This is a genomic window from Nocardia sp. NPDC003693 (assembly GCF_053981095.1).
Genome location: NZ_JBSFNO010000059.1, coordinates 1 through 41,567, shown reverse-complemented (window position 1 = coordinate 41,567; position 41,567 = coordinate 1). Strand labels below are relative to the sequence as shown.

Annotated in this window: 36 protein-coding genes and 1 pseudogene; 27 read left to right on the top strand and 10 right to left on the bottom strand. The window is 69.3% G+C overall.

The window, feature by feature from the left end; translation table 11 throughout:
- Positions 1–89 precede the first annotated feature (89 nt).
- The 8 genes and pseudogenes from carB to ACWDOP_RS36825 form a co-directional block, all read left to right on the top strand.
- Positions 90–3,278 (top strand): annotated as a pseudogene (gene carB, locus ACWDOP_RS36860) (carbamoyl-phosphate synthase large subunit); the annotation flags it as partial.
- A 4-nt stretch (positions 3,279–3,282) separates the two neighbouring features.
- Complete coding sequence (gene pyrF / locus ACWDOP_RS36855) at positions 3,283–4,107, top strand: orotidine-5'-phosphate decarboxylase (RefSeq protein WP_456348770.1); 825 nt, start codon at positions 3,283–3,285, stop codon at positions 4,105–4,107.
- Between the two features lie 648 nt (positions 4,108–4,755).
- A complete protein-coding gene (mihF, locus tag ACWDOP_RS36850; protein ID WP_067521651.1) occupies positions 4,756–5,079 on the top strand; it encodes an integration host factor, actinobacterial type in 324 nt (107 codons plus the stop codon).
- 7 nt (positions 5,080–5,086) lie between these two features.
- Positions 5,087–5,668 (top strand): guanylate kinase, encoded by a 582-nt coding sequence (gene gmk, locus ACWDOP_RS36845; RefSeq protein WP_454202955.1) that lies wholly within the window; start codon positions 5,087–5,089, stop codon positions 5,666–5,668.
- An 89-nt stretch (positions 5,669–5,757) separates the two neighbouring features.
- Positions 5,758–6,036, top strand: a complete 279-nt coding sequence (gene rpoZ / locus ACWDOP_RS36840; RefSeq protein WP_354986371.1) for a DNA-directed RNA polymerase subunit omega — start codon at positions 5,758–5,760, stop codon at positions 6,034–6,036.
- Between the two features lie 80 nt (positions 6,037–6,116).
- Entirely contained in the window at positions 6,117–7,337 is a 1,221-nt protein-coding gene (coaBC, locus tag ACWDOP_RS36835; RefSeq protein WP_454202956.1) for a bifunctional phosphopantothenoylcysteine decarboxylase/phosphopantothenate--cysteine ligase CoaBC, read from the top strand.
- A 202-nt stretch (positions 7,338–7,539) separates the two neighbouring features.
- Positions 7,540–8,754 carry a methionine adenosyltransferase gene (gene metK, locus ACWDOP_RS36830; protein ID WP_454202957.1) on the top strand — a complete coding sequence of 405 codons (1,215 nt, stop codon included), beginning with the start codon at positions 7,540–7,542 and terminating at the stop codon, positions 8,752–8,754.
- On the top strand, positions 8,755–11,901 hold the full coding sequence (locus ACWDOP_RS36825; RefSeq protein WP_456348769.1) for a primosomal protein N' family DNA-binding protein: 3,147 nt from the start codon (positions 8,755–8,757) through the stop codon (positions 11,899–11,901). It abuts the gene before it with no gap.
- Positions 11,902–12,041: 140 nt separating this feature from the next.
- On the opposite strand, the gene ACWDOP_RS36820 is transcribed toward ACWDOP_RS36825, so the two are convergent.
- Entirely contained in the window at positions 12,042–12,887 is an 846-nt protein-coding gene (locus tag ACWDOP_RS36820) for an SDR family oxidoreductase (protein ID WP_456348768.1), read from the bottom strand.
- 78 nt (positions 12,888–12,965) lie between these two features.
- Here ACWDOP_RS36820 and ACWDOP_RS36815 point away from each other — a divergent pair, with 78 nt between their 5' ends.
- A complete protein-coding gene (locus ACWDOP_RS36815; protein WP_456348767.1) occupies positions 12,966–13,559 on the top strand; it encodes a TetR/AcrR family transcriptional regulator in 594 nt (197 codons plus the stop codon).
- A gap of 19 nt (positions 13,560–13,578) precedes the next feature.
- Here the strand turns inward: ACWDOP_RS36815 and ACWDOP_RS36810 are convergent, their stop codons facing one another.
- Entirely contained in the window at positions 13,579–14,379 is an 801-nt protein-coding gene (locus ACWDOP_RS36810; RefSeq protein ID WP_456348766.1) for an ABC transporter ATP-binding protein, read from the bottom strand.
- A gap of 89 nt (positions 14,380–14,468) precedes the next feature.
- On the opposite strand from ACWDOP_RS36810, the gene ACWDOP_RS36805 reads away from it, so the two are divergent.
- The 6 genes from ACWDOP_RS36805 to ACWDOP_RS36780 all read left to right on the top strand — a co-directional run bounded on the left by ACWDOP_RS36805 (position 14,469) and on the right by ACWDOP_RS36780 (position 20,872).
- On the top strand, positions 14,469–15,164 hold the full coding sequence (locus ACWDOP_RS36805) for an HAD family hydrolase (RefSeq protein WP_456348765.1): 696 nt from the start codon (positions 14,469–14,471) through the stop codon (positions 15,162–15,164).
- A gap of 117 nt (positions 15,165–15,281) precedes the next feature.
- Complete coding sequence (locus ACWDOP_RS36800) at positions 15,282–15,968, top strand: PadR family transcriptional regulator (RefSeq protein ID WP_454202963.1); 687 nt, start codon at positions 15,282–15,284, stop codon at positions 15,966–15,968.
- A gap of 60 nt (positions 15,969–16,028) precedes the next feature.
- Positions 16,029–17,045, top strand: a complete 1,017-nt coding sequence (locus ACWDOP_RS36795) for a lipase family alpha/beta hydrolase (RefSeq protein ID WP_454202964.1) — start codon at positions 16,029–16,031, stop codon at positions 17,043–17,045.
- Between the two features lie 85 nt (positions 17,046–17,130).
- The gene (def, locus tag ACWDOP_RS36790) at positions 17,131–17,688 is read left to right on the top strand and encodes a peptide deformylase (protein ID WP_454202965.1); all 558 of its coding nucleotides are present in this window, start codon (positions 17,131–17,133) and stop codon (positions 17,686–17,688) included.
- A complete protein-coding gene (gene fmt, locus ACWDOP_RS36785; RefSeq protein ID WP_456348764.1) occupies positions 17,688–18,611 on the top strand; it encodes a methionyl-tRNA formyltransferase in 924 nt (307 codons plus the stop codon). Before def ends, fmt begins: the two co-directional genes overlap by 1 nt.
- Before the next feature lie 854 nt (positions 18,612–19,465).
- Positions 19,466–20,872: an RsmB/NOP family class I SAM-dependent RNA methyltransferase gene (locus ACWDOP_RS36780; RefSeq protein ID WP_456348772.1), complete on the top strand. Its 1,407-nt coding sequence runs from the start codon at positions 19,466–19,468 to the stop codon at positions 20,870–20,872.
- On the opposite strand, the gene ACWDOP_RS36775 is transcribed toward ACWDOP_RS36780, so the two are convergent.
- The 3 genes from ACWDOP_RS36775 to ACWDOP_RS36765 all read right to left on the bottom strand — a co-directional run bounded on the left by ACWDOP_RS36775 (position 20,860) and on the right by ACWDOP_RS36765 (position 22,974).
- Complete coding sequence (locus ACWDOP_RS36775; RefSeq protein WP_456348763.1) at positions 20,860–21,468, bottom strand: hypothetical protein; 609 nt, start codon at positions 21,466–21,468, stop codon at positions 20,860–20,862. The two genes, ACWDOP_RS36780 and ACWDOP_RS36775, sit on opposite strands and share 13 nt — an antisense overlap.
- A gap of 130 nt (positions 21,469–21,598) precedes the next feature.
- A complete protein-coding gene (locus ACWDOP_RS36770) occupies positions 21,599–22,363 on the bottom strand; it encodes an RNA polymerase sigma factor SigF (RefSeq protein WP_456348771.1) in 765 nt (254 codons plus the stop codon).
- Between the two features lie 188 nt (positions 22,364–22,551).
- A complete protein-coding gene (locus ACWDOP_RS36765; RefSeq protein ID WP_454202968.1) occupies positions 22,552–22,974 on the bottom strand; it encodes an ATP-binding protein in 423 nt (140 codons plus the stop codon).
- Between the two features lie 160 nt (positions 22,975–23,134).
- Here ACWDOP_RS36765 and rpe point away from each other — a divergent pair, with 160 nt between their 5' ends.
- Positions 23,135–23,800, top strand: a complete 666-nt coding sequence (rpe, locus tag ACWDOP_RS36760) for a ribulose-phosphate 3-epimerase (RefSeq protein WP_454203141.1) — start codon at positions 23,135–23,137, stop codon at positions 23,798–23,800.
- A 13-nt stretch (positions 23,801–23,813) separates the two neighbouring features.
- On the opposite strand, the gene ACWDOP_RS36755 is transcribed toward rpe, so the two are convergent.
- Positions 23,814–24,197, bottom strand: a complete 384-nt coding sequence (locus tag ACWDOP_RS36755) for a hypothetical protein (RefSeq protein ID WP_456348762.1) — start codon at positions 24,195–24,197, stop codon at positions 23,814–23,816.
- A 700-nt stretch (positions 24,198–24,897) separates the two neighbouring features.
- On the opposite strand from ACWDOP_RS36755, the gene ACWDOP_RS36750 reads away from it, so the two are divergent.
- The 4 genes from ACWDOP_RS36750 to ACWDOP_RS36735 all read left to right on the top strand — a co-directional run bounded on the left by ACWDOP_RS36750 (position 24,898) and on the right by ACWDOP_RS36735 (position 27,988).
- Positions 24,898–25,524, top strand: coding sequence for a riboflavin synthase (locus ACWDOP_RS36750; protein ID WP_456348761.1), 627 nt, complete (start codon positions 24,898–24,900; stop codon positions 25,522–25,524).
- Between the two features lie 88 nt (positions 25,525–25,612).
- The gene (locus ACWDOP_RS36745) at positions 25,613–26,872 is read left to right on the top strand and encodes a bifunctional 3,4-dihydroxy-2-butanone-4-phosphate synthase/GTP cyclohydrolase II (protein WP_454202970.1); all 1,260 of its coding nucleotides are present in this window, start codon (positions 25,613–25,615) and stop codon (positions 26,870–26,872) included.
- Between the two features lie 51 nt (positions 26,873–26,923).
- On the top strand, positions 26,924–27,403 hold the full coding sequence (gene ribH / locus ACWDOP_RS36740) for a 6,7-dimethyl-8-ribityllumazine synthase (RefSeq protein ID WP_456348760.1): 480 nt from the start codon (positions 26,924–26,926) through the stop codon (positions 27,401–27,403).
- A 3-nt stretch (positions 27,404–27,406) separates the two neighbouring features.
- Complete coding sequence (locus ACWDOP_RS36735; protein ID WP_454202972.1) at positions 27,407–27,988, top strand: PH domain-containing protein; 582 nt, start codon at positions 27,407–27,409, stop codon at positions 27,986–27,988.
- 99 nt (positions 27,989–28,087) lie between these two features.
- Here the strand turns inward: ACWDOP_RS36735 and ACWDOP_RS36730 are convergent, their stop codons facing one another.
- A complete protein-coding gene (locus ACWDOP_RS36730; RefSeq protein WP_454202973.1) occupies positions 28,088–30,055 on the bottom strand; it encodes a gamma-glutamyltransferase family protein in 1,968 nt (655 codons plus the stop codon).
- A gap of 260 nt (positions 30,056–30,315) precedes the next feature.
- On the opposite strand from ACWDOP_RS36730, the gene ACWDOP_RS36725 reads away from it, so the two are divergent.
- Both ACWDOP_RS36725 and ACWDOP_RS36720 read left to right on the top strand, forming a co-directional pair.
- Complete coding sequence (locus tag ACWDOP_RS36725; RefSeq protein WP_454202974.1) at positions 30,316–31,785, top strand: amino acid permease; 1,470 nt, start codon at positions 30,316–30,318, stop codon at positions 31,783–31,785.
- Positions 31,786–32,027: 242 nt separating this feature from the next.
- On the top strand, positions 32,028–32,558 hold the full coding sequence (locus ACWDOP_RS36720) for a hypothetical protein (protein ID WP_456348759.1): 531 nt from the start codon (positions 32,028–32,030) through the stop codon (positions 32,556–32,558).
- A 57-nt stretch (positions 32,559–32,615) separates the two neighbouring features.
- On the opposite strand, the gene ACWDOP_RS36715 is transcribed toward ACWDOP_RS36720, so the two are convergent.
- Positions 32,616–34,280, bottom strand: coding sequence for an FAD-binding dehydrogenase (locus tag ACWDOP_RS36715; RefSeq protein ID WP_456348758.1), 1,665 nt, complete (start codon positions 34,278–34,280; stop codon positions 32,616–32,618).
- A gap of 80 nt (positions 34,281–34,360) precedes the next feature.
- On the opposite strand from ACWDOP_RS36715, the gene ACWDOP_RS36710 reads away from it, so the two are divergent.
- Positions 34,361–35,638 (top strand): winged helix-turn-helix domain-containing protein, encoded by a 1,278-nt coding sequence (locus ACWDOP_RS36710; protein ID WP_456348757.1) that lies wholly within the window; start codon positions 34,361–34,363, stop codon positions 35,636–35,638.
- 240 nt (positions 35,639–35,878) lie between these two features.
- Here ACWDOP_RS36710 and ACWDOP_RS36705 read toward each other — a convergent pair whose 3' ends face one another.
- Positions 35,879–36,238, bottom strand: coding sequence for a hypothetical protein (locus ACWDOP_RS36705; RefSeq protein ID WP_454202978.1), 360 nt, complete (start codon positions 36,236–36,238; stop codon positions 35,879–35,881).
- 163 nt (positions 36,239–36,401) lie between these two features.
- Entirely contained in the window at positions 36,402–36,599 is a 198-nt protein-coding gene (locus tag ACWDOP_RS36700) for a hypothetical protein (protein WP_456348756.1), read from the bottom strand.
- A 225-nt stretch (positions 36,600–36,824) separates the two neighbouring features.
- Here ACWDOP_RS36700 and uvrC point away from each other — a divergent pair, with 225 nt between their 5' ends.
- The 4 genes from uvrC to whiA all read left to right on the top strand — a co-directional run.
- Positions 36,825–38,894, top strand: a complete 2,070-nt coding sequence (gene uvrC, locus ACWDOP_RS36695; RefSeq protein WP_456348755.1) for an excinuclease ABC subunit UvrC — start codon at positions 36,825–36,827, stop codon at positions 38,892–38,894.
- 210 nt (positions 38,895–39,104) lie between these two features.
- Positions 39,105–40,103: an RNase adapter RapZ gene (gene rapZ / locus ACWDOP_RS36690; RefSeq protein ID WP_454202981.1), complete on the top strand. Its 999-nt coding sequence runs from the start codon at positions 39,105–39,107 to the stop codon at positions 40,101–40,103.
- On the top strand, positions 40,100–41,146 hold the full coding sequence (locus tag ACWDOP_RS36685; protein WP_454202982.1) for a gluconeogenesis factor YvcK family protein: 1,047 nt from the start codon (positions 40,100–40,102) through the stop codon (positions 41,144–41,146). The genes rapZ and ACWDOP_RS36685 overlap by 4 nt, the downstream gene beginning before the upstream one ends.
- The coding region (whiA, locus tag ACWDOP_RS36680; RefSeq protein ID WP_456348754.1) for a DNA-binding protein WhiA at positions 41,137–41,567 on the top strand (431 nt) is incomplete at its 3' end. The genes ACWDOP_RS36685 and whiA, both read left to right, overlap by 10 nt.

Genomic DNA, 41,567 nt, shown 5'->3' with positions numbered 1-41,567 from the left:
CCTCGATATCGGCCATGAGCGCCCGCCCGAAGTCGTCGAGCCGCAACGCGCCGGCCGCCGCGGCCCGTCCCATGCACGCCTCGATGTGCGGGGTGCGGGTTTCGCTGGTCAACTCCAACCCGGCCACGATCATGACCGACCCGGAGTTCGCCGACGCCACCTACGTCGAGCCGATCACCTGGCAGTACGTGGAGAAGGTCATCGCCAAGGAGCGCCCCGACGCGATCCTGGCGACCCTGGGCGGGCAGACCGCGCTGAATTGCGCGGTCGACCTGCACGAGAACGGCATCCTCGAGAAGTACAACGTCGAGCTCATCGGCGCGGACTTCGAGGCCATCCAGCGCGGCGAGGACCGGCAGAAGTTCAAGGACATCGTCGCCAAGGTCGGCGGCGAGAGCGCGCGCTCCAAGGTCTGCTACACCATGGACGAGGTCCGCGAGACCGTGCGCGAGCTGGGCTTCCCGGTCGTCGTACGCCCCTCCTTCACCATGGGCGGCCTCGGCTCGGGCATGGCCTACAACGACGAGGACCTCGATCGCATCGCCGGCGGCGGCCTGGCCGCCTCGCCGACCGCGAACGTGCTCATCGAGGAATCCATCCTGGGCTGGAAGGAATTCGAGCTCGAGCTCATGCGTGACCGCAACGACAACGTGGTCATCGTCTGCTCGATCGAGAACGTGGACCCGATGGGCGTGCATACCGGTGACTCGGTCACCGTCGCCCCGGCCATGACCCTCACCGACCGCGAGTACCAGAAGATGCGCGACCTGGGCATCGACATCCTGCGCGAGGTCGGCGTCGACACCGGCGGCTGCAACATCCAGTTCGCGGTGGACCCCGCCGACGGCCGCCTGATCGTCATCGAGATGAACCCGCGCGTCTCGCGCTCGTCCGCATTGGCTTCCAAGGCAACGGGATTCCCGATCGCCAAGATCGCCGCCAAGCTGGCCATCGGCTACACCCTGGACGAGATCGTCAACGACATCACCAAGGAGACCCCGGCCTGCTTCGAGCCCACGCTCGACTACGTCGTGGTCAAGGCCCCGCGCTTCGCGTTCGAGAAGTTCCCGGGCGCCGACCCGACGCTGACCACCACCATGAAGTCGGTCGGCGAGGCGATGTCCATGGGCCGCAACTTCTCCGAGGCCCTGGGCAAGGTGCTGCGCTCGCTCGAGACCAAGGCCGTGGGCTTCTGGACCCAGCCCGACGGCGAGTGGACCGACGTCGAGGCGATTCTCGAGGATCTGCGCACCCCCACCGAGGGCCGCATCTACCAGGTGGAGCGGGCGCTGCGCCTGGGCGCGAGCATCGAGGACACCGCCAAGGCCTCGGGCATCGACCCGTGGTTCGTGGCCGAGGTCGCCGCGCTGGTCGAGCTGCGCCAGGAGATCCTGGACGCCGCCGTGCTGGACGAGCCGCTGCTGCGCACCGCCAAGCACTACGGCCTGTCCGATCGCCAGATCGCCGCGCTCCGACCGGAACTCGCGGGTGAGGACGGCGTGCGCGCGCTGCGGCACCGGCTGCACATCCGCCCGGTCTTCAAGACCGTCGACACCTGCGCCGCCGAGTTCGAGGCCAAGACCCCGTACCACTACTCGGCCTACGAGCTCGATCCCGCCGCGGAGTCCGAGGTCGCGCCGCAGCGTGAGCGCGAGAAGGTCCTGATCCTGGGTTCGGGCCCGAACCGCATCGGCCAGGGCATCGAGTTCGACTACTCGTGTGTGCATGCGGCACAGACGCTCTCGGCCGCCGGCTTCGAGACCGTCATGGTCAACTGCAACCCCGAGACCGTCTCGACGGACTACGACACCGCCGACCGTCTCTACTTCGAGCCGCTGACCTTCGAGGATGTCCTCGAGGTCTACCACGCCGAAACCGAGTCCGGCACCGTCGCGGGCGTCATCTGCCAGCTGGGCGGACAGACCCCGCTGGGCCTGGCGCAGCGCCTGACCGACGCGGGCGTGCCCGTGGTCGGCACCTCCGCGGCGGCCATCGACCTGGCCGAGGACCGCGCCGAGTTCGGCGATGTCCTTGTCGCGGCGGGTCTTCCGGCGCCGAAGTACGGCACCGCCACCACCTTCCCGGCCGCCAAGAAGATCGCCGCGTCGATCGGCTACCCGGTGCTGGTGCGCCCGTCCTACGTGCTGGGCGGACGCGGCATGGAGATCGTGTACGACGAGGCCACCCTCGAGGGCTACATCTCCCGGGCCACCGACATCAGCCCCGATCGCCCGGTGCTGATCGACCGGTTCCTGGAGGACGCCATCGAGATCGACGTCGACGCCCTGTGCGACGGCGACGAGGTGTACCTGGGCGGGGTCATGGAGCACATCGAGGAGGCCGGTATCCACTCCGGCGACTCCGCGTGCGCCCTGCCCCCGATCACCCTGGGCCGCAGCGACATCGAGGCCGTGCGCCGCTCCACCGTGGCGCTGGCCAAGGGCATCGGGGTCAAGGGTCTGCTGAACGTGCAGTACGCGCTCAAGGACGACGTGCTCTACGTCCTCGAGGCCAACCCGCGCGCCAGCCGCACCGTGCCGTTCGTGTCCAAGGCCACCGCGGTGCCGCTCGCGAAGGCCGCGGCCCGGATCGCCCTGGGCGCCACCATCGCCGAGCTCCGCAAGGAGGGCCTGCTCCCGGCCGAGGGCGACGGCGGCTACGCGCCGATCGACGCCCCGGTCGCGGTGAAGGAGGCCGTGCTGCCGTTCCACCGCTTCAAGCGGCCCGACGGCACCGGCATCGACTCGCTGCTCTCGCCGGAGATGAAGTCCACCGGCGAGGTCATGGGCATCGACGCCGATTTCGGCACCGCCTTCGCCAAGAGCCAGACCGCCTCCTACGGTTCGCTGCCGACCGAGGGCTCGGCCTTCGTCTCGATCGCCAACCGCGACAAGCGGGCCATGGTGTTCCCGGTCAAGCGCCTGCACGACCTCGGGTTCCGCATCCTGGCCACCGAGGGCACCGCGGAGATGTTGCGCCGCAACGGTATTCCGTGCGAGGTGGTGCGCAAGCACTCCGACGCGGCGTCCGAGGATCAGGCCAGCATCGTGGACATGATCAAGGACGGGGAGGTCGACATCGTCTTCAACACCCCGTACGGCAACAACGGCCCGCGTGTCGACGGCTACGAGATCCGCACCGCCGCGGTGAGCGCGAACATCCCGTGCATCACCACGGTCCAGGGCGCGGCCGCGGCCGTGCAGGGCATCGAGGCCACCATCAACGGCGGCATCGGCGTGCGGTCCCTGCAGGAACTCCACGCCACCCTCCGGGGCTGATCGCGTGACGAGTTTCGGTGTGCGGCTGCGGGATGCGATGCGCGAGCACGGACCCGTCTGTGTCGGTATCGACCCGCATCCGCCGCTGCTGCGGTCCTGGGGCCTGAGCGAGGACGCCGACGGCCTGGAGGCGTTCGCCGAGATCTGCGTCGAGGCGTTCGTCGGCCGGGTGGCCCTGGTCAAACCGCAGGTGGCGTTCTTCGAGACCTACGGTTCGGCCGGAATCGCGGTGCTGGAGAACACGATCTCGGTGCTGCGGGCGGCGGGCACCCTGGTGCTCGCCGACGCCAAGCGCGGCGACATCGGCTCCACCATGGACGCCTACGCGCACGCCTGGCTCGGCGACGGCCCGCTCGCCGCCGACGCGGTCACGGTCTCGCCGTACCTCGGATTCGGTTCCCTGGCACCGGCTCTGGACCTGGCGCGGGCCAACGGCCGCGGCGTGTTCGTGCTGGCCGCCACCTCCAATCCGGAAGCGGCGGAACTGCAGACGATCACCGGGCCCGACGGCCGCACGATCGCCCAGCGCATGGTCGACGACGCCGCCGCGCAGAACGCCGGAGCCGAATTCGGTTCCGCCGGTGTGGTTGTCGGCGCGACCCTGACGGTCGCACCCGACCTGAGCGAGCTCAACGGCCCCATCCTGATGCCCGGCGTCGGCGCGCAGGGCGGGGGAGCGGAGTCGATCCGCGCCCTGGTCCCCGAACGTGATCTGGGCGCGGTGCTGCCCAACGTCTCGCGCGAGGTGCTCAAGGCCGGCCCGTCGGTCTCGGCCCTGAAGGATCAGGTGCACCGCTTCGCGCAGGAGTTCGCCTTCCTGCAGCACTGAACCGCATGAATACCGGCCCGCCCGCGCATCGACCTCGACGCGCGGGCGGGCTTGTGCGTGCCGTCCATCGGACCGCGTCCCCGGACCGAGCCGAGCCCGTCCGGCCGGGCCGGATATCCGCCCTGATCGCCCGTCTGGGGCCGCTGAATGGGTGAAACGCCCGGGAAGTCGTTTCGGTGAGGTTTCACCCGTCTGTGGGGGCTCCAGGCCGGTCAACATGCCCCCGCATCGCCGTTCCCCGGTCCTACCTGCGGCGGAATCGAGTGTTCGAATCGTGTTCGAATGTCCGGGGTGATGCGCGACACGCGGTGCTGAATCGCGCGACACGCCGAGAAAATCGAGAAAGTTCCAGGTCGGATGATTACAGGTCGGTCACGGTCTGAATCGGACATCCGACCGGGGCTCCCGAACCGGCCTCCGGAGCCGAAAAACCGCTGGCCACAAGGACTTTCGTGGTACCGCCGCGCCGGAACCGCCGCCCGGTGCGAACCGACCCCGGGCGATGTGCATTCGGTGAGGTCGTGCCCGGAATCACGCGCTGACCTGGGGGGTGGGTTCGCAATCGCCAGGCGTCGTGGGTACGGTCGCTGAGACCGCCGGGTTAGTCCCGGCGGGAGAACATGCAATGAACGATGAGACGGAGGAACCGTGGCCCTTCCCCAGCTGACCGACGAGCAGCGCGCTGCTGCTTTGGAGAAGGCGGCAGCCGCCCGGCGCATCCGGGCGGAGCTCAAGGAGCGCCTGAAGCGTGGCGGTACCGACCTGAAGACGGTCCTTGCTGATGCCGAGAAGGACGAAGTTCTCGGCAAGATGAAGGTGTCGGCTCTGCTCGAGGCTCTGCCGAAGGTAGGCAAGGTCAAAGCTGCCGAAATCATGAGCGAACTGGAAATCGCTCCCACTCGCCGCCTGCGCGGACTCGGTGACCGGCAGCGCAAGGCGCTGCTTGCCCGGTTCGACTTCAGCGCCGAATAATCCGAGGGTGGTCGAACACACTCGGAAGGGTCGACTGGTAGTCCTGGTCGGTCCCTCGGCCGTCGGCAAGTCCACCGTCGTGCGCTGCGTGCGCGAACGACTGCCCGAATTGGTATTCAGTGTGTCGGCCACCACCCGGGCCCCCCGGCCCGGAGAGGTGGACGGTCGCGACTACCGATTCGTCACCCGTGAGGAGTTCGACGCCATGATCGCGGCGGACGAACTGCTCGAATGGGCCGACATCCACGGTGGACTGCAGCGGTCGGGAACCCCGGCCGCACCTGTGCGCGCAGCGCTCGCGACCGGTCACCCGGTCCTGATCGAGGTGGACCTCGAAGGCGCCCGCTCGATCCGCAAGGCCATGCCGGAAGCCCAACTGGTCTTCCTGGCCCCGCCCAGCTGGGAAGAACTGGTCGCCCGGCTGACCTCGCGAGGCACCGAATCGCCCGAGGTCATCGAGCGCAGGCTGCAAACCGCCAAGACCGAATTGGCGGCCTGTGACGAGTTCGACATCGTCATAGTGAACGACGAGGTGACGACCGCCTGTGAGCAGTTGGTATCCTTGTTCGTTAGCACAATTTCGAGGTAGTACTCGAAGAACCACGGCTCATCTTCGAAGTGAGCCGTTCGGTTCGAACAACCAGCCACCTTCCGAACAACCCCGCAGGAGCCTTCCTAGTGAGTACGGATTTGAAGACCGCGGCCATCTACGACACTCCGATCGGCCTGACCAACCCGCCGATCGATGAACTGCTGGAGCGGACCTCGTCCAAGTACGCGCTGGTCATCTACGCGGCCAAGCGGGCCCGGCAGATCAACGATTACTACAACCAGCTCGGCGACGGCATTCTCGAATACGTCGGCCCGCTGGTCGAGCCGGGTCTGCAGGAGAAGCCGCTCTCGGTGGCCATGCGCGAGATCCACGCCGACCTGCTGGAGCACTCCGAAGGCGAATAAGCCCTCGGCAGAGCAGAAGGCAAGGCAATTCTCTACGGCGCTGGAGGCGTAGTGACGACACAATCCACCCGGGGCATGCGATGACCCGGGTCATCGTCGGTGTCGGCGGCGGTATCGCCGCGTACAAGAGTTGCGCCCTCGTGCGCCGGTTCACCGAAACCGGGCACGAGGTGCGTGTCATTCCCACCGAGTCGGCATTGAACTTCGTCGGCAAGGCCACGTTCGAGGCGCTGTCCGGACATCCCGTGCACACCGGTGTTTTCGCCGATGTGCCGGAGGTCCCGCACGTGCGACTCGGCCAGGAGGCCGATCTGGTGGTCATCGCTCCCGCGACGGCCGATCTCATGGCGCGCGCCGCATCCGGCCGCGCGGACGATCTGCTCACCGCGACACTTCTCACCGCCCGATGTCCGATCCTGTTCGCGCCCGCGATGCACACCGAGATGTGGGAGCATCCCGCGACGCAGGCGAACGTGGCGACCTTGCGTGCACACGGGGCCATCGTCCTGGAACCCGCGCACGGACGGCTCACCGGAGCCGACACCGGCGCCGGGCGGCTGCCCGAACCGGAGGAGATCTTCGGATTCGCGACCCTGCTGCTCGAGCGCGCCGACGCCATCCCGCGTGATCTCGTGGGCAAGCGCGTCGTCGTCTCGGCCGGCGGTACCCGCGAACCGCTGGATCCCGTGCGGTTCCTGGGCAATCGCAGCTCCGGCAAGCAGGGGTACGCCATCGCGCGGCTCGCCGCCCAGCGCGGCGCGCAGGTCACGCTCATCGCGGGCAACACCGCGGGGCTGGCCGTGCCGGCCGCCGTCGAGGTGGTGAACGTGACCACCGCCGAGCAGTTGAAGGTCGCGGTCGACAAGCATTCGATCGGCGCGGACGCGGTCATCATGGCCGCGGCGGTCGCCGACTTCCGGCCGGTGAACGTCGCGGCGGCGAAGATCAAGAAGGGCGCCAACGAGCCCAACTCGATCGAGCTCGCCAAGACCCCGGACATCCTCGCGGGGCTGGTGCAGTCCCGGCGCGAGGGGCAGCTGGCGGGCACCGCCATCGTCGGCTTCGCGGCCGAGACCGGTGACGAGCACGCCGATGTGCTGACCCACGCGCGAGCCAAGCTGGCGCGCAAGGGATGTGACCTGCTGGTGGTCAACGCGGTCGGCGAGGGCAAAGCCTTCGAGGTCGACCACAACGACGGCTGGCTGCTCGGCGCGGACGGCACCGAGATCGCGCTCGATCACGGTTCCAAGGCGCTGCTGGCGAGCCGGGTGCTCGACGCGCTCGGCCCGCTGCTGCGCTGAGGCGCGGACCGCGACACACCGAACGGTAGGGCCGTCGACGCCGACGGCCTACTGTCTGAGCCACAATCCTTGGGGCATATGGGCGTGCTCGCCCTGTGACCCATGGTTTGGTAATAGTCTGAAACAAGGGGTTGTGCGGTGGCGCGAAGCCGCCACCGTCACAGGCCGATACGAGAAACCCGTTGAGGGAGAGGGAATAACTGTGCGCACGACTGGCAGCCGCCTATTCACGAGTGAGTCCGTGACCGAGGGTCATCCGGACAAGATCTGTGATGCCATCAGCGATTCCATCCTCGACGCCTTGCTCGCGGCCGACCCGCGCAGCCGGGTCGCGGTGGAGACCCTGGTGACCACCGGCCAGGTGCACGTGGCCGGTGAGGTCACCACCTCGGCGTACGCCGACATCCCGACCATCGTTCGCGAGAAGGTCCTGGAGATCGGATACGACTCCTCCGCAAAGGGTTTCGACGGCGCCTCCTGCGGCGTGAACGTCGCGATCGGCGCGCAGTCGCCCGATATCGCGCAGGGCGTGGACACCTCGCACGAGGCCCGCGTCGGCGGCGAGGACGACGCCATCGCGCGTCAGGGCGCGGGCGACCAGGGCCTGATGTTCGGCTACGCCACCATCGAGACCCCCGAGCTCATGCCGCTGCCGATCTCGCTGGCGCACAAGCTGTCGCGCCGCCTGACCGAGGTCCGCAAGTCCGGCGTGCTGCCGTACCTGCGTCCCGACGGCAAGACCCAGGTCACCATCGAGTACGAGGGCGACATCCCCAAGCGCCTGGACACCGTGGTCATCTCCACCCAGCACGCGGCCGATATCGACCTGGACAACCTGCTGACCCCGGACATCCGGGAGAAGGTCGTCGACTCGGTGCTGTCCGAGCTGCAGCTGCCCAACCCGCTGGACGTGTCCAACGTGCGCCTGCTGGTCAACCCGACCGGCAAGTTCGTGCTGGGCGGCCCGATGGGTGACGCCGGCCTGACCGGTCGCAAGATCATCGTCGACACCTACGGCGGCATGGCCCGCCACGGCGGCGGCGCGTTCTCCGGCAAGGATCCGTCGAAGGTCGACCGCTCGGCCGCCTACGCGATGCGCTGGGTCGCCAAGAACGTCGTCGCGGCCGAGCTGGCCGAGCGCGTCGAGGTGCAGGTCGCCTACGCCATCGGCAAGGCGGCGCCCGTGGGTCTGTTCGTGGAGACCTTCGGCACCGAGCGCATCGACCCGTCCAAGATCTCCGCGGCCATCGCCGAGGTCTTCGACCTGCGTCCGGGCGCGATCATTCGCGATCTGGACCTGCTGCGCCCGATCTACGCGCCCACCGCCGCGTACGGCCACTTCGGCCGCACCGACGTGGACCTGCCCTGGGAGCGCACCGACCGCGCGGACAAGCTGCGCGCTGCCGCCGGTCTGTAATTGACCGACACCGGACCGGCGGCGGGACGCCCCATCGCGCGGGTGCTCCCGCTGCTGGAACCGGCCCATCTCGATCGGGACTTCGACTATCTGGTCCCCCCGGAGATGGATGAGATCGCCCAACCGGGCGTGCGCGTGCGCGTGCGGTTCTCCGGCCGCGTCGTGGACGGCTACATCCTCGAACGCCTCGAGAAGACCGACCACACCGGCCGCCTCGTCCGCCTGGACCGCGTGGTCTCCAGCGAACGCGTCCTCACCCCCGAGATCCTGCGCCTGGTGACCGCGGTCGCCGCCCGCTACGCCGGGACCCGCGCCGACGTCCTGCGCCTGGCCATCCCGCCCCGCCACGCGAAGGTGGAAACCGAAGGGCCGGACGGCTCGACGAAGGTCACCAAGGCCCGCAAGGCGGCAGCCAAGAAACCCAAGCCCGCGCGCGCGAGCTTCGACGACGAGCCGGTGCTCCTCGACGAGCTCGACGACGATTCGTTCCCCGCCGCGGCCAAATCGTCCGGCGGCACAGAAGATTCATCATCCCCTCACCTGCCGGACACCGCGCCCGGCGCCGAAGAGTCTGTCGCACAATCCATTCGACCCGTCGATTCGAGTCGACCGTCCGCGACACTGGCTCCGACCTGCGACGACGATTCGGGCGATGGCAGTCCCTCCGTCGCCGTGAGCTCGTCCCACCCCGCGGGCAGCATCACCGAGCAGGTCGACATGCCTGTGGCGGAACAGCATTCACGCGCTGCCGCTCCCGCGCAGACGGAACAAGCTCCTGAGACACCTGACCCGGGCGCGTCGATCCACCCCGACGACAGTGTGAACTCTTCAACGGAACGGTTCGAGACCGACTCCCGTGAGACCGCCGCCCATCCGGCGGCCAGCAGTGCGCGGCAGGCGGAAGCCGACGCCTCGACCGAAGTCGGCGCATCGACCGCAGCGCAGGGTGTGCCCGATGCGACAAGGAACTCGGCTAGCTCACCGCGGCTCGAATCGGTTGCTGTGGAACCAGTTTCGATTCGGGGCGACCGAGGGGTGGCTACCGGCTCGGCCGCCGGACGTGTGCTGGAGGGCGCGGCATCGTCAGGCGGTGCCGCGGCCGGGGGAGGGGGCGCGGCGGAGGCCGTGGAGACATCCGGGAACGGTTCGCCGGTGCCGGGCTCGGCGGGCGAGGGCGGGGCGGTTGCGGACGCTGGTGACCGCGGCGGGGAAGAAGCTGGGGCCGTTGAGGTTTCGGGTGTAGACGTGGCCGGGTTGTATCCCGGCTGGGGTCGGTACGTGCACGGGCACTCGTTTGTGGGAGCGCTGGCGGCGGGGCGGGGGCCGCGGGCGGGGTGGCAGGCGCTGCCGGGGGAGGAGTGGGCCGGGCGGCTCGCGGAGCTGGCGGCCGTGACGGTGGGGAGCGGGCGCAGCGCGATCCTCATGGTGCCGGATCAGCGGGATCTGGAGCGGGTGCTGGCGGAATGTGTTGCGCTGGTGGGGGAGTCGGCGGTCGGGCTGGCGGCGGGGCTGGGGCCGTCGGCGCGGTACCGGCGGTGGCTGGCGGCGTTGCGGGGGACGGCGCGGGTCGTGGTGGGGACCCGGAGCGCGGTGTTCGCGCCCGTCAAGGATCTCGGGCTGATCGCGCTGTGGGACGACGGGGACGACACGTACGCCGAGCCGCGGTCGCCGTACCCGCACGCTCGGGAGGTGGCCATGCTGCGGGCGCACGAGACCGGGGCCGCGTTCGTGGCCGGGGGATTCGCGCGCACGGCCGAAGTGCAGGCCATCGTCGAATCCGGTTGGGCGCATGACCTTCTCGCCGAGCGCGCGCTGCTGCGGCAGGTCATGCCGCGCATCATCGCGCCCGGCGACAGCGACGCCGCCCTCGAACGCGATCCCATGGCCAAGGCGATCCGCATCCCGGGCGCGGCCTTCCTGGCCGCCCGCAAGGCCCTCGCCGCCGGCGAACCCGTCCTGGTCCAGGTACCCCGCCGCGGCTACATCCCCGCCCTGTCCTGCTCGAAGTGCCGCACCCCCGCCCGCTGCCGCCACTGCAACGGTCCCTTGGCGCTGCCGGATGATTCCCCTGTGCCCCAGTCGAATCGCGCCGGTCGCCGCGCCGCCGCCCAGCCCGACGGCCGACCGAGCGCGCGCTCCGGTACGCCCGGGCGCGACCGCCCCGGCGCGACCGCCGGGGATCAGCTCGGCATGCCCGGCATGCATCCCTCCGACGATTCGGCCGGGCATCGACGCGGAACATACGGCGGTGACCCGGCGCACGGTGGCGATGGGACCGGGCGCGACGGGATGTACGGGGATTCGGCACCGGGCCCAAACCCCGGCCGAGAGCGGGGCCGGGCGGGGCTGACCTCCGCTCGGGACGGGGTGGCCGGGGCGCACAGTCCCGCGTGCCGGTGGTGCGGGATCACCGAGGCCGCATTCCGTTGTGGCGCCTGTGGTTCGCGGGCCCTGCGGGCCGTGGTCATCGGGGCCGCGCGGACGGCGGAGGAGCTGGGGCGTGCGTTCCCCGGGGTGCCGGTGCGCGGCTCGGGCGGGGCGTCGGTGCTGAACACCGTGCCGGAGGGGCCGCAGGTCGTGGTGTCCACCATCGGGGCGGAGCCGACGGTCGCCGGCGGGTACGGGGTGGCCATGCTGCTGGACGGGTGGGCGCTGCTGGGGCGGGCGGATCTGCGCGCGGCCGAGGACACCCTGCGCCGGTGGATGTCGGCCGCCGCGCTGGTGCGGGCGGGCGGGCAGGCGTTCGTCATGGCGGACAGCGGATTGCCGACCGTCTCGGCGCTGGTGCGCTGGGATCCGGTGGGGCACGCCCACTTCGAACTCGAGGAGCGCACCGAGGTGCGGTTCCCGCCGGCGGTCCGGCTGGCCGCCATCGACGGCACCGCCGACTCGATCGCCGAATTGCTCACCCAGGCACAGCTTCCCGACCAGGTCGAGGTGCTCGGCCCGGTGCCGCTCCCGCCCGGCGCGCGAAAACCCTTCTCCTCCGGCGATTCCCCCGCCGAGGTCGAGCGCATGATCCTGCGCGTGGACCGCGCCGGCGGCACGGCCCTGTCCCGCGCCTTGGTTGCGGCCCAGGCGGTGCGCAGCACCCACAAGTCCGACGATCCGTTGCGCGTCCAGATCGACCCGATCGACATCGGCTGACCTCGCCTCGCGCGCTCTCTGACCCGCGCGAACCAGTGCCGCGCTCACCCCGCGGCTCGGCCGTCCGCGAATTGCCCACTGTCGGTCGGTGGCACTCCACGACCGCCCGCACACTCGAGACCACGTCGCGCGCGGCCGCCTCAGCGGAAGGCGTCGGCCACGTACTTCGCCCAGTCGGCGTAGCTGGTGGCCGGTCGGCCCAGGACTCGTTCGACATCGGGGCTCACCCGCTGTTCGGCCGGGGTGGGGGAGCCGAGGATCGTCAGGGTGTGGTCGGCGACCGACTCGGGCATGAGCTTCTGCAGTTCGACCCGCGCCTGCTCGGGGGTGAGCTCGGTGAACCCGACCGGCTCCCCGAGTGCCGCGGCGAGCGCCGCCGCCTGGTCGCGCGGGGTCACGACCGCGGGACCCGTCACCGTGTACGCCCGGCCGTGATGCCCATCCTCGCGCAGGGCCGCGACGGCGACGGCCGCGATGTCGAACGGCGCCACCACCGGCAGCCCGACGTCGCCGAAGGGCGCGGGCACGAACCGTCCGGTGCGCACCGGTTCGATCCAGGCGAAGGAATTGCTCGCGAACCCGCCCGGCCGCACGACGGTCCATTCCAGGTCCGAGGCCGCGAGCGCCCGCTCGAAGGCGATGAGCCGGGCGTACCCGGGGCTGTCCGGCCGGGTCGCCGCACCCTGCGAGGACAGCAGCACCACGCGCCGAACGCCCTGTGCGGCAACGGTGTCGATCACCGCACGGGGGTCGGGCCCGCCCACCAGTTGCGCACCGGCGATCAGCAGGAACATCGTGTGCGCTCCCGTCACCGCCGCCGCCAGGCTCGCCGGGTCGCCGACGTCTCCACGGCGGTGCTCGACGCCCTCCGGCAGGTTCACCGGCATCTCGCCGCGCGAAACGGCCACCACCTTCTCCCCGGCCTGCGCGAGCAGGCTCACCACGATGCCGCCGACATTTCCGGTTGCTCCGGTCACCACGATCATTGCTTCGAACTCCTGAGTTAGTTGGCTGACTCAACAGAAGATAGGCTATTCGACCGGCCGTTGTCTATAGTCAGTCGCATGACTAACTCAGTGCCGGGTGGTGCGACAGCGAAGCCGGCGCCCCGGCCGGGCAAGCGGGAACGGCTCGCCGGCGCGGCGGCGAAGGTGTTCCACGAGCAGGGTGTGGAGAAGACCACGATCGCCGACATCGCCCGGGTCGCGGACGTGCCGGTCGGCAACGTGTACTACTACTTCAAGACCAAGGATCAGCTGATCCAGGCGGCGATCGGCGCGCACGAGCGCACGCTGAAGGACGTTATCGCCGAGCTCGAGCGGCTGGAATCGCCGGGGGAGCGGTTGCGGGCGCTGATCCGGGGTTGGATCGACCAGCGTGATCTCGCGGCCCAATTCGGTTGTCCCTCGGGAACTCTCGCGACCGAGCTGGACAAGCGCTCCGACGGCCTGGAACGCGAACTCGCCGCGGTGATGCGCGAGCTGCTGAAGTGGATCGAATCGCAGTTCGCCGCCATGGGCCGCGCCGACGCGGGGGAGCTGGCCGTCGCGCTGTTCGCCTCGTATCAGGGTATTTCCCTGCTCGCCAACACCTTCCGGGATCCGGACATGATGGCGGCCGAAGGCGAGCGGCTGCTGCGCTGGGTCGATTCCCTGTAGCCGGGGTGCGGGAGGGAACTCAGGTGTGCGCGGGCTGTGCCGCGCGCACGCTCCAGCGCCGATCCTCCCGAACGATCCGCACCGGATGGTCGAACGCCGCGCCGATGTGCTCGGTGGTGATCACGGCGTCGACCGGCCCGGCCGTGCGAATCCGGCCCGCGCGCAACAGCACCGCGTGTGTCGTGCCCGGCGGCAACTCCTCCAGGTGATGGGTGACCAGCACGGACGCCAGCTCCGGATGCGCGCGCTGCAGCGCGTCGATTCGTTCGAGCAACTGCTCACGCCCGGCGAGGTCGAGGCCGGTCGCTGGTTCGTCCAGCAGGAGCAGGCGCGGGCTGGGCATGAGCGCCCGGGCGATGAGAGCGCGTCCGCGCTCGCCCTGGGACAGGATCGGCCATGCTGCGTCCCGGCGGTGCGACAGGCCGAGCAGGTCGACGAGTTCCGCGGCGCGAGCGAGCTGTTCGGGGCTGGGCCGCCAACGCGGTACGGGCTCAGCGGTATTCGTCGCCCCCGTGAGCACGACCTCGTGCACGGTCAGCGGGCTGCGCGGGGTGTGGCGCGGGTCGACGTGCCCGATGGCGGTGCGCAGCGCGCGCATGTCCACGCGGCCGAGTCGATTGCCGAGGACTTCGACCGTGCCCCGGGTGGGGTGTTCGAACGCGCCGAGCATGCGCAGGAGGGTGGTCTTCCCGGCCCCGTTCGGACCCAGTAGCGCCCAGTGCTCACCGCTGCGTACGGTGAGGGAAACCCCCTGCAGTAGGGCATTTCCCTCACGAACGACGTCGACGGCGTCGACCTGGAGCACGGTGGAGTCCGACATGACCACCACCGTAGCAAACTCCTCAGACAAGTAGAGGACTACCCGTTTGCCAAAAAGATAGCTGCAAGTGTGCTGTGTATCGTGGCGACATGGCGATCGACGCGGTGTTATTCGACTTCTCCGGCACGATCTTCCGATTGGAGGACGAGCGTTTTCGCGAAGCGGAGCTGACCCATGCCGACGGGCGTGATCTGAGCGCCCACGAGGTCGCCGATATCGTCCGGGCCATGACCGCGCCCGTCGAGCAGTTCGTCGAGCTCGACGCGGAAGGTCAATACGCCTGGGAGAACCGGGATTTGGATCCGGCCCTGCATCGCGCCGCCTACCTGCAAGTGCTCGAGCGCTCGGGCGTGCCCGCGTTCCCGGCCCGCCAGCTCTACGAACTCATCCTCGACCCGCTCGCCTGGACGCCGTATCCGGACACCGGTGAGGTGCTCCGGGCGCTGCACGAATGCGGGATCAAGATCGCCGTGGTCAGCAACATCGCTTTCGATCTGCGCCCCGCGCTGGCGAGCCGGGGATGGGATCGATATATCGGCTATTTCGCGCTGTCCTTCGAACTCGGCGCGATCAAACCCGACCGTCGTATCTTCGACGCCGCGCTCGATCGGCTCGGCGTCGCCCCGGAGAACGCGCTCATGGTCGGCGACAGCCTCGAGGCCGACGGCGGCGCGACCGCGCTCGGCTGTGAATTCGAGCTGGTCGAGCCGTTGCCGACGACGGATCGCCCGAGTGCGCTGCGGGACGTCCTGATCAAGCACGACCTGGTCGACCGCCCCGCCTGAAAAATCCGAACCGGCAGGTTCGTGTCTCGCGACACACTTGCCTTGGATAGATTGTCGATATATCGTCGATAGCGTCAAGAGCAACGTTGAAGCCTGAGGAGGCACGCCATGGAACACATGGACAACACTGAGCGGGGCCGCGGCCCCTGGCGGCGTCTGCGCGCGGAAGAGCAGCAGGGCCCCGAACATCCGCGGATGCGTCGTGGCGGCCCGCGTGGACACGGTCCGCGCGAGCACGGCCCGCATCGGCACGGTGGCCGCGGCCACGGTTTCGGCCCGGACTTCGGTCCCGGCGGTTTCGGTCCCGGCGGCCCGCACTTCGGCCGCGGTCGCGGTCGCGGTGGCCGCGGCCGGCGCGGAGATGTGCGTGCCGCGATTCTCCTGCTCCTGGCCGAGCGGCCCATGCACGGCTACGAGCTGATCCAGCAGATTCGCGAACGCAGCGAGGATGTCTGGCGCCCGAGCCCGGGCTCGATCTACCCCGCGCTGGCGCAGCTCGAGGACGAGGGTCTGGTCCTGATCGAGAAGGTGGCGGGCCGAAAGACGGCCAAGCTCACCGAATCCGGTACCGCGTACCTCGAGGCCAATCGCGCCGAGCTGGGCGATCCCTGGCAGGAGGTCAAGGACAACGTCGGTGATCAGGCGCTGGATCTGCGCGGGCTCGTCGGCCAGCTGATGGGTGCGGTGGCCCAGGTCGCGGCGGTCGGTTCCCCGGCCCAAGCGGCAAAGGCCGCAGAGGTTCTCACCGAGGCGCGGCGGTCCCTGTACCGAATCCTCGCCGAAGACGACACACCCGAAAAGTAGTGGGAAAGAAACACCCCGTTCGACACCGCGTTGTGACACTTCACAAGTCATCATTTGACGATGGGAATGTGGAGGAGCCGGACGCGGAGAACGCTGCGTGGCGTCGCGCCGGTCGGGGTAGTGCTGCTGGGTGTGCTGGCGGGCGCGGGGGCGCCGATGCAATCGGGTACGGCGTTCGCCGCGCCTGCCACTCGTCCGGCACTGGTACCGGTGGGATCCGGGCCGATTCAAAGTGATCATCTCGGCGCGGCACGGTATTTGAAGGACAATCCGAACGCCGCGCCCGCGGGGGCCAACAACTTCGACTGCAAGCCGACCGCCGACCATCCGCGGCCGGTGGTGCTGGCGCACGGCACCGATTCCTCGGCCTACTCCGACTGGTCCGCCATCGCGCCGCAACTCGCCGGCGCGGGCCTGTGCGTCTTCGCGCTCAATTACGGCGGCAAGGTCGACGCGGAGAGCTTCGGCACCGAGGACGTCTTCGAAAGTTCCGCTCAGATAGGCGGATTCGTCGATCAGGTGCTCGCCGCCACCGGGGCGGCCCAGGTGGACATCGTGGGCTTCTCCCAGGGTGCGAGCGTCACCCGGTACTACATCAACAAGCTCGGCGGTGCGCCGAAGGTCGGGCACTGGATCGGTCTGGCCTCACCCAGCTACGGCGGCATCATGTACGGGCTGGTTCCGGTCGCGGAGAACGCGCCGGTGCTGTTCGATCTGGCCGAGCTGGCGAGTTCGGAGGCCGCCGTTCAGCAGGCCGCGGGATCGCCCTTCATCACCGCGCTCAACGCGGGCGGGGACACCGTGCCGGGTGTGCGCTACACCACGATCGGCAGCACGGTGGATGAAATGATCCAGCCGAACGCCAATATCGCGCTGCACGGCGCCGGTGCGACCAACATCGTGCTGCAGAATTTGTGCGCCGATGATCTGACCGGGCATTTCCACATGGTGTACGACCCGTATGTGCAGCAGTTGGTGCTCGGGCTGCTCGATCCGGCGCACGCCGCGGCGCCGGTCTGCGCGCCAGTGGCGCTGGGTACCGGCATCAAGGAAGTGGTCCTGGCAGCGCATTCCTGATCGCCGCGGCACGGTGTGCGGCGTGGCGGTTCGGTCGTATCCGTAAAATGGGGCGACCGCATTCGCTCACGACCGGGAGTTGCTCGTGACCATCCAGCCTGTCCGCCTGTTCGGCGATCCGATTCTGCGCGCCCGCGCGGCGGAGGTCTCCACGTTCGATGTGCAGGTGCGCCAGCTGGTCGCCGACCTGCTCGACACCATGTACGAGAGCGGCGGCGTCGGGATGGCGGCGCCGCAGATCGGGGTCGGGCTCCGGGTGTTCGTCTACGACACCGGTGAGGCCAAGGGGCATCTGATCAACCCCGTCTTCGAGGTGATCGGCGACGAGACCCAGACCGGGCCCGAGGGTTGCCTGTCGATTCCCGGCGTGCGCGAGGACGTCACCCGGGCGCAGACGGTGATCGCGCGCGGTGTCGACATGGACGGCGCCGCAGTGGAATTCCGGGCCGAGGGGCTGCTGGCGCGCTGCGTGCAGCACGAGACCGATCACCTCGACGGGACGCTGTTCCTGCAGCGGCTGGATCCGGCCACCCGCAAGGAGGCGATGCGGACGCTGCGTGAATCGTCTTGGTTCACACAGGGAATCACGGTGCTGGCCGCCTCGGAGATCGGTGGCGGCCGCACCCGGGAACGGAGTCGCTGATGCGTTTGGTCTTTGCCGGAACCCCCGCCCCGGCGGTTCCCTCGCTGCGCCGGCTGATCGAGTCCGCGAACCACGAGGTGGTGGCGGTGGTCACCAGGCCGGACGCGGTCGCCGGGCGCGGGCGCAAGGTCACCCGCTCGCCGATCGGGCAGCTCGCCGACGAACACGGGATTGCGGTGTTCACCCCGCGCAAGCCGTCCGAACCGGACTTCGTCGAACAGCTCACCGCGCTCGCGCCGGACTGCTGCCCGGTGGTCGCCTACGGCGCGCTGCTGCCGGAATCGGTGCTGGCCATCCCCAAGCACGGCTGGATCAACCTGCACTTCTCGCTGCTGCCCGCCTGGCGCGGCGCGGCGCCGGTGCAATCGGCCATTCTCGCCGGTGACGAGATCACCGGCGCGTCCACCTTCCTGATCGAGAAGGGCCTGGACACCGGCCCGGTGTTCGGGACCGTCACCGAGCGGGTCCGCGTCACCGATACCTCGGGCGTGCTGCTCGAGCGGCTCGCCGAAAGCGGCGCGCAGCTGCTGGAATCCACCCTGGACGGGCTGGAGGCCGGTGCGCTGCAGGCGGTTCCGCAGTCCACCGACGGTATTTCCTACGCTCCCAAGGTGGAAGCCGAGGCCGGGCACGTGCGCTGGGACGAACCCGCCCTGGCGATCTCCCGCCGCATCCGCGCGGTCACCCCGAGCCCCGGCGCCTGGACCGAGGTCGACGGCAAGCGCGTCAAACTCGGCCCCGTCGAACTGGTGGAGGAAACCCTCCCCGAACGCGCTATCGAGGTCCGCAAGACGGGCGTCTTCATCGGCACCGCGACCACCGCCGTCCGCCTCACCGAGGTCCAACCCCAAGGAAAGCGCATGATGCCTGCCCTCGACTGGGCGCGCGGCGCCCGCCTCCAGCCCGGCGCGGTGGTCGAATGACCCCCTCCGATCGCGGAGACACCCCCGGCGAGCCTCGGCGCTCCGCCAAACCCCCCAAGCGCGACTGGCGCCCCCGCGCCCAGAACAACCCGTACCGCACCAGCGACAACGCCGGTGACGGCGGTCGCCCCGCGGCCCAGGGCGATGCGCGCCGCGCGCCCGGCTCTTCCGGCGCGCCGCTGCGCGGTGGTCGCGGCGCGGACGCGCGTGGCAAGTGGGACTACACCCCCGCCGAGGGGCGCGACCGAGCCGGTTCGAGCGGAAGCGGTGGCAATCGTGCTGCGGCGCAGGGCGATCAGCGCCGCACCGGCGGGTCGTCGGGCGCGCCGCTGCGCGGTGGTCGTGGCGCGGACGCGCGTGGCAAGTGGGACTACACCCCCGCCGAGGGGCGTCCCCGCGGCGGTGCGCCGACGGGAAGTCGCGGTGGCGACAACCGCCCGCGCTCGGCCGATGGCGGCGCTCGCTACGACGACGGCGGATCCCGCTCGGCCGGTGCCGCACGTTCGGCGGGTGCGGGTTCGCGTGCCGGTGGGCAAGGGCGTCGCGACGACTCCGGATTCGGCACGGGCGCAACGCGTTCGAGCGGTCAGGCGGCGGAGCGTGGCGATTCGCGCCGGGTATCGGGTGGCGAGCGCGGGCCGGACGGCACGACGTCGGCACCGAAGCGATCCACGGGCGCGAATGCCGGTGCGTCGCGGCGGGACGGCGCTCCTGATCGTGGGGAGGGCGGCAAGGCGCGATCCACCGCGGCCTCGGGGCGCGACGGCGGTGGGCCGAAGCGTGGGAGCGGGGACAAGAAGTCCGTCGGCGCGGGTAAGAGCGGCGGGCAGGCGCGCGGCAAGCGCGCCGACGGCGTGAGCGCCGACGGGGCGGCCGGCAAGCGGAAGCCCGTGGGAGAGCGTGGGTCCGCGGACACGACCGGGCTGGACCCGGTGCGGGTGGTCGCGCGGGACGTGTTGCGCGCGGTGCGCGAGCGGGACGCCTACGCGAACCTGGTGTTGCCGGGGTTGTTGCGCGAACGCGGGATCAGCGGGCGCGACGCCGCGCTGGCCACGGAACTCACCTACGGCGCGGCGCGGTCGCTCGGGCTGCTGGACGCGGTGATCGAGGCCGGGGCGGGGCGCGCGATCGACGAGATCGACGGGCCGCTGCTGGACGCGCTGCGGCTGGGCGCCTACCAGCTGTTGCGGACGCGGATCGGGGCGCACGCCGCGGTGGACACCTCGGTCGCGCTGGTGCGGGCCGAGTTCGGGATCGGGCGGGCCGGGTTCGTGAACGCGGTGCTGCGCCGAGTCGCGGAGAAGTCCGCCCAGGAATGGGTCGACCAGCTCGCGCCGTCGGATCCGCTGGGGCACATGGCCTTCGAGTTCGCGCATCCGGTGTGGATCGCGCAGGCCTTCGCCGACGCGCTCGGCGTGCACGCCGGGGAACTGCGCGATGTGCTCGAAGCCGACGACGCGCGCCCGCTGGTGCACCTGGTCGCCCGCCCCGGCGAGATGAGCGCCGAAGAGCTGGCGCTGGTGACCGGTGGCGAGGAAGGCCGCTGGTCGCCGTACGCGGTGTACCTCGACGGCGGTGATCCCGGCAAGCTCGAGCCGGTCCGCGAGGGCCTGGCCGCGGTGCAGGACGAAGGCAGTCAGCTGGTGGCGCTCGCGGTGACCAAGGCGCCCCTCGACGGCGAGGACGGCGGCCGCTGGCTCGACCTGTGCGCGGGTCCCGGCGGCAAGACCGCGCTGCTGGGCGCCATCGCCGACATCGACGGCTTCCACATCGACGCCGTCGAACCGGCCGAACACCGCGCCGAACTGGTCCGCCAGGCCACGCGCGGGCTGCCGGTCGAGGTGCACGTCACCGACGGCCGCGACAGCGGACTCACCCCCGGCTACGACCGCGTGCTGGTCGACGCGCCGTGCACCGGTCTGGGCGCGCTGCGCCGCCGCCCCGAAGCGCGCTGGCGGCGGCAGCCCGCCGACGTGCGCGAACTGGTGACCCTGCAGCGCGAACTGCTCACCGCCGCATGGGATCTGGTCCGTCCGGGCGGCGTGGTCGTCTACTCGACCTGCTCGCCGCATCTGCCCGAGACCGTCTCGGTGGTCGCGGACATGGTGCGCCGCACCGGCGCCGAACAGCTCGACACCCGCGAACTCGTTCCCGGCGTTCCGGATCTGGGCGAGGGTCCGGGCGCGCAGCTGTGGCCGCATCGGCACGGCACCGACGCCATGTTCGTGGCCGCGCTGCGCAAACCGCGTCAGTCGCAGTAATCCGCGCCCGGGGGTGTGGGCCGCCACGCGACCCACACCCCCGCCCGCGGGGCTTCGCGGCAGTGGATGGCCATCCACTGCGGCTGCCAGTCGTCCCGGTCGGCGTTCGGGTCGCTGCGCCCGAGCACGCACGCGCCGTCCTCGTCCGGCTCCAATTCGATTGTCTCCCCGTTGACCCGAATGAATCGGCGCGGCGCTCCGGGCTCGCCGAAGCCCGTCGGCACGATGTCCAGATCACCCGCCTGGAAGCAGCACCACCACTGCGGCCGCACGTGCGCGCGCCGGCGCACCGGCTGGGCGGCCACCGATCGCAGCAGTTCGGCCAGGGCCCGGCTCTGTTCGGCGGGGGAGTAGTCGTCGGCGTTGTCCGAGCCCGGGCACAGCACCGCCGAGGTGTCCTCGGGATAGCGGTATCCGGGATCCACCCGGCCCCGCCAGCGCATCTCGGCCATGCGGGTGGTGATGGGCAGCCCGTGCCACTCCTCGTCGCACCAGGGATGCGGGCAGCGCGGAAAATCGGGATCCCCGTAGTCGTATCCGGTACACGGCTCCCCGCCGGCCAGCTGCTCGTTCACGAGCTGGTCGATCTGGTTCACAATGCGCTGATCGCGGTGTTGCCTCATGGTCCCGCCCGAGGATGCGGTACGTGCCGGACGAGAACGATCGTCGCACCGCGAACCGGGCGAGGCAAGCCCCTTACGGCGGGTCAGCCCCGCATCGGAGCGTTCACTCCCGGGCCGATTGCTCCCTAAGTCGCGCAAGGGTTTTCGCCAGAATGCGAGAGACGTGCATCTGCGAGATGCCCATCTGCTGCGCGATCTGGGTTTGAGTCATCGATTCGAAGAATCGCATCGTGAGGATGCGGCGTTCGCGTTCGGGCAGACCCGCGAGCAACGGCCGGATGGCCACGTACTCCTCGACGCGATCGAACTGCGATTCCTCCTCGCCGAGCGTGTCGAGCAGGGACGCCTCGGTGTCGCGGCCCACCGACACCGCGTCGATCGAGCTGGGCTGGTACGCGTTTCCGGCGATGACCGCCTGGGTCACCTCGTCCGGATCGATACCGAGCTGGGCGGCGATCTCCTTGGCGGTGGGCGAGCGCCCGAGCTGCTGCGACAGCGTGTCGATGGCCGAGCCGATCCGCAGGTGGGTTTCCTTGACCCGCCGCGGAACTCGCATGGCCCAGGTGTTGTCGCGGAAGTACCGCCGCACCTCGCCCATGATCGTCGGCACCGCGAAGGACAGGAAGTTGGAGCCGCGCGAAATGTCGAACCGGTCCACCGCGTGCACCAACCCGACCCGCGCCACCTGGGTCAGGTCGTCGAACGGTTCACCGCGCCCGCTGAACTTGCGGGCGATGTGGTCGGCCAGCGGTATGCAGCGCCGAATGAGCTGGGCGCGCAGAGCGGCCCGCTGCGCGGACGCCGGATCGGCGGCGGCGAGCTGCTCGAACAGACCCGCCACGTCGTCGTAGCCGGAGGCGGTGCGCACGACCTCTTCGACCTCGTCGGCGTCGACGGTCTCCTCGGCGGGTTCCTCGGATTCAGAGGAGGCGGCCGGGTCAGCGGTCAGCGGTTCGGCGCCGTTGTCGGCAGGGGCTGCGTGCTCGCCGGTCTTGCGTTCGGGTTCATCGGGGTCGTGTGCGTCGGATGGGGTGAACACGGTGTTCTCGTCGGTCACTACGCCTTCCCCCGGACCCGCCGGAACTCCACCGCCGTCGGGTAACCGGAGACCGTCGCGTCGAAGGCGCCCTGGGTGGCGTCGACCTCGTCGGACAGGGTGCGCAGTACATGCCAGCCGAAGCTGCGCTGGTCGGGCAGCCCCTCGGCGGCCGCCACGCCGCTGACCCGCACCACCAGGTCGTTCTCGCCGACGGTGAACACGCACTGCAGGCTGGTGCCGGGCGCGGCCAGCCCGATCACGGTGGAGGCGGCCTCGTCCACGGCCAGGCGGATGTCGGCGACCTCGTCGAGGGTGAAATCGCTGAGCAGCACCAGTGTTTCGGCGAGTCCGCGCACGATGGGCAACTGGGAGACGGATGCGGCGACACCGATCTCGACCGGGGTGGCACGCAGCCCTTGTTCCGCCGAAATGTTGATCACCTGCACTAGGCTACCCATTCCGGCGCCCGGCAATCAGCGCAATGGCAGCGATCGCGGTTTCCGGACGCCCTCGCGGCAGTGCCGGGTCTCGCGCGGTGCGCTGCCCGATAGACTGCCGCCTGTGTGCACTCCTACCTCGCCCTTTCAGCGGCCCGCGCCGATGATCGCCCCGTCCATCCTGTCCGCTGACTTCGCGCGTCTCGGTGACGAAGTGAAGGCGATCGAGGGGGCCGACTGGGTGCACGTGGATGTGATGGACAACCACTTCGTGCCGAACCTCACGCTGGGTCTGCCGGTGGTGCAGAGTCTGTTGAAGGCCACCGACATTCCGCTGGACTGCCACCTCATGATCGAGGATCCCGAGCGCTGGGCGCCGGGCTACGCCGAGGCGGGCGCGTACAACGTGACCTTCCACGCCGAGGCCACCGACAACCCGATCGCCGTCGCCCGCGACATCCGCGCGGCGGGCGCCAAGGCCGGTCTGTCGGTCAAGCCGGGCACCCCGATCGAGCCCTACCTGGAGATCCTGAAGGATTTCGACACCCTGCTGGTGATGAGCGTCGAGCCGGGCTTCGGCGGGCAGTCGTTCATCGCCGAGGTGCTGGACAAGGCGCGCAAGGTTCGCCGGCTGGTCGACGCGGGCGAGCTGCGCCTGGTGGTCGAGATCGACGGCGGCATCAACATGGACACCATCGAGCAGGCCGCCGAGGCGGGTATCGACTGCTTCGTGGCGGGTTCGGCGGTGTACGGCACCGCCGACCCGGCAGCCACGGTGGAAGCCTTGCGCCAGAAGGTGATCGCGGTCGAGGCCGCGTCCGCCTCCTAGTCGCTTCCCGGTCTCAGCGCTCGAGCAGCGCCGAGATCACCGACTCCAGGGGCGGCACCGCGGTGGCGCTCTCGGGAGCTCGAACCCAGGTGCGATAGCCCGTCCGCTCGTCGTCGGCGGACGGCAGCACCACCTGCGCGCCCGCGCAGGCGACCGTGGCGTAGAGCCGGAACAGCGCGGCCGAGACGGCGGTGCCGAGCCCGTCGGCACGCGTCGGGCCGGTGATGAACGTCCAGCGCCGGGCGCGGGGGTGGTGGACCACCGGACCGGCCAAATCGGCTGCGGCGAGCCGCTGTTGGACGCGTTCGCCGAGTTCGGCGGGCATGGTGATGGCGCCGTACCGGCTGCCTATCTCCAGCAGGATGTGCCGTGACGTCGGATCGATCGATGCCGGCAAATGAAATTCGCGCCGATACTGCACGCAACGAACCTCGAGTGTCGAATCGAGAAGCATCGTTGTCACACCGCACCCCTAAAAGTGTTGTCTTCCACCTGGATCCGGCCCGCGAGGGCCCAACCTTCCTGAGTTTGACTGCTGCGAGGAGCACCCGGACCGGACCTGGCCACGGGTGTGGAGACGTTCTTCGTTGAACTGCCGGCTCGCCGGAGAAGTAGAACTGCGGAGAGTTGTACAGCTGAGTAGCCGCGCTGCGGGGTAGTCGGCGCTGCGGAGCGGACCGCGGGGATGTCGAACTGCCGGGCAGTTGAACTGTGGGAATCAGCTGCATAACAATCTTGCGTCCATTTTCGCTGTGGCGCAAGAATTTGGTGTAAGCGAGTCGCGAATTGGGTACACCCGCCCGATTGGCCCGAATTAGCAAATTCGCTAAATCTGGAAATGCCCGAATTTTAATTGGTATTCGTTGGCAATCGGTCCGATTAGCCCACCTGAGGTCCGCTTCGTCGGCTTCGTCGCGCCCCGGAGTCTCGAACGCTCCAGTGAACTAGGCCGCATGTCGCCTACGACCCGGCGTCGTTAGGCTGAGGGGGAGAACCGGGCGGCATCCGCGCGCCGGGAATACCGCCCGCCGATCGGGCTGTTGCCCCGATCGGCGGGCCCGGGTACCGCGGCCGCAGGCGTAAGGGAGAGGCAGGGCATGTTCACAGGCATCGTGGAGGAGCTGGGCGAAATCGTCGCCTCCGAGCAATTGGCCGACGCGGCCCGGCTCACCATTCGCGGCCCCCTCGTCACCGTCGATGCCGGGCACGGCGATTCGATCGCGGTGAACGGCGTCTGCCTGACCGTGGTGGACGAGACCGTCGAGTCCGATGTCTTCACCGTCGACGTCATGGCCGAGACCCTGAACCGGTCCAGCATCGGCGGCCTCGGCGTCGGTTCGCGCGTCAATCTCGAGCGCGCCGCCGCCGTCAACAGCCGCCTCGGCGGTCACATCGTGCAGGGCCACGTGGACGGCACCGGCGCCGTGCTCGCGCGCACCCCCTCGGAGAACTGGGAGGTCGTGCGAATCTCGCTGCCCGACAGCATCGCCCGCTACGTCGTGGAGAAGGGCTCCATCACCGTCGACGGCATCTCGCTGACCGTGTCCGGCCTGGGCGTGGCCGACGAGGCCGCCGCCGACGGCAGCAAGGACTGGTTCGAGGTCTCGCTCATCCCCACGACGCTGGCCCTCACCACCCTGGGCTCGGCGCCGGTGGGAACCACGGTGAACCTCGAGGTCGACATCATCGCCAAGTACGTGGAAAGACTCGTTCAGCGCGGCTGAGCCTCCGATTGGCCCCGCCGGAGGCGGCGCAAATCGGGCACTGCCCTACTGTGGGTACGGCACCTAATCGAGATGGAGCACAACAGACGTGACCAGGTTCGACACCATCGAGCGCGCAGTCGCCGACATCGCCGCCGGTAAGGCGGTCGTCGTCGTCGACGACGAGGGCCGGGAGAACGAGGGCGACCTCATCTTCGCGGCGGAGAAGGCGACCCCCGAACTGGTGGCCTTCATGATCCGCTACACCTCCGGTTACATCTGCGTCCCGCTCACCGGCGACGACTGCGACCGGCTGGGCCTGCCGCCCATGTACGCCGTCAATCAGGACAAGCACGGCACCGCGTACACCGTCTCGGTGGATGCCCGGGTCGGCATCACCACCGGCATCTCGGCCGCCGATCGCGCCGCCACCATGCGCGTGCTCGCCGATCCGCAGGCCAAGTCCGACGACCTGACCCGGCCGGGCCACGTGGTTCCCTTGCGCGCCAAGGACGGTGGCGTGCTGCGCCGCGCGGGCCACACCGAGGCCGCGGTCGACCTCTCGCGCATGGCCGGGCTCAGCCCCGCCGGCGTCATCTGCGAGATCGTGAGCCAGAAGAACGAAGGCGACATGGCGCGCACCGAGGAGCTGCGCATCTTCGCCGACGAGCACGACCTGGCGCTCATCTCGATCGCCGACATGATCGCCTGGCGGCGCAAGAACGAGAAGCATGTGCGCCGGGTCGCCGAGGCCAAGATCCCGACCGCGTTCGGTGACTTCAAGGCCATCGGCTACGAGAGCGAATACGACGAGTCCGAGCACGTAGCCCTGGTCATGGGCGATATCGCCGGTGCGGACGGCAAGGGCGAGAACGTGCTGGTCCGCGTGCACTCCGAATGCCTGACCGGTGACGTGTTCGGCTCGCTGCGCTGCGACTGCGGTCCCCAGCTGAACGCCGCGCTGCAGCTGGTGGCCGACGAGGGCCGCGGCGTGGTGCTCTACATGCGCGGGCACGAGGGGCGCGGCATCGGCCTGATGCACAAGCTGCAGGCCTACCAGGTGCAGGACGAGCAGGACCTGGACACCTACGACGCCAACCTGGCCATCGGCCAGCCCGCCGACGCCCGCGACTACGGCACCGGCGCGCAGATCCTGGTCGATCTCGGCATTTCCTCGATGCGCCTGTTGACCAATAATCCGGACAAGCGCGCCGGAATCGAGGGCTACGGGCTCAGTATTACCGAGCGGGTGCAAATGCCGGTCCGTGCGAATTCGCACAATCTGCACTACCTACGCACCAAGCGGGATCGGATGGGCCACGACCTGGTCGGCCTGGACGATCTCGACCTGGGCGAGACCGCCAACTGAGCCGCACGCTGTAGTTCCTCCACACACGAAGATCGAGAAGGGCGGAAATCGATGAGCGGCACGGGCGTACCCTCGTTCGAGCTCGCGGATGCCAAGGACCTCAAGCTTGGCATCGTCGCGTCGCGCTGGCACACCACCATCTGCGACGCGCTCGTCGCCAACGCCGAGGGCACCGCCCGCGCGGCCGGGGTCTCCGACATCACCATCGTCCGGGTCGCCGGAGCCATGGAGCTGCCCGTGGTCGCGCAGGCGCTGGCCCGCACCCACGACGCGGTGGTCGCGCTGGGCGTGGTGATCCGCGGCGGCACACCGCATTTCGAGTACGTCTGCGATTCGGTCACCGCCGGTCTGACCCGCGTCTCGCTGGACGAGGGCACCCCGGTCACCAACGGCGTGCTCACCGTGAACACCGAACAGCAGGCCCTGGATCGCGCCGGTCTGCCGGGTTCGGTCGAGAACAAGGGCGAGCAGGCCGCCGCCGCCGCACTGGACGCCGCGCTCACCCTGCGCGACCTGCGTCAGACCGTCTGAGCAATGCCTGTCGTCCGGATCTGGAAGCGCGACGGCGGTTCGGAGGAACCGCCCCGCGAGCCCGCCGCGCAATCGAAGGACGGTGCGGCCGAAGTGCCTGCGTCAGAATCGACATCGACAACCACCGACGCCGAGGACCCGGAGTGGGATCTGGTCGTGCGCCCGCATCGCTCGGTGCGCACCGCCTGGATCGTCGCGGTGTTCCTGGCGGTGTTCTTCACCGTGATGGGCGTGTTCCTGCGCCGCGGCTCGACCGGGGTCACCTTCCAGGTCTCCGATCAGATCGGGCTCGCGGTCTTCGGCTTCATCCTCGGCGGCGCGGTGCTGCTGCTCACCCGGCCCCGGGTGCGGGTCGGCCGGCGCGGGGTGGAGGTGCGCAACATCTTCGGCGAGAACGAGTTCGCCTGGCCCGATATCCGCGGCCTGTCCTTCCCCGACAAGAAGTCCTGGGCGCGACTGGAACTGGTGCACGACGAGTACGTGCCCCTGCTGGCCATCCGCACCAACGACAAACTGCGCGCGGCCGAGGCCATGGACCGCTTCCGCGAACTGGGCGCGAAGTACTCGGGCGAGAACCAGAGCTGAGCCGCCGGCCGCCGCGCTGACCCGTCGCTCGAACGAACGCCGACGCCCGCCACCGAACGGTGGCGGGCGTCGGCGTTCGTGGCGGGCTCGACGGGCGGGTCAGCGGGTGTCGCCGAGCACGGCGCCCTCGCGGCGGGGGTCCGCGCCGCCGATCAGGTCGTCGCCGTCGACGATGAGCGTGGACAGCCCGCTCGACTGCGGCGCCACCGAAACCTGGTGTCCCAGTTCGCGTAGCCGCCGCACCAGCGGGTCGTTGTCGCCGTTGTTCGCGGGATCGATCGCCGGATGCTCACCGCCCACGTTCGTCGTGGGCGAGTTGGCCGCTCCGAAGGAGACCGCGGACACCGCCTGCTGCGGGTCCAGGCCCCAATCGAGCATGCCCACCAGTGTCTTCACCACGAACTGGATGATCACCGAACCGCCGGGGGAGCCGGTGACGTGGGTGAGGGCGCCGCGCGAGCCGTCGGGGGCGCGATCGAAGACCAGGGTCGGGCTCATGGAGCTGCGCGGCCGCTTGCCCGGGTCGAGCCGATTGGCCACGGGCACACCGTCTTTGCCGAGCGGATCGGCGGCGAAGTCGGTGAGCTGATTGTTCAGCACGAAACCGTCCACCAGGTGGAAGGAGCCGAAGGCCGATTCCACCGTGGTGGTCATGGCCGCGGCGTTGCCGTAGCTGTCGATGATCGAGATGTGGCTGGTGCCGTGCTCGGGCGGCTGCGGGCCCACCCCGAGCGGCACCGGCCCGAAGTCGCCGGGCTGGGCGGTGCCCATGCTGCGGGTGGGGTCGATCAGCGCCGCGCGCTGCTTCAGGTAGTCCGGATTCAGCAGGGTCTGGGGCGAATTGCCGGGCAGCGGAATGAAATCCGAGTCGGCGATGTACTTGTCGCGGTCGGCGTAGGCGAGCCGTTCGGCCTCGGAGATCAGGTGCACGGCCTCGGCGGTGGGCTTGCCGCCGTTGCGCGCGGCGTCGTTGTCGCCGCCGGTGTTCTCCGGCCGCATCGAGCCCAGGTCGAAGTTCGACAGGATGCCGAGCGTGGCCGCCACCGTGATGCCGCCCGAGGACGGGTTCGGCATGCCGCACACCTCGTGGGTGCGATACGGCGCGCACAGCACGGTCCGCTTCTTCACCTGGTAGGACGACAGGTCCGCCGCGGACAGCAGTCCCGGCGTCCGCCCGCCGGAGGTGTCGGCGACGGCCTCGACGATGTCGGCGGCCAGCGCCCCGGTGTAGAAGGCGTTCGCGCCGTCCACGGCCAGCGCGGCCAGGGTCTTGCCGTACGCCGGGTTGGTCAGCGTCGTGCCCTCGGTCTTGGCGCTGCCGTCCGGTTGCAGGAAGTAGGCGCGCGCGTTCTCGTCGCGGGCGAGATCCGTTGCGGATTCGGCGATCTGGCCCGCGAGGCGCGGGCTGATCTCGAAGCCCTGATCCGCCAGCGCCACGGCCGGTCCGAACAGATCGCCCCACACCTGGCGGCCGTGCTCGCGGTGTGCGGTCTCGAGCAGGCGCAGTACCCCGGGGACGCCGATGGAGCGTCCGCTGGCGCGCGCGTTCGGTTGCGGCGCTGTGCGATCGGTGTCGCTGATCCAGCGCAGGTAGTCCGGGGTCGCCGCCGCGGGGGCCGTCTCGCGGCCGTCGTAGGCCTCGAGGGTCTTGCCCGCCGCGTCGTAGTACAGCAGGAAGGCCCCGCCGCCGATACCCGACGCCTGGGGTTCCACCAGGCCGAGCACCGTCTGCGCCACGATGAGCGCGTCCGCCGCGGTGCCGCCGTCGCGCAGCACCCGGCAGGCCGCCTCGGTGGCGATCGGATTGGCGGTCGAGACCGCGAAAGTGTTGGTGCGCACCGGTTTCATGCCGGTGCGATAGCCGCTGGCGATCTCGGGCCGCAGGCTCAGATTGGTGGTGGTCGGACCGCCGGTGGTACTCGCGCGCACGCTGATCGGCACGCCGTTGGGGGAGGTGGTACAGGATCGCGCCTGTTCCGATTCGGTGGAACAGGCTGTCGCCATTCCGAGGAGCAGCAGGACAGCGGCGCTCGCGCCGCTCCAGAAAGGCCGTCGCACGCGCTTCATGGTCGGACTCTAGCCCCGCCCGGCGTCCGAGATCGGAGATTGGGCGAGGCGATGCCGTGGATGTCCGGATACCGCCATTCCGGGTGATAAGCCATGTTTCGGCATCGTTTCGGCTAACGCAAAGAATGTGCATTTCCGCTGGTTATGTCCGGTTATAACCTCCGATGTCCACCCAGCTCGGAGCGGCGATGTGATCCACGGCAAATCGCAAGGTACTCTCGGACCGCCTCGATACACGATTGCGGAGGGTTAACCGGCGAATGACCGAGATCCGGACGAAGGCCACCAACCTCACAGCTGAGGACAGCGGCTATCACAAGGCCCTCAAGCCTCGTCAGTTGCAGATGATCGCCATCGGCGGCGCCATCGGCACCGGCCTGTTCCTCGGCGCGGGCGGGCGCCTGCGCGACGCCGGACCGGCGCTGTTCCTGGTGTACCTGATCTGCGGCATCTTCGTCTTCTTCATTCTGCGCGCGCTCGGCGAATTGGTATTGCACCGCCCGTCTTCGGGATCGTTCGTCTCCTACGCGCGCGAATTCTTCGGGGAGAAGGCGGCATTCGTCGCCGGCTGGATGTACTTCCTCAACTGGTCCATGACCGGCATCGTCGACACCACGGCGGTGGCCACCTATCTGCACTATTGGGGACCGTTCGAACCGGTGGCCCAATGGATTCTGGCGCTGGGCGCGCTGCTCATCGTGCTGGGCGTCAACCTGGTCTCGGTGAAATGGTTCGGCGAAATGGAATTCTGGGCCGCCATGATCAAGGTGGCCGCCCTGGTGACCTTCCTGGTGGTCGGCACGATCTTCCTGGCCGGGCGTTTCGACGTCGACGGACAGCCCACCGGCCTCGGCATGGTGAGTGACGCGGGCGGGTGGTTCCCGACCGGTGTGCTCCCGCTCGTCACCGTCACCTCCGGCGTCATCTTCGCCTACGCCGCAGTCGAAATGGTCGGTATCGCCGCGGGCGAGACCGAGAATCCGGCCAAGATCATGCCGCGCGCCATCAACTCGGTCATCGTGCGCATCGCGGTGTTCTACTGCGGTTCGATCGTGCTGCTGGCGCTGCTGCTGCCCTACACCGACTACAAGGCCGGCGAGAGCCCGTTCGTCACCTTCTTCAGCAAGGTCGGCGTCGCGAACATGGGCTCGATCATGAACTTCGTGGTGCTCACCGCCGCGCTGTCCAGCCTGAACGCCGGGCTCTACTCCACCGGCCGCATCCTGCGCTCGATGGCGATGAACGGCAGCGCGCCGCACTTCACCTCGCGCATGTCCAAAGCCGGTGTGCCCTATGGCGGAATCCTGCTGACCAGCGTCATCGCCTTGGCCGGCATCTGGCTGAACTACGTGGTGCCGGACGAGGCGTTCGAGATCGTGCTGAACGTCGCCTCGCTGGGCATTCTGGCCTCCTGGGCCACGATCGTGCTGTGCCAGCTCAAGCTCTGGTACTGGTCGCGCGACGGCCGCGCCGAGCGTCCCGCGTTCCGCATGATCGGCGCGCCCTACACCGGCATCGCCACGCTGGTGTTCCTGTTCGTGGTGCTGGTGCTCATGGCGTTCGATCGCCCGGTGGGCACCTGGACGGTGTCGAGCCTGCTGATCATCGTGCCCGCCCTGCTGATCGGCTGGAAGTTCGCCGAGAAGCGGGTGCTCGCCATCGCCGCCGAGCGTGCCGGATACACCGGGGAATTTCCGGTGATTCCGCCGATTCCCATGGACGACAAGTAGTTTTCGGCTTCCGGCGCTACACTGGAGAATTGCCGGGGGACCTGCGCTTACAACGGCCGCACACGCACATCGTGTGCGGCCGTTATGTGTTCGAGATCACGTTTGAACCACTCGCGCTATGCGCTGTGGCCATGGTCATAACTTCCCGAACTCGATTGTCGAGTATCCGAACGTTTGGTTAGCGTCAGGCCCTGTGCGTTCGCAGGGGGCGCACGAACAGGGGTTACTCGACGAGGAGTGCTGTGAGTACGCATACGGCTGTGGTCGATGAGATGGACATCTCGCCGACAGCTGCGGGAAGCGGTGTTCCGGCTTCGATTTCGGAGCGTTTCACCAGCATCGTTCGTGTTCTTCGTCGTGATGGTTTCGAGATCGCGCTGCCCGCGAAGGTGCGGGAAACCCAGTACGCGGCTTACACCGCAGCGGGTTTGGCGCTCGTGCACGGTCTGGTGGCGCTGACCAGTGGCTTCGAGTCCGTGCTCGGCAGCGCGGGGCATTTCTTCGCGGCCTGGGTAACCGGCGGGGCGGCACTGCTTTTCGGCCTGCGCTCGCCGTGGGTCTGGGTCGGCACGCTGGGTTTGGCCAGCCTGCAGGCGTTTCTGGGCGTCTTCCGCCTGGTCTCGGCCGATATGCCCACGGGGGTGGGGCCTTTCACGGTCCTGCTGGGCGTGATGGCCTCCGGTGTGGTGCTGGCGCTGCTGCTGCGCAAGGACTGCTACCGCTGGTTCTGTGCCGCCTCCCCGGATGTGCAGCGCACGGCCGAGAGCCGCTGACCGTCCCGTTCGCGTGCCGCCGCCCGGACGAACAGCCGGGCGGCGGAGCGACTTTCGTTAGGTCAGCGTGCGGCCCAGCGCCTTACCGGCCGCGCGGCCGGAGAAGATGCAGCCGCCGAGGAAGGTGCCTTCCAGCGCGTTGTAGCCGTGCACGCCGCCGCCGCCGAATCCGGCGACCTCGCCCGCGGCGTACAGGCCCGGAAACGCCGTGCCGTCGGGCCGCATGACCTGGGAATCCAGGTTGGTCTGCAGGCCGCCCAACGTCTTTCGGGTCAGGATGTTCAGCCGCACCGCGATGAGCGGGCCGTGCGCGGGATCGAGGATCTTGTGCGGGGTGGCGACCCGGCCGAGCTTGTCGCCGAGGTAGCGGCGCGCGTTGCCGATCGCCATCAGCTGGGCGTCCTTGCTGAACTTGTGTTCTGCGTCGCGGTCACGCGCCACGATCTGACGCTCGATGTCGGCCGGGTCCAGGTGCGGGCCGCGCGAGATCTTGTTCATCCCCGCCACCAGCTCCGCGAGGGTATCGGCCACAACGAAATCCGAGCCGTGCTTCTTGAACGCCTCGACCGGTCCGGGCGCGCCCTTGGCCACACGGCTCTTGAGCGTGAGCTTCAAATCCTTGCCGGTGATATCGGGATTCTGCTCCGAGCCCGAGAGCGCGAATTCCTTCTCGATGATCGACTGGTCGAGAATGAACCACGAATAGTCGTATCCGGTCGAAAGAATCGCCTTCATCGTGGAATTGGTGTCGAATCCGGGGAAACACGGTGCGGCCATGCGCTTGCCGTTGGCGTCGAACCACAGCGACGACGGTCCCGGAATGATGCGAATGGCGTGATCGGGCCAGATCGGATCCCAGTTGTGAATGCCTTCGGTGTAGTGCCACATGCGATCCCGGTTCACGATCCGCCCGCCCGCGGCCTCGGTGATGCCGAGCATGCGCCCGTCCACGTGCGCGGGTACGCCCGAGATCATGTGCTCCGGGCACGGGCCCAGCCGATCCACGGGCCAGTTGCGCCGGATCAGTTCGTGGTTGTGGCCGATGCCGCCGGAGGTCACGACGACCGCTCGCGCGCCGATCTCGAAGTCGCTCACCACTTCCCGGGACGAGGCCACCCCGCGCTCGGCGTCGGACGGCTCGAGCACGCTGCCGCGAACGCCCGTCACGGCCTCGCCGGTGAGCACCAGTTCGTCCACCCGGTGCCGGAACGCGAACCCGACCTGCCCGCGCTGTTCGGCGGCCAGCACGGGTTCGAGGAACACCCGCACCACCTCCGGGCCGGTGCCCCAGGTCAGGTGGAAGCGCGGCACCGAATTGCCGTGCCCGTCCGCGGTGTCGCCGCCGCGTTCGGCCCAGCCGACCAGCGGGGTGACCCGCAGGCCGAGATCGTGCAGGTACTGCCGCTTCTCGGTGGCCGCGAACTCGACGTAGGCCCGGGCCCACTGCCGGGCCCAGTGGTCCTCGTCCTCGCGATCGAAACCGGCCGAGCCGAGCCAGTCCTGCATGGCCAGCTCGAGGGAGTCCTTCACGCCGAGGCGGCGCTGCTCCGGACTGTCCACGAAGAAGAGACCGCCCAGCGACCAGAACGCCTGCCCGCCCAGGTTGGCGCGGTTCTCCTGATCCACGACCAGTACCCGCTTACCGGCCTTGACCAGCTCGTGGGTGGCGACGAGGCCGGCCAGACCGGCGCCGACGACGATGACATCCGGATTCTCGATCATCCCTGTTTCCTGGTTCTGTCGAAGTTCGATACACGAGTGTATCGAGATTGGGTGTCGGTGGGGCATGGCATTGTGCGAGTGTGCCGATTTCGCTCGAGCCAGAGCCGACCCTGACCGTCGCGACGGCGCGTCGCATAGCCCTGGCCGCCCAGGGTTTCGCCGCCGCCCGCCCGAGCGCCCCGCCCACCCGGCGCACGGTGCTCAAAGCGCTCGACAGCACCAAACTGCTCCAGCTCGATTCGGTGGCCGCGGTGGTGCGCGCGCACTACGCGCCGGTGTTCAGCCGCATCGGCGCCTACGACCGCACGGTGCTGGACGACCTCGCCTGGAGTCACAGCGCGCGCAAGCCGCGGCAGTTCGTGGAGTACTGGGCGCACGAGGCCGCGCTGCTTCCGGTCGCGGACTGGCCGCTCATGCGCTGGCGCATGGAGAAGTACCGCAACGGGCGCTGGGCCGGATTGACGGCGGGCGAACGCGATTCGGCGCTCATCGACGATGTGCTCGGGGTCCTGCGCGAATTCGGGCCGAGTACCGCCGGCGCGGTGGAACGGCACCTGGAACTCGATCGCCCGCGTTCGAAGGACCACTGGGGCTGGAACTACAGCGAGACCAAGGTCGTGTGCGAGCAGCTGTTCGCCTCCGGTGAGCTCTCGGTCGCCAAACGCGTGGGCTTCCAGCGCTATTACGACCTCACCGAGCGCGTGCTCCCGCCCGAGGTAGCCACCCGCGTGGTGGAAGAACCCGACGCCATCCGCGAGCTGGTGCGCCGCGCGGCGATCGCGCACGGCATCGGCACCGAGACCGACCTGCGCGACTACTACCGGCTCAACCGCAAACAGACCGAACCCGCCATCGCGGATCTGCTGGATTCGGGGGAGCTGCGCCGGGTCCGGGTCCGGGGCTGGGACAAACCGGCCTATCTGCACGCCGACGCCCGCACCCCGCGCCGGATCACCGGCGCCGCGCTGCTGTGCCCGTTCGATCCGCTGATCTTCTTCCGCGACCGCACCGAACGCCTCTTCGACTTCCACTACCGCATCGAGATCTACACCCCCGAACCCAAACGGGTGCACGGGTATTACGTGTTCCCGTTCCTGCTCGACGGTGAACTCGTCGGCCGCGTCGATCTGCGCGCGGACCGCGCCACCGGTCGCCTGCGGGTGCCCGGCGCGTTCGCCGAGCCCGGCCACGACCCCGTGCGGATCGCCGGTGAACTCGCCGGGGCGCTGCGCGAGATGGCCGACTGGCTCGAGCTCGACACCGTGGAGGTGGGCGATCGCGGCGATCTGGCCTCGGCCCTGGACCGGGAGGTGCGCGCCGGGCACGCGGCTGAACCGGATACCCGCGTGCGCGCCTAGTCGCCCCATCGAACGCGATCGTCGTGAGTGCGGGACATCGGGCGGTCGTGGTGAGCGGGGCGGGATCGGACCGTTGTCCGAGGGGTGCTCGGATGCGTCCCACGGCCGAATCAGGTTGTCGCCGTGCGCGATCCGAACGCTGTGGCGGTGCCGACCGCTCAGCAGCGCCCGGCACCGCACAGCTGCCCCGAAAGTCCGGAGCTACCGGTTGTTCTCAGCGATGACGCGACGAGCGACGACTCAGAACGGGCCGTCGGTCCAGGTCTCGAGGACCACGCCGGTCTTGCCCGCGCCGTTGCACTCGATCGTGGTCGGCACCAGCGGCCGGACGGCGTCGCCCACGATGTAGGTGGGGGACTGAGCCCCGTGTCCCACCTGCCTGCTCCCCGCGCAGCGCACGACCGCGGCGTACCAGTTGCCGTCGTCCGGGCAGGTGAAGGTGGCGGTGTCCAGCCCGCGGTCGATGCGGCAGGGCTGGGGGTTCGCCCGCGCGGCCGGTGCCGTCACCACGGCCAGCGCCGGGCCGACGAGCGCGGCGGCGCCGAGCCCCAACGCGGCGGCGACGGCGTGCAACCGGTGCTGCGGGCGGAGACGAATCATCAATGCTGCTCCCCTCGGATTCGGACGGATCGTCCTGTGACAGGTCGGTCCAATACTGACCTCGCGGGGTTCTTCGATGCCGCAGGCTGGTCGGATGCGTCGCTCGGCGTGGCGCGTCGCGGGACGGCTCGCCCGCGGGCCCCGGCGGTGCCGCGGGCGCGTTTCAGGCGAGGGTGAGCCCCGCGGCGACCGGCGCACCGTCGCAGGTGGCGGCCTGGGCGGTGCGCACGGTGAACTCGGCGAGCACCGGCGCGGCCTCGGCGGCGGACGCGGGTCCGGACACGGCCACGAGAATCGCGGCGGCCAGGCTGGAGGCGGCGCTGATCGCGAGGGACCGGCGGCTGCGGCGAAGGCGGATCATGATGCTGCTCCCATCGTTTCGGTGATCTTGCGGATACGTTCGGTGCCGCGGACGTTTCGGATGAATCGCCCGGCGTGGCGCTTTCCTTCGCAGGTGTCGCGTCGCCGGAACCCGCGAGCGCGCGACGCCCGCCGCGGGCCCGCCCGACGCCGGTGTCGGACCGCCCGGTCGCGGGCGGACGGCGGCCCCGGCACTCGTGTCGGAGGGCCTCGTTAACCTGGGGGCGTGGCAGATCCCGCGACGTACCGGCCCGCGCCGGGGACCATTCCCGTTGAACCCGGCGTCTACAAGTTCCGGGACGTGCACGGGCGGGTCATCTACGTCGGCAAGGCGAAAAGCCTGCGCAGCAGGCTGAACTCGTATTTCGCCGACGTCTCCGGGCTGCACCCGCGCACCCGGCAGATGGTGACGACCGCCGCGAGCGTCGAGTGGACCGTGGTGTCCACCGAGGTCGAGGCGCTGCAGCTGGAATACAACTGGATCAAGGAATTCGATCCGCGCTTCAACGTCCGCTACCGCGACGACAAGTCGTACCCCGTGCTGGCGGTCAGCCTGAACGAGGAGTACCCCCGCGTCTTCGTGTACCGCGGCGCGCGCAAGAAGGGCGTCCGGTACTTCGGCCCCTACGCGCACGCCTGGGCCATCCGCGAAACCCTGGACCTGCTGCTGCGCGTCTTCCCGGTGCGCACCTGCTCGGCGGGAGTCTTCAAGCGGCACAACCAGATCGGGCGGCCCTGCCTGCTCGGCTACATCGACAAGTGCTCCGCGCCGTGCGTGGGCCGGGTCACCGCGGGCGAACACCGGCAGATCGTCGACGACTTCTGCGACTTCCTCTCCGGCAAGACCGACCGTCTGGTCAAGGAGCTCGAGAAGCGCATGGTCGCCGCCGCCGAGGACCTGGACTTCGAGACCGCCGCCCGGCTGCGCGACGACGTCGCCGCGCTGCGCCGCGCCCTGGAGAAGCAGGCCGTCGTGCTCGGCACCGGCACCGACGCCGATGTGGTCGACTTCGCCATCGACGAGCTCGAGGTGGCGGTGCAGATCTTCCATGTCCGCGACGGCCGGGTGCGCGGTCAGCGCGGCTGGGTGGTCGACAAGTCCGGCGACGCCATCGACGCGGTGGACACCGGCGGTGAATTGCCCGCCCTGGTCGAGCAGTTCCTCACCCAGTTCTACGGCGAGCAGTCCACCCAGGCCGAGCAGACCGGCGACGAGCAGCCCGGCGCGGTCGTCCCGCGCGAGGTGCTGGTTCCGGCCCTGCCCAGCGACGCCGAACAGGTCCAGCAGTGGCTCTCGGAGCTGCGCGGGTCGGCCGTGCAGTTGCGGGTGCCCCAGCGCGGGGACAAGAAGGCGCTGGCCGAGACCGTGCAGCGCAACGCCAAGGAGGCGCTGGCCCAGCACAAGCTCAAGCGCGCCGGCGACCTGACCGCGCGTTCGGTCGCGCTGCAGGGCATTCAGGACGCGCTGGATCTGGACAGCGCGCCGCTGCGCATCGAGTGCGTCGACATCAGCCACGTGCAGGGCACCGACGTGGTCGCCTCGCTGGTCGTGTTCGAGGACGGGCTGCCGCGCAAGTCCGAGTACCGGCACTACAGCATCAAGGAAGCCGCCGGGGACGGCCGCTCCGACGACGTCGGCAGCATCGCCGAGGTCACCCGCCGCCGCTTCGCCAAACTGCGCCGCGATCTCGACGCCGCCGAGGCCGCCGAACTCGAACTGGATTCCGACGCAATGGATCCCGGCTTACCGGGCATCGATCCCAAGACCGGCAAACCACGCCGATTCGCGTATCCGCCCAACCTCTACGTGGTCGACGGCGGCGCGCCGCAGGTCAACGCCGCCGCCGAGGTCCTCGACGAACTCGGCATCACCGACGTCGCCGTCATCGGCCTGGCCAAACGCCTCGAAGAGGTCTGGGTGCCCAACGAACCCGATCCGGTGATCATGCCGCGCACCAGCGAATCGCTGTATCTGCTGCAGCGGGTGCGCGACGAGGCGCACCGCTTCGCCATCACCTTCCATCGCAGCAAACGCTCGCGCCGGATGACGGCCTCGGCGCTGGACGCGGTGCCGGGCCTGGGCGCGGCCCGTAAGACCGCACTGGTCACCCATTTTGGGTCCGTTGCCAAACTCAAGCAGGCGACGGTCGAGCAAATCACCGAGGTTCCGGGGATCGGGAAGGCCACCGCGAAGGCCGTGCTCGCGGCGCTGAGCACCGAGAACGCGCCGGGCGAGGCGCCGGCGACCGGTGCCGAGGTCTCGGAACCGGCCGGGCAATCGTTCGGCAGCGAATAATTCCGGTGGCCGTCGCGGGGTCGGCGAGAGGCGTAAGCTACCCCTCGCCGACCTGCCCGACACGCCGAGGGTAAAACTCGCGACACGCGTACTGTGCAGGTCGGAAGAAGAAATCACACTTGTATCTCGGCTCCCGCGTGCGCCTGCCGCGCAAACGGGAGCCGGTGCAGGATGATCGAGGGACACGCCCAGAAACGAACCCGGTAGGACATGACGCGCGTCGAAGCCAGCAATAGTGCGGTCGAAAGCAGCAGTACGGCCGACATCGATGATCCACAGTCCACAGTGGCCCGGCGTGCACCATCGCTTCCCGATGGGGTCGACGCTCCGGTCGAAGTCGTTATCGTCACCGGTTTATCCGGCGCCGGACGCGGTACTGCCGCCAAGGTGCTGGAGGATCTGGGTTACTACGTCGCCGACAATCTTCCGCCCGAGCTCATCGGGCGCATGGTCGAGCTGGGGGCGGGTGCGGACCCGCCGATTCGCAAGCTGGCCATGGTGATGGATGTGCGAAGTCGCTTCTTCACCGGAAATTTGTCGGCAGTCACCGAACAACTGCGTGCCGCAGGGGTACGAACGCGCATCCTGTTCCTGGAAGCCTCCGATGATGTGCTGATCCGACGATACGGATTCGCGCGGCGGCGGCATCCACTGCAGAGCGAGAGCGCCGATGGCACCCTGACCGCCGGCATCGCCGCGGAGCGTCACCGGCTCGCCTCGGTGAAGACCGCGGCGGACCTGGTCATCGATACCACCGCGCTGTCCATTCACCAGCTGCACCGAAAGCTGGAGGAGGCGTACGGCGGTGCGGGCCCGACGGCTCTGCAGTTGACAATCCAATCGTTCGGTTTCAAGTACGGAGTACCACTGGACGCCGATATGGTTCTGGATTTGCGATTCCTGCCCAATCCGCATTGGGTCCCGGAACTCCGAGAACAGACCGGACAGGATGCCCCGGTCAGTGAGTATGTGCTGTCGCGGCCGGGTGCCCAGGACTACCTGGGCACCGGACGCCATCTCATCGATCTCACCACCGAGGGCTACCGCCAAGAGGGGAAGCGATACATGACCGTGGCAGTGGGCTGCACGGGCGGTAAACACCGCAGTGTGGCGATAGCGGAGGCCCTGGGTGAGCTACTCGGGACCGACGCGAACCCGGGATCGAAAGACGTGGTTCGCGTGGTCCATCGGGACTTGGGGCGGGAATGACTGCGCGAGAAACGAATCCGGCGATCGTCGCGCTGGGTGGCGGGCACGGGCTGTACGCGACGCTCACCGCGGTGCGCCGGCTGACCCGCAAGATCACCGCGGTGGTGACGGTCGCCGACGACGGCGGATCCTCCGGCAGGCTGCGCGCCGAGCTCGGCATGCTGCCGCCCGGTGACCTCCGGATGGCGTTAGCCGCCTTGGCAGAAGAATCGGACGGAATCTGGGCGCGCGCGGTGCAGCACCGCTTCGGCGGAACCGGTGCGCTCGCCGGGCATTCGGTGGGCAATCTGATCCTGGCGGGCCTGACCGAGGAACTCGGCGATCCGGTCGCCGCGCTCGACGAGGTGGGCCGGGTCCTGCGGGTGACCGGCCGGGTGCTGCCCATGTCGCCGATCGCGTTGACCATCGAGGCGGATGTGGCCGGGCTGGAGGGAGATCCGCGGGTCAGCCGGTGTATTCGGGGCCAGGTCGCGGTGGCGACGACCCCCGGGAAAGTACGCCGGGTCCGATTGATCCCATCCGACCCACCCGCCTGCCCCGAATCAACCTCGGCGATCGAGCATGCCGACGTGGTGGTGCTGGGGCCGGGAAGTTGGTTCACAAGCGTGATACCCCATGTGCTCGTGCCCGATTTGCACGAAGCTCTGTTGCACACGCGGGCTCGGAAGGTGCTGGTGCTCAACCTCGCCGCCGAACCGGGCGAAACGGCCGGATTCAGCGCTGAGCGGCACCTGCATGTATTGTCCCAGCACGCACCGGATTTCACGGTCGACCATGTTCTGGTCGATTCCGGCTCCGTACCCGAGGGTAGGGAACGCGAACATGTAGCAAGAGCTGCCGAACAGCTGCGAGCACGAGTAACCTTCGCTGATGTTGCCGAGGCCGGGACAGACCGGCACCACCCCGGAAAGCTTGCCGCCGCACTGGATCAGGTGATCCGGCAACCTCGGCCGGAATCAGCAGGGCTTCGAGTCGAAGGACGGCATATGGGCCAACGTGTGCGGTCCGGGTTGGGTGGAAAGGAGCGCGTCTCGTGGCGATGACAGCGGAAGTGAAGGACGAGCTGAGCCGACTCACCATTTCACAGGTGAGTTCGCGCAAGGCCGAATTGTCCGCGCTACTGCGGTTCGCCGGTGGATTGCACATCGTCGGTGGTCGCGTGATCGTAGAGGCCGAGGTGGACATGGGTTCCATCGCGCGCCGGCTGCGACGCGAGATCTTCGAGCTGTATGGCTACGGCTCCGACGTGCATGTCCTGGGCGCGGGCGGGCTCCGGAAGACCTCCCGGTACGTAGTTCGGGTATCTAAGGAAGGCGAGGCGCTCGCGCGCCAGACCGGGTTGCTCGATGTGCGCGGACGTCCCGTGCGGAGAATGAGCGGCAAGCTCTGGGGCATCGGCCTGGGTCCCGGCGATCCGGAACTGGTGACGGTCAAGGCGGCGCGGATCATCGGCGCCGCCGACGT

Bases quoted from the DNA above. Each gene is read 5' to 3' on its own strand.
- coaBC (WP_454202956.1), top strand. From the start codon at position 6,117: ATGACCCGGGTCATCGTCGGTGTCGGCGGCGGTATCGCCGCGTACAAG.
- ACWDOP_RS36820 (WP_456348768.1), bottom strand. From the start codon at position 12,887: ATGATCGTGGTGACCGGAGCAACCGGAAATGTCGGCGGCATCGTGGTG.
- ACWDOP_RS36815 (WP_456348767.1), top strand. From the start codon at position 12,966: ATGACTAACTCAGTGCCGGGTGGTGCGACAGCGAAGCCGGCGCCCCGG.
- ACWDOP_RS36810 (WP_456348766.1), bottom strand. From the start codon at position 14,379: ATGTCGGACTCCACCGTGCTCCAGGTCGACGCCGTCGACGTCGTTCGT.
- ACWDOP_RS36805 (WP_456348765.1), top strand. From the start codon at position 14,469: ATGGCGATCGACGCGGTGTTATTCGACTTCTCCGGCACGATCTTCCGA.
- ACWDOP_RS36800 (WP_454202963.1), top strand. From the start codon at position 15,282: ATGGACAACACTGAGCGGGGCCGCGGCCCCTGGCGGCGTCTGCGCGCG.
- ACWDOP_RS36795 (WP_454202964.1), top strand. From the start codon at position 16,029: ATGGGAATGTGGAGGAGCCGGACGCGGAGAACGCTGCGTGGCGTCGCG.
- fmt (WP_456348764.1), top strand. From the start codon at position 17,688: ATGCGTTTGGTCTTTGCCGGAACCCCCGCCCCGGCGGTTCCCTCGCTG.
- rpe (WP_454203141.1), top strand. From the start codon at position 23,135: ATGATCGCCCCGTCCATCCTGTCCGCTGACTTCGCGCGTCTCGGTGAC.
- ACWDOP_RS36750 (WP_456348761.1), top strand. From the start codon at position 24,898: ATGTTCACAGGCATCGTGGAGGAGCTGGGCGAAATCGTCGCCTCCGAG.
- ribH (WP_456348760.1), top strand. From the start codon at position 26,924: ATGAGCGGCACGGGCGTACCCTCGTTCGAGCTCGCGGATGCCAAGGAC.
- ACWDOP_RS36735 (WP_454202972.1), top strand. From the start codon at position 27,407: ATGCCTGTCGTCCGGATCTGGAAGCGCGACGGCGGTTCGGAGGAACCG.
- ACWDOP_RS36730 (WP_454202973.1), bottom strand. From the start codon at position 30,055: ATGAAGCGCGTGCGACGGCCTTTCTGGAGCGGCGCGAGCGCCGCTGTC.
- ACWDOP_RS36725 (WP_454202974.1), top strand. From the start codon at position 30,316: ATGACCGAGATCCGGACGAAGGCCACCAACCTCACAGCTGAGGACAGC.
- ACWDOP_RS36715 (WP_456348758.1), bottom strand. From the start codon at position 34,280: ATGATCGAGAATCCGGATGTCATCGTCGTCGGCGCCGGTCTGGCCGGC.
- ACWDOP_RS36705 (WP_454202978.1), bottom strand. From the start codon at position 36,238: ATGATTCGTCTCCGCCCGCAGCACCGGTTGCACGCCGTCGCCGCCGCG.
- ACWDOP_RS36700 (WP_456348756.1), bottom strand. From the start codon at position 36,599: ATGATCCGCCTTCGCCGCAGCCGCCGGTCCCTCGCGATCAGCGCCGCC.
- rapZ (WP_454202981.1), top strand. From the start codon at position 39,105: ATGACGCGCGTCGAAGCCAGCAATAGTGCGGTCGAAAGCAGCAGTACG.
- ACWDOP_RS36685 (WP_454202982.1), top strand. From the start codon at position 40,100: ATGACTGCGCGAGAAACGAATCCGGCGATCGTCGCGCTGGGTGGCGGG.